A 54,830-nucleotide genomic window follows, 5' to 3' on the forward strand; every position below is an offset into this window, starting at 1 on the left:
CGAGTTCTTCACGGATGATCTGCGCCCGATGGACGATCCGCACCCGGCAGAGCCGGGCCATGCCTGCGAATGGATCTGGCTGCTCGACCAGCATGCCCGCCTCGCCGGCGTGCAGGCCGCGCCGGAGGAAGCCGCGGCGCTGCAGCGCTTCGTCGACGGGTGGGGGCGCGATCCCGGGACCGGCGCGCTGTTCGACGTGGTCGGCAGCGACGGCACGATCCGCTCGGCGGGCGCCCGGCTGTGGCCCCAGGCCGAGCGGCTGAAATCCGCCGCCCTGCGCCGCCACAACCGGCCGGACGACTTCGCTGAGGCCGGGCGCGTGCTGCACGGCTATCTGCGCCCCGACGGGCTGTGGCACGAGCGGCGCCTTCCGGATGGCAGCTTCAGCGGGGAGCCTGCCCCGGCCAGCAGCCTGTACCACCTGAGTTGCGCCATCACCGAGGTGCGGGACCGATGCGGGTAATCGTCTGCGGCGCCGGCCAGGTCGGCTCCACCATCGCCCGCCACCTGGCACGGGAGGGCAATGATGTCACGGTGATCGACCTCGATCCCGCGCAGGCCCGCCGCGCCGATGAAAGCTATGACGTGCGCGGCATGGTGGGCCACGCATCCCATCCCGCGACGCTGCGCGAGGCCGGGGCGCAGGATGCCGACCTGCTGGTGGCCGTCACCCGTTCGGACGAGGTGAACATGGTGGCCTGCCAGGTCGCCCATTCCCTGTTCCGGGTGAAGCGGCGCATCGCCCGCCTGCGTCACCATGGCTATCTGGAGCCGATCTGGCAGGATCTCTACGCCCTGGACCAGATGCCGATCGACGTGATCATCTCGCCCGAGCGGGAGGTGGCGCGCGGCATCGCCCGCCGCCTGCACACGCCGGGCGCCTTCGACATGGTGCCGCTGGCCGAGGGGCGGGTGCAGCTCCTGGGGCTGAAAGTGGAGGACGGCGCGCCGGTTGCCGGGCGCTCGGTCGGCGCGCTGCGGCAAGAGGCGGCACGCAGCGGCTTCGTGGTCGTGGCGCTGCTGCGCGAAGACCGCGCCGCGGTACCGGCCGAGACCGAGCGGCTGCGCGTCGGCGACGATCTCTACGTCATCGCGCAGCCGGCGCTGATGCACCGGATCATGACCGCCTTCGGCCACCGCGACGTGCCGGCGCGGCGGCTGCTGATCGTGGGCGGCGGCAATGTGGGGCTGCACCTGGCGCGGCGGCTGGCCCAGGAATCGCTCGTGTCCCTGAAGCTGATCGAGCACGACCCGCAGCGCGCCGAGGCGATCGCGCGCGAGCTCGGCCCTGATGTGGTGGTGCTGCAGGGCGATGCGCTGGAGCGCGACCTGCTGGAGGAGGCCCATGTCGGCACCGTCGATACCCTGGTGGCGGTGACCAATGACGATGAAACCAACATCTTCGTTTCCGTGCTGGCCAAGCGGGCGGGCTGCGGCCGCGCCGTGACGCTGGTCAACAAGGCATCCTATGAGCCGGTGTTGGACGCGATGGGCATCGACGTGGTGGTGAGCCCTAGCGCCATCACCATTTCCTCCATTCTGCGGCATGTGCGCCGCGGCGCCATCACCCAGGTGCACCGGCTGCGCGGCGATTTCGGCGAGGTGCTGGAAGCCGAGGCGCTGGCCGGCTCGCCGCTGGTGGCGGCGCCGCTCGGCCAGGTCGGCCTGCCGCGCGGCATGCTAGTGGGCGCCGTGCTGCGCGGCAAGGACGCGATCATTCCCGATGCCACCACGCAGGTGCGGCCGGGCGACCACGTGATCGCCGTGGTGGCGCATGACGCGTTGCGGGCGGCCGAGACGGTGCTCAGCATTCCCGGGCAGGAACTGCCCCAGCGGCCGCCGCAGAATCCGATCGAGGCCGATGAAGCCTGAACCCATGGCCCGGCGGGCGGCGGCGTCCTGGGCGCCGCCGGCGATGCGGCCGGTGCTGCACCTGTCGGGCTTCATGCTGCTGGCGCTGAGCGGCTTCATGCTGCTGCCGGCGGCGGTGGACGGGCTGTACGGCAACCCAGACTGGAAGCCGTTCCTGCTCGCCAGCCTCGGCGTCGCCATTGTCGCCGCGCTGATGGTGCGCGCCACGCGCTGCAACCTCGCCAGCGGGCTGACGCTGCGGCAGGCCTTCGTGCTGACGCCGCTGAGCTGGGCGCTGACCTCGGCCGCGGCCGCCATTCCGTTCTTCCTGTCGGCGCAGCCGGGCCTCGGCGGCCACCTCACGCACAGCTATTTCGAGGCTGTCTCGGGGCTGACCACCACGGGCGCCACGGTGATGTCCGGGCTGGATCACGCGCCGCCCGGCATCCTGCTGTGGCGCTCCCTGCTGCAATGGCTGGGCGGCATCGGCATCATCGCCACGGTGGTCGCGATCCTCCCGGCGCTCGGCGTCGGCGGCATGCAGCTGTTCCGCACCGAAAGCTCCGACCGGTCGGAGAAGGTGCTGCCGCGCGCGCGGCAGATCGCCAAGGCCATCACCATCGTCTACGCGACGCTGACCCTGGCCTGCGGCATCGCCTATTTCCTGGCGGGCATGGCGCCGTTCGAGGCGGTGACGCACGCGCTCAGCACCATTTCCACGGCCGGCTTCTCCACCGCCGACACCTCCCTGGCACGCTGGCAGATCCCGGCGGTGCACTGGATCGCGACCTGCGGCATGCTGGCCGGCGCGCTGCCCTTCGTGTTGTACGTGCGCGCGCTGCGGGGCGACTGGGCGCTGTGGCGCGATCCGCAGGTGCGCAGCTTCCTGGGCCTGATCCTGGTGGTGTCCGGCCTGCTGGCGCTGTGGCTCTGGGGGCGGGGCCTCTACGGCCCCGAGGCGGCGATCCGCCACGCCATGCTGAGCGTGGTGTCGGTGGTGACCACCACCGGCTTCGCCTCCTCCGACTACACCACCTGGGGCAATGCGGCGACCGGCCTGTTCTATGGGCTGATGTTTATCGGCGGCTGCACCGGCTCGACCTCCGGCGGCATGAAGATCTTCCGCTTCGAGGTGGTGGCGCTGATGCTGCGGGCGCATTTCCTGCGCCTGCTGTATCCGCGCGGGGTATTTCCGCGCGTTTATGGCGGCAAACCGCTGCCGGATGACGTGGTGGGCTCGGTGGTGGTGTTCTTCGCGCTGTATTTCATCTGCTACGGCGCGCTGACCATCGCGCTGATGTTGTTTGAGCTGGATTTCCTGACCAGCGCCAGCGCCGCCGTCAGCATGTTGTCCAATGTGGGCCCCGGCCTCGGCACCTCGATCGGGCCGTCCGGCAACTACGCCGCCATCCCGGCCGGGGCGAAATGGCTGCTCTGCTTCGCCATGCTGCTCGGCCGGCTTGAGCTGTTCACCGTGCTGATCCTGTTCATGCCGCGCTTCTGGCGCGGCTGATCCCTCCTTTGCCATCCCGGCACCGGGCCTTCAGTGGGTCAGCAGCGCCGCGCCGCCCCAGGACAGGCCGATCATCGCCACCACCACGAGGCAGGCGGCCAGTCCGGGAAAGCGCGGGGCCCGGTTCAGCAGCATGGCCACCAGCGAGGCGCTGAGCGCGAATAACAGCAGCACCAGCAGGAAAGCCACCAACACCGGGTTGGTCACCGGCCGGCGTCCGGCTCGCGCGGATCGGCGGCGTCGGCCGGCGGGGCCACCGCCTGCTCGGCCTTGTCCGGCAGCGGGGTGGCGTCGGCTTGGCGCGGCGAGGGCGGCATGGCGGCCAGCCAGCTCATCAGGGCCAGGGGCCAGAGCCGGGAAACGGCCGTATCCGTCATGATGACCTCCTTGCCTGCTGGTGCCGTCGCGAAAGGCGGAGCTGCATGCCCGCTTGTCTCGGCGTCACGGCAACCCAATAAGCATGAGATGCAACCGCTTCATGGCCAGGATGTGTCACAGCGTGACATGATGCCGCCAAAGCGTCGTCTGGGCCATCAAGCCCTGGTGAGGTCGTGGCGCCACGCCCCTGCCGTCGCAGCGAGGAGATGAACCGCGTGCCGAGAGCCCCGACTCCCTTGTTCTCCGGCCAGCGTGCGGAGCTGCCGCGCCTGTCCGGCCTGAACAACCGGGCAGCGGCGATCCTGCGCGAGGTGGTGGAACTCTATGTCCAGACCGGAGAGCCGGTGGGCTCCCGCACCCTGTCCCGCCGCCTGCCGCTGGCGCTGTCGCCGGCCACCATCCGCAACGCCATGGCGGATCTGGAGGAAGCCGGGCTGCTCTACGCCCCGCACACCTCGGCCGGCCGGCTGCCCACCGAGCAGGGACTGCGCCTGTTCGTCGACGGCCTGCTGGAATTCGGCGACCTGTCGGACGAGGACCGCGAGAACATCGCCGCCCGCTGCGCCGCCGCCGGCCGCTCCATGGAGGAAACTCTGTCGGAAGCCGGGCAGATGCTCTCCGGCCTGGCCGGTGCCGCCGGCCTCGTGGTGGCGCCGAAGACCGAGGCGCCGGTGAAGCACATCGAGTTCGTGGCATTGTCGCCCGGCCGCGCCCTGGTGGTGCTGGTGAACGCCCATGGCCAGGTGGAGAACCGCGTCATCGAGGTGCCAGCCGGGCTGCCGCCTTCCGCCTTCTCCCAGGCCTCCAACTATCTCAACGCCCGCCTGTCCGGCCGCACGCTGGAGGAAACCCGCGGCGCCGTGGCCGAGGAAATCCAGGCCAACCGCTCCGCGCTCGACGAGCTGACCGGACAGATGGTGGAGTCGGGGCTGGCCACCTGGTCGGGCGGCGGCGGCGGCTCGCTGATCCTGCGTGGCCAGTCGAAGCTGCTGGAGAACATCGACGAGATCGCCCGGCTGCAGGAGATCCAGGCGCTGTTCGAGCGGCTGGAGGCGCAGGAAACCATGCTGCGCCTGCTGGAGCTGGCGCAGCGCGGCCAGGGCGTGCAGATCTTCATCGGCGCCGAGTCGGGGCTGTTCAACAGTGCTGGCCTGTCCATGGTGGTCTCGCCCTTCCGCGACCGGAAGGAGCAGATCGTGGGCGCCCTCGGCGTGATCGGCCCGACCCGGATCAATTATGGACGGGTGATCCCGGTGGTGGACTACACCGCCCGGGTGATCGGCAAGATGCTGGGATGAACGCCGCCATGCCGCAGAAGGTGATCGGGCTGCTGGGCGGCATGAGCTGGGAAAGCTCGGCCGAATATTATCGCATCATCAACCGCTTGGTGCGGGACCGGCTGGGCGGCCTGCATTCCGCCCGCTGCCTGATGTGGTCCTTTGACTTCGCCGAGGTCGAGGCGCTGCAGCATCGCGGCGACTGGGAGGGCGCCACCGCGCTGATGATCGAGGCGGCGCGGCGCCTGGAGCGCGGCGGCGCCGATTTCATCGTGATCTGCACCAACACCATGCACCGTATGGCCGAGGCCGTGCAGGCGGCGATCGGCATTCCCATCCTGCACATCGCCGACCCGACGGCGGAGCGCATCCGCGCCGCGGGGATCGGCCGCATCGGACTGCTCGGCACCGCCTTCACCATGGAGGGCGAGTTCTACAGGGGCCGCCTCGTCGACCGGCACGGGCTGGAGGTACTGGTGCCGGAGGCGGCCGACCGCGCCACCGTCCACCGCATCATCTATGACGAGCTGGTGCAGGGCCGGATCGAGCCGGCCTCGCGCGAGGAATACCGCCAGGTGATCGCGCGGCTGGTGGCGCGCGGCGCCGGGGCGGTGATCCTCGGCTGCACCGAGATCATGCTGCTGGTCCGCCCGTCCGACAGCGCCGTGCCGCTGTTCGACACCACGCTGATCCATGCCGAGGCGGCGGTGGAGCAAGCCCTGGCCTAGCCCGGCCCGGCCGGCCGCAGGCGGTTGAACAGCGGCGCGACCACGAACTGCACCAGCGGGATCAGCAGCGCCCCCACGGCGAGCCCCACTACGCCGGCGGCGGCGGCGCCCGCCAGCCAGCCCGCCGCGCCGGCCAGGGCATGCGGCACCGCCTCGACGGCGGATTCGGAGATGCCTTCCGCCAGATGCGCCGGCGCGGCGAGGCCGAAGCCTTCCAGCCCGTGCAGGATGATGCCGCCGCCCACCCACACCATCGCGGCGGTGCCGACCACCGCCAGGATGCGCAGGAACCAGGGCATGAAGCGCACCAGGCCGCGCCCGAGCAGTTGCGTGGCCGGCGCCAGGGCGCGGTCCAGCCCGCCCGGCGGCCCGGCGCTCCGCCGCAGGCCCAGCAGGCTGGAGGCCGGCGCCGGGTTGGCGGCCAGCGAGACGCCGACATCGTCCGCCTTCACGATCAGCCCGACCCCGCCATACACCAGCGCCGTCAGCCCCAGCCCCACCAGCGCCAGGATCAGCGCCCGCAGCCAGACCGGGCCCACGGCCAGGGTGGACAGCGTCAGCGCCATGATCTCGGCCGACAGGATGAAGTCGGTCTTGATGGCGCTGTTGACCTTCTGGTCCTCCAGCAGCCGGGCATCAGCGCGGGAGGGCGCGGCCGCCTTCTCGTGATGCTCGGCGGCCTGCGGGCTGAGGGCGTGGAGCACCTTTTCCGCCCCCTCGTAGCAGAGAAAGAACCCGCCCAGCATCAGCAGCGGCGTGATGGCCCAGGGAGCGAAGGCGCTCAGCAGCAGGGCGACCGGCAGTAGGTAGAGCAGCTTGTTCTTCAGCGAGCCGAGCGCGATCTTCCAGACGATCGGCAATTCGCGCTCCGCCGCGAAGCCGGTGACGTAGCGCGGCGTCACCGCGGCATCGTCGATCACCACACCGGCCGCCTTGGTGCCGGCACGCGCCGCCTGGCCTGCCACATCATCCAGCGTCGCGGCGGCCACCTTGGCGATCGCCGCCACATCATCCAGCAGCGCCAGCAAACCCGTCGCCATCCGCTCAGTCCTTTTCGGCAGCCTCGCGCTGCAATGCCGTGCGTCCGGCAGGGTTGCGGCCGGCGGCCAGCGCCCGGGCGCAGGGCCGCGCCTGCCGGATGCAGGCCGCAATCAGGCACGATCGCGCGGTTGAGGGCGACGGCCGGGGCGTGGCTGCGGCGACCGGAAGGCGCGGTGCCGCTGTTCTCACCAGTCCAGGTGCCGGCGCCCGACGGGTGGAACGGCAGGAACAAGGCGGTGGGTCATGGCTTGCGGGCGCGGGTGGACGCGTCGTGCGCCCCAGCCCCGACCTAGCTTTCGATCGCGCCGTGCTGCCGCAGAAAGCCGAGCAACGGCAGCAGCGGCAGGCCCAGAATGGCGCTGTGCTCCCCCTGCACGTCGCGGAACAGTTGCACCCCCAGGCCTTCCAGCCGGTAGGCACCCACCGAGGCGCAGACCGCCTCGCCCTCCGCTGCCAGGTAGCGGTCGAGGAACGCCTCGGAAAATTCGCGCATCACCAGCTTGGGCGTCGCCACGTGCTGCCAGACGCGCCGGCCGCCGCGCCACAGCACCAGTGCGGTGAACAGCGTATGCGGCTTGCCGCGCAGCGTCAGGAGCTGTGCCCGCGCCGCGGCGGGGTTCTCGGGCTTGTCGAACCACTGGCCATCGCAGACCAGGAGCTGGTCGGCGCCGATCACCAGCGCTTCCGGATCGCGGCGGGCGATGCGCATCGCCTTGGCCTCGGCCAGCAGGATGGCGGCATCGGCGGCGGATAATTCCTCGGCCCGGGCGGATTGCTTCAGCGCTGCCTCGTCCACCGCCGTCGGCAGGGCCTCGAAGGCGAGCCCGGCCGAGCGCAGCAGCGCGGCCCGGGTGGCGGAGGAGGAAGCCAGCACCAGCCGCATGCTCACGCGCCGATCATTCCGGGCTTCGGGCCGTGCTGGGCGCGCCGGGCATGCCAGGCCTCCATCAGCTGCAGCACCGTGGCCGCGGTTTCCTCGATGGAGCGGCGGGTGACGTCGATCACCGGCCAGCCATGGCTGGTGCAGAGACGGCGCGCCGCCTGGATCTCGGCCTTTACCGCCTCGAAATCTACGTAATCATTGGTGTCCTGGCGAACGCCGCCGGCGCCGATGATCTTCAGCCGGTGCCGGCGAATATCAATCAGCGCCGTGGTGTCGATGGTCAGGCCAATCACCGGACAGGGCGGGTTCTCCAGCTCGGCCGGCAGCGGCGAGGTCGGCACGATAGGCACGTTGGCCGCCTTGATGCCGCGATTCGCCAGGTAGAAGCAGGTCGGCGTCTTGGAGGAGCGCGAGACGCCCACCAGAACGCAATCCGCTTCCTCGATACCTGCGACGCCCTGGCCGTCATCATGCGCCAGCACGTAGTGCATGGCGTCGATGCGGCGGAAGTAATCGGCGTCCAGCACGTATTGGGCGGCGCGCTTCTCCTTGGCTTCCTGGCCGAGCTGCGCCTGCAGCAGGTTCATTACCGGGTCCAGCACCGACAGGCAGGGCACGCCGATCTGCTGGCACACCCCTTCCAGGGCGTGGCGCAGGGAGCGGTCCACGAGGGTGAACATCACCGGCCCGGGCTCGGCCTTGATGCCTTCCAGCACCTGCTCCAGCTGCAGGTGGGAACGCACCAGGGACCAGCGGTGGTGCACCACATGCGGATCGGAGAACCGCGCCAGGGTGGCCCGGGCAATGGAATTCAGCGTCTCCCCGGTGCTGTCGGAAACCAGGTGCAGGTTGAACATGCGGTTCGGCATCGGTGCGGGTTGTTCTGCTGTTCGGCCCGAAAGCGAGGTTTCCGGCGGTGGAGGATAACGGGGATTAGGGTGAACAATGGGGAAAAGATTGCCCCTTGCGAAGCCCATGGGGGTAACACGGGGATGAAGGGCACGGAATCAAAGGCCTGGGTATGATTCTTCAGATCGGTCCGCGCTGACTCGGGAAAATCGCCGAAATCCCGCTGCACAGCACGATTCTCACCCGAGTCCACCCTGTGGAAAACTTTGTGGATGGCGAGTCGGTCCACTGCGTCCCCCTTATCCACAGGCCCTATAGACTCCCCACCTTTCTTAAAGACTCTTTTTCAGAGAGAGAGGGTCCATGGAACACGCCCAAAAGCCCCTGCTCCGCGCCTTCTCCGGCGAAGCGCCCTGGCCGCCACCCTTCTGGCTGATGCGCCAGGCCGGGCGGTACCTGCCGGAATACCGGCAGCTCCGCGCCCAGGCGGGCGATTTCATCGCCCTCTGCACCACGCCCGAGCTGGCGGCGGAGGTGACGCTGCAGCCGATCCGCCGCTACGGCATGGACGGCGCCATCCTGTTCAGCGACATCCTGATGCTGCCCTGGGCGCTGGGACAGCCGCTGCGCTATGCCGAAGGGGAAGGGCCGCTGCTGGCGCCGATCCGCGACGCGGCCGGCTTGGCGACGCTCAGGCCCGGCGCCGTGCGGGCCAACATCGCGCCGATCCTGGAGACGGTGGCCCGGGTGCGGGCCGGCCTGGAAGCGGAAGCGCCGAGAACGGCCCTGATCGGCTTCGCGGGTAGCCCGTTCACGGTCGCCTGCTACATGGTCGACGGCAAAGGGGGAAAGGAGTTCGCGGAAACGCGGCGCCTCGCCCATGCCGACCCGCTGTTGTTCGCGAAGCTGATCCGGCTGCTGGTGGACAGCACCGTGGAATACCTGCTCGCCCAGGCGGAGGCGGGGGCCGAGGCGCTGATGCTGTTCGACAGCTGGGCCGGGCTGCTCTCCCCGGCCCAGTTCCGCCGCTGGTCCATCGAGCCGGCGGCGGCCATCGTGCGCGGCATCCGCAAGGTCCGCCCCGACATCCCGCTGATCGGGTTTCCGCGCCTGGCCGGGCCGCTGATCGTCGAATACGCCGATCGGGTGGGGGTCGGCACCGTGGCCATGGATACCGGCATGGACCCGCGCTGGGCGGCCGCCAACGTAGCCCCTGGCGTTACCCTGCAGGGCAACCTGGACCCGCAGGCCGTGGTGGCTGGCGGCGCGGCGCTGGAGGCGGAGGCGCGCTCCATTCTGGCGGCGATGCGGGGACGGCCCTTCGTGTTCAACCTGGGTCACGGCATCGTGCCGCAGACGCCGCCCGAGCATGTGGCGGCGCTGGCCCGGATCATCCGCATAGGCTGAGCGGGCCGCAGGGGGCATGGCGCGGCGTTTTCCGCCTGCCCTCCTACCCTCGCGGACCTACCCGGCGCCGCCCCGCCCTGTGGAAAGGCGGGCTGCGCGTCTCGGGCCACCTGACGCCGGCTTGGCCATGGCCTGTGCGGCACGGCAGGCCCGCATCCGCTGGCGCTGCGTTTCTCCACCCATCGCAGCGAGGAAGCCTTCGGTGTGGAGCCGGACCAGGAAAGGCCTGACCGCAGCGTGGCGGCTGGTGGTGGCGCCGCAGCCCAGCGCGGATCATGCTGGCATGCAGTTCAGCCCCGGGACATGGCGCCGGGCACAGCGCCCGCGGGCGGCATCCCGCGGGGGCATCCCGCGGGCGGGACAGGCGACATACCAGGATGCCGGACACTTCCGTGGCATCCGCGACGGCTGCCCGGTGCATGCCGGGCAGGACAGGCCGGCCGGCCTGGGCCTGTAGCGCCCTGGCCTAGTGCTTCAGGAAGCGCCGCGCCATGCTGCTGTAGAACGGGCGGCGGCACACCAGGCGGAACGCCACGAAGGCAACCAGCGAGGTCGCCATGAGCGGCACCGCCAGGGCGTAGTTGCTGGTCATCTCCAACACGGTCATCGCGGCGGTGATTGGCGCCTGCACCACCCGCGAGAAATAGGCTGCCATGCCGAGCAGCACCACCGTGCCACCCGGAGCGCCGACCGAGGCCAGCGGCAGCAGCCCGGCCAGCCATTGGCCGATGCGGCGCCGATCGACAAGGAAGGCGCGAAGATGCCGCCGGGGATGCCGCTCAGGTAGGACACCACCGTGGCCAGCAACTTCCAGATGGGAAAGTCGAGCGGCACGCCCGCCTGCCCTTCCACCAGCATCCGGGCCTGTTCGTAGCCGGTGCCGTAGCTGGTGCCGCCCGAGCACCAGCCGATCGCCGCCAGCAGCAACCCGCACCCGGCGGCGAACGCGGCCGGCCGCGCCACGGAGAGCCGGCGCAGCGCCCCTGGCAGCAGCCGCGGCAGGTTGCAGCAGCGCAGACGCGAAGCCGCCCCCCACCAGCCCTCCCAGGTAGCCGCAGACCAGCCCCCCCCAGCCGCTGCCGATCTCCAGCCCCGCATGGCTGACGCCGAACTACACGTAATTGCCAACCAGGGCGGTGGACACGACGCCGCCGATCACCACCGCCGTCAGGGTCATGGCCCCGGTGGGGGAGCGAACGGAATGGCTCAGCACCTCGATGGCGAAGACCAGCCCGGCCAGCGGCGTGTTGAAGGCGGCGGCCATCCCGGCCGCGCCGCCGGCCGGCATGAAGACCCACATCATGTCCTGGTGCGGCAGGCGCTGCCACCGGCGATGGCGTGCATGATGGCGGCGCCACCTGCACCGTCGGCCCTTCCCGCCCGATGGAGGCGCCGGACAGCAATCCCAGCAACGTCAGCAGCACCCTGCCGTACGCGATGCGCAGCGTCAGCAGCGCGCCGGCCCGGCCTGGATCGGCCTCGTGCAGCGCGGCGATCACCTGCGGAATGCCGCTGCCCTGTGCGCCGGGAAACCACCCTCGGGTCAGCACCATGGACAGCGCCAGCCCGGCCGGAGCGATCAGGAACACCAGCAGCGGCGCGGCTTGGGCGAGATGCAGGAAGGCCCCTGCGCCGCATCGGCCAGCCAGGCGAAGCCCACCGCCACCAGGCCCACTAGCGCCGTCTCCAGCCAGAAGCCGAGGCGGCGGCGCCATTGCCGCGGAGACAGCAGCGGCAACCGCCACAGGCGGCGCCGGTCGAGTTCAGGCCTCATGGAATGCGGCATCCGGTGCCGGGCGACGGGGCTTCCCCGGGCACTCCGCAGGCAGGCGCGGACGGCGCATGGATGAATTCCTTGCTTGGCTGTTCAGCTCCGCCCGGGATCCTGGACCAGCGCCCGCAGCCTGGCCGCATCCCATCCCGACACGGACGCACGCCGCGCCTCGCCATCCGGGATCAGGCGCAGGCGAAGCGCGGCCTCAGGCTCGAGCCAGCCCAGCCGGTCCGGCCATTCCACCAGCACGAGGCCGTCGCGCGCTTCGTCCCAGCCCAGCTCCTCCAGTTCGTCCGGGCCGGACAGGCGGTACAGGTCGAAATGATGCGCCGCGCCCAGCGGCAATTCATAACCCTGCACGAGGGTGAAGGAGGGCGAGGGCACTTCCAACTCCGGATCGTCCGCCGCGGCGCGCAGAAAGGCGCGGCAGAAGGCCGACTTGCCGGCGCCGAGCGGTCCTTCCAGCAGAATGGCGTCGCCGGGCCGGGCCAGGGCCGCGGCGCGGGCGGCCAGCGCCTCGGTGGCGGCGAGGTCGGGAAGATCGAGGTGGAAGGTGTCGGCCATGATGCGCGGGCCATCCTGCCCGCTTCGGGCCGGCCGGGCCAGGGGCGAGCCGGGAAGCGGGGGCGCAGGGCGGGATTGTTCGCGCCGCATTGCGCGCCGCCGTCGCGGATGCGCTAATCCATCCATTTTAGCGGGACATGCCGATGGAAGAAGCCCACCACGCCCCACCCTTGTTGGAGCCGATGGTGCTGCTGGCGGCCGCCGTGCTGGCGGTGCCGCTGTTCAAGCGGCTGGGGCTCGGCTCGGTGCTGGGCTATATCGCTGCCGGCGTTGCCATCGGCCCCTTTGTTCTGGGGCTGTTTGCGACCTCCGGCCGGGTGGCGGGGGTGGCCGAGCTGGGCATCGTGCTGCTGCTGTTCATTATCGGGCTGGAGCTGAACCTGCGGCGGCTCTGGGCGTTGCGGCGCGATATCTTCGGGCTGGGTACGGCGCAGATGCTGGTGTGCGGCGGATTGCTCAGCCTCGGCCTGGCCTACGGCCTCGGATGGAGCGTGCCGGCGGCGCTGGTGGCGGGGCTCGGCCTGGCCCTGTCCTCCACCGCGCTGGTGTTGCCGCTGCTGGAAGACAGCGGCGAGGTGGAGGCGGCGCATGGCCGCACCGCCTTCGCCATGCTGCTGCTGCAGGACCTGGCCATCGTGCCGCTGCTGGCGCTGGTGGCGTTTCTGTCGCCCTTCGCGCCGGAGCACGAAGGCTCCCCCTGGCAGGCGGCCGCGCTGGCGCTGGGCGCCGTTGCCGCCGTGGTGCTGGCCGGGCGGTTCCTGCTGAACCCGTTTTTCGGCCTGCTGGCCCGTTCCGGCGCACGGGAGATCATGACGGCGGCGGCGCTGCTGGTGGTGCTGGGGGCCGCCGGGCTGATGGCGATCGCCGGCCTGTCGATGGCCATGGGCGCCTTTCTGGCCGGGGTCCTGCTGGCGGAGTCGAATTACCGGCACGAGCTGGAAGCGGATATCGAGCCGTTTCGCGGCCTGCTGCTGGGCCTGTTCTTTCTGTCGGTCGGCATGGGGCTGGATCTCGGCGTGATCGCCGCGCGCTGGCCGGTGCTGCTGGCCGGCGTCGTGGTGCTGGTGGTGGTGAAGCTGCTGGCGGTGCATGCCCTGGCGCGCCTGTTCGGCCATCCGGCGACGGTGGCGCTACGTGCGGGGCTGCTGCTCGCCCAGGGTGGCGAATTCGGCTTCGTGCTCTACACCGCCGCCGCCGCGGCCGGCGTGCTGAGCGCCGAGCAGGCCAGCCTGCTGGTGGCGCTGGTGACGCTGTCCATGGCGACGACGCCGCTGCTGATCCGCTTCGGCCCGGCCATTCTGCGACGCTGCGGGCAGGACATCCCGGACGAGGATTATGCCGGGGCGGACGGCGCCGTGCTGATGATCGGCTTCGGCCGTTTCGGCCAGCTGGTGGCGCAGGTGCTGCTGCGCCAGGGCGTCAGCCTGACCCTGCTAGACTCCGATGTGCGCCGCATCGAGGAGGCGGCGCGGTTCGGCGCCCGCGTCTTCTACGGCGACGGCACGCGGCTCGACGTGCTGCGCGCGGCCGGGGCGGAGAAGGTGCGGATGATCCTGGTCTGCACCCACCGGCCGGAAGCCACCACCCGCATCGTGCAGGTGGTGCGGGAAGCCTTTCCGGAACTGCCCTGCATCGCCCGGGCCTATGACCGGCCGCACGCGCTGCAGCTTCTGGCCGCCGGCGCCGACGAAGTGGTGCGGGAAACCCTGGAATCGGCCCTGGCACTGGGGCGGGAAGCCCTGGTCGGGCTCGGCGTGCCGCGGGACACGGCGGAGCTGGTGGAACAGGAGATCCGCCGCCTGGACCGGGAACGGTTCAAGGCGCAGCGCCTGCACGGCGCGGTGACGCCGGCCGACCTGTTCGCCATGCATCCGGAGCCGCTGACGCCGCCCCGCGCCAAGGCCAAGGCACCGCCAGCGGAGTAGCTCGGCGCGTTACTGGTAGCCGCCGGTCTTCTCGCGTTCCTTGGCCGCGTCTTCCTGCGCCTTCTCGTCCACCGGCTGCTCGGCCGGCTTCTTGGTCTGCTCGGTATCCTGCGGCTTCTCGTCGGGCATGGTGGCGCTCCCTTGCTGGTTCTCCCCTGAAGAACGGCCGGGCGGCGCCGCGGTTCCATTCAGAACTCCAGCGCGATCTTGCCAAAATGCGCGCCGGCCTCCTGGTGGCGGAAGGCGTCGGCGATGTTGGGCAGCGCGAAGCGGCGGTCGATCACCGGGCGCATGCCGGTGGCGTCGATGGCGCGGATCATCTCCCGCTGGTGCCGGTGGCTGCCGACGATCAATCCCTGCAGCCGCTGCTGCCTGGCCATCAGCAGGGCCGTGGGCACCTCGCCCGAGCGGCCGGTCAGCACGCCGATCAGCGCGATGTGGCCGCCGATGCGGGCGGCGCGGATGGATTGCGCCAGTGTGCCGGCGCCGCCCACCTCCACCACGTGGTCGGCGCCGCGGCCGCCGGTCCAGTCCTGCACCGCCCGGCCCCATTCGGGCGTGGACCTGTAGTTGATGGTGTGCGCCGCGCCGAGTTCGCGCATCCGCTCCAGCTTGGCATCGGAGGAGGAGGTGGCGACCACGATCGCCCCCATCATGCGGGCGAATTGCAGGGCGAAGACCGAAACGCCGCCGGTGCCCAGCACCAGCACCACGTCGCCGGCCCGGATGTTGCCGTCCACCACCAGGGCGCGCCAGGCGGTGAGCCCCGCCGTGGTCAGCGTCGCCGCCTCGGCATGCGACCAGCCGCGGGGAACGGGGGTGAACCAGGAGGCGGGGCGCACCACCGCTTCCCGCGCATAGCCATCGACGCCGTCGCCGGGCACGGTCCTGAAGTCGCCGACCTCGGCGGGTCCGTCCTGCCAGTGCGGAAAAAAGCCGGACACCACGGCATCGCCGGGCGCGAAGCCGGGCACGTCCTCGCCCACCGCCTCCACCACCCCGGCGCCGTCCGACATCGGGATGCGGCCATCCTCGGTCGGGATGGCGCCCTTGACGACGGCGAAGTCGTGGTAGTTCAGTGAGCTGGCATGCAGCCGGACGCGGATCTCCCCAGGCCCGGGCGTGCCGGGATCGGGCAGGTCCACGACCTCCAGGCGGTCCAGCCCGCCGGGGGCGCGCAGCTTGATGGCCTTCATGCGCTGATACCTTTCTGCCGTGTCGGGTTCCGGCAGAACAGCGCCCCGGCGGGGCTCCGGTTGCGGCGGCTCAGCCCTGCATCAGCCGCCGGAACAGCGCCACCCCCGCCGCCAGTTCCGCCACGGCCACGTTTTCCCGCGGGCTATGCGCCGAGGCGATCGAGCCCGGCCCCAGGATCAGGCAGGGCGCCAATTCCTGCAATTCGCTGGCATCGGTGCCGAAGGGGCGGGTCTCGGCCTTGCGGCCGGTGGCGGCCTCGGCGGCGCGCACCAGTGGATGGTCGGCCGGCATCTCCGGCGGCGGCCCCTGCCGCAGCACCGCCAGTGCCAGTCCGGCGCGCTGCGCCGCCTGCTCGACGGCCCGCACCACCGGGTCCGGGTCGATGCTGCGGCTGTAGCGGAACTTGATGCGGGCGGTGGCCCGGGGCACCGTCACGTTCACCGCCGCGCCGTGATTGTCGAGCAGCAGGTTGAAATCGCTGAACACGGGGTCGTAGGCGGCGTCGTGCAGGGACGGGTCGGCGCGCAGGCGCTCGGCCAAGGCCTTCATCTCGGCGAGAAACGGCACCAGCGCCCAGTTGGCGTTCCGCCCCGTGCCCAGGGAGGAATGCGCCTGCACCCCTTCGGCCACCGCCACGAAGTCGATGTTGGAGCGGTGGCCGCGCACCGGCACCCTCTCGGTCGGCTCGGCCACCAGGATGGCGCGCGGCGCGGCGCGGCGGGCCAGCGCCGACCGCTCGGCGATCAGCTTTGCGCCCTGCTTGGTGGTTTCCTCGTCGGTTGTGATCAGCAGCGTCGCTGCCACTCCTTCCGGCAATCCCCGGGCGGCGACGATGCAGGCGGCGAGCTGTCCCTTCATGTCGGTGGCGCCGAGGCCGTGCAGCACCCCGTCGGCATCGATGCGGCCGGAAAAGGGATCGGTGGTCCAGCCAGTGTCCGGCACGGTGTCCATGTGGCCCGACAGCGCCACGCCGCCCGGCGGCCCGCGATGCGCCACGATCACCTGCTTCGCCACACCGTCGGGATCCGTGTAGTCTAGCCGCTCCACCTCGAAGCCACCGAGCTCGGCGGCGATGCGGTCCGCGACTGCGCGGTTGGACAGGAAGGACCGGCTGTCCAGCTGGACCAGATCGGCGGCGAGGCGGGCAACGGCATCGGAATCGGACATGGCAGCAGCCTATCCCGCGCCCGCCGCGCCGCGGCAAGCCGTCTTGCCGCGGCGGCGCGGAGGGGCCAGGATTCGGGCATGCAAGAGCCTGCCTATCTGGATCCCCGCACCGGGGCCACCTTTCCGCTCGCCGAGCCGCGCTGGTGCGGCCCCGAGGGCCAGCCGCTGCTGTTGACCGACCTGCCCGGCCTGGGCCGCGGCGACATCGACCGCAGCAAGGGCAGCCTGTGGCGCTATGCCGCCGCCCTGCCCTTCCGGCCGGATGCGCCGATCACGCTGGGCGAGGGCTGCACGCCGCTGCTGCCGGGCGAATGGGCCGGTGCGCCGGTCCGCTTCAAATGCGAATGGTTCATGCCGAGCGGCTCCTTCAAGGACCGCGGCGCCTCGGTGATGCTGTCGCTGCTGCGGTCGCAGGGCGTGTTTCGCGTGCTGGAGGATTCCTCGGGCAATGGCGGCGCCGCCATCGCCACCTATGCGGCGGCGGGCGGGATGCGCGCCAAGATCCTGGTGCCGGACTCGACCAGCCCGGCCAAGACGGTGCAGTCGCAGACCCTGGGCGCCGAGATCGAGCTGGTTCCGGGCAGCCGGCAGGACTGCGCCGACGCGGCGGTCGCGCAGGCCCGGGACATCTTCTACGCCAGCCACAACTGGCAGCCTTTCTTTCTGCACGGCACCAAGACGCTGGCCTATGAGCTTTGGGAGGATCTCGGCTTCCGCGCGCCGGACAATGTGATCATTCCCTGCGGCGCCGGCTCCAACATCCTCGGCTGCGCCATCGGCTTCGCCGAGTTGCGGCGCGCCGGCGAGATCGACCGGCTGCCCCGCCTGTTCGCGGCGCAGCCGGCGCATTGCGGCCCGATCGCCCGCGCTTTCCTGCGCCTGCCGGAGGAAGCACCACGCCCGACCGTGGCCGAAGGCACCGCCATCGCCCATCCGGTCCGTCTGGCCGAGAACCTGGCGGCGCTGCGCGAAAGTGGCGGCGGCGCCGTGCTGCTGGAGGAGGCGGAGATCATCGAGGCCACGCGCGGCCTGGCCCGGCGCGGCCTCTATGTGGAGCCGACCTGCGCCCAGGCCGCGGCCGCCTTCGCCCGGCTGCTGGAGGCGGGTACCATCGGCCGCCACGAGACCACGGTGGTGGTGCTGACCGGCAGCGGGCTGAAAAGCACGCAGCGCCATGCCGAGCTGCTGGGGCTGACGCTGTGACGGGGGGTGCGCGCATCGCCCTGCCGGGCTTTTCCATCGAATGCCACCGCTTCGCCCCGCCGGCAACGGAGGCGGATGACCGCGCCCGTTGCCGGCTGGAGGGCGAGGCGATGCTGGCCGATGCGCGGGCCGGGGCCTCGTGCTCCCTGGGCGGGATGCCGGGCTTCGTGCAGAACATGGACCGGGCCGGACCCTGGCAGCCGCGCCCGGTGCTGCCGCTTGATCCCCAGGCACGCTGGCCGTAGCGGAACGGGATCAGGGCGCGGCCCCGGGCGATGCCCCGCCCACCGCCTCGCTCAAGGAGCTTCCCGCATGCAGCGCATCACCCTGTCCCGCTTCCTGATCGAGCAGCAGCGGCAGGACAAGAACCTGCCGCCGCAGCTGCGCCTGCTGATCGAGGTGGTGGCGCGCGCCTGCAAGGCGATCAGCTTCACCATCAACAAGGGCGAGCTGGGCGGGGTGCTCGGCAGCCTCGGGCAGCAGAACGTCCAGGGCGAGGTGCAGAAGAAGCTGGACGTGATCGCCAACGATATCCTGCTCGACGCCAATGAATGGGGCGGCAACCTCGCCGCCCTGGCGTCGGAGGAGATGGAGGCGATCCATCCCATCCCGCATCGCTACCCCAAGGGCGAGTACCTGCTGGTCTACGACCCGATCGATGGTTCCAGCAACATCGACGTCAATCTCAGCGTCGGCACCATCTTCTCGGTGCTGAAGGCGCCGGAGGCGGTGTCCGGCCGCGCCGTGACCGAGGCGGATTTCCTGCAGCCAGGGCGGCAGCAGGTGGCGGCGGGCTACGCGATCTACGGGCCGCAGACCACCCTGGTGCTGACCTTCGGCAGCGGCGTGTTCGGCTTCACGCTGGACCGCGAGGTGGGCTCCTGGGTGCTGACCCAGCGCAACATCACCATCCCCGCCGGTCATCGCGAATTCGCCGTCAACATGTCGAACCAGCGGCACTGGGCGCCGGGAATGCGGCGCTACGTCGCCGACTGCATCGCCGGCCGCGACGGCCCGCGCGGCGCCGATTTCAACATGCGCTGGACCGGCTCCATGGTGGCCGACATCGAGCGGATCCTGCGCCGCGGTGGCATCTTCCTGTATCCCTGGGACTCGCGGGAGCCGGACCGGGCCGGCAAGCTGCGGCTGATGTACGAGGCCAACCCGCTCGGCCTGATCATCGAGCAGGCGGGCGGCGCGGCCACCGACGGCGCGCGGCGCATCCTCGACATCCCGCCGGACAGCCTGCACCAGCGCGTCGCGGTGGTGATGGGATGCACGGCCGAGGTCGCGGCGGTGGCCGGCTACGCCGCGGAACCGCCGGCCGCCTGAGGCGGATGCGTCAGCCCTGGTGCTCGGGGCCGATGTTCGGCCGCGGCGCCCCGGCGCGCGGCCCGCGCTCCCGCCCGCGGCCATCCAGCGCCGACCGCACCCGATCAGCCAGTTCCGAGCGGCGATACGGCTTGCCCAGCACATCCATGCTGGAGGAGCGCGGCACCTGCACCGTCAGATCCTCGTTGTAGCCGGTGGTGAGCAGGACCGCCGCGTGGGGCGCCCGCTCCCGGAAGATTTCCGCCAGCATCAGGCCGTTCATGCTGCCCGGCATCAGGATGTCCGAGAACAGCAGGTCGATGCCGTCGGCGCCCTGGCGGTCGAGGATCGCCAGCGCCTCGTCGGCGTTGCCGGCCGGCAGAACGCGGTAGCCCAGATCCTCCAGCTGTTCGCAGGCCAGGGCCAGCACGTCCTCGCTGTCCTCGACCACCAGAACGGTTTCGGCGGCGCCGCGCCGCTCGATCTCCTGGGATCGCGGGGCGGCCGGGCGGGGCGGCGTGGAGATCTCGGGCGCCGCCGGGAACAGCATGCGGATGGTGGTGCCCTGGCCCAGCTCGCTCCGGATCTCCAGCTTGCCCAGGGATTGCTGCACGAAGCCTAGCGCCATGGCGAGGCCGAGCCCGGTGCCCTTGCCGGTGCCCTTGGTGGTGAAGAACGGCTCGGTGGCGCGCTCCAGCACGTGCGGCGGCATGCCGCAGCCGGTATCGGCCACTGACAGCACCACGTAACGTCCGCCGGGCAGGCCGTTATCGGGCAGGGTTTCCACCGTGGTGGTGATGGTCACCGTGCCGCCTTGCGGCATCGCGTCGCGCGCGTTGATGACCACGTTCAACAGCGCCATCTCCAGGTGAACGGGATCGAGCTGCGCCGGCGGCAGGCGGCGCTGCAGGTTGAAGCGCAGTTCGACCTGGTTGCCGACCGAGCTTTCCAGCATGTCGCCGAATTCGTTGATCAGGGTGTTGAGCTCGGTCGGCCGCGGGTCCAGCCGCGTCTTGCGGGCGAAGGCCAGCAGCTGCTTGGTCAGCTTGGCGCCACGATCGGCGGCCTCGGCCGCGCGCGACAGGTAGCGCAGGGATGTCGGATCCTCCGTCCGGCGGCCCAGCAATTCCAGGCTGCCGGAGATGGACTGCAGCAGGTTGTTGAAGTCATGCGCCAGCCCGGCGGTGAGCTGGCCGATCGATTCCATCTTCTGCGCCTGCCGGAAGGCCTGTTCCGAGGCCCGGCGGCGGCTGACATCGAGTTGCGAGGCGAAGAAGTAGATCAGCCGGTTCTCATCATCATAGACCGGGGCGATGTAGACGCCGTTCCAGAACGGCGTGCCATCGCGCTTGTAGTTCAGGATCTCAACGGAGATCGGCTCCTCGGCGGCCACGGCCCGGCGCAGCAGGGCCACCTGTTCCCGCTCCGTCTGCGCACCCTGAAGGAAGCGGCAGTTGCGCCCGATGATCTCGTCCTGGCGGTAGCCGGTCAGGTCCTCGAAGGCGCGGTTGGCGAACACGATCGGGTTGTCGTGCTGGTTCGGGTTGGTGAGGATCATCGGCATCCGGGTCATCTCGACCGCGGCGAAGAACACGCTGCCGCGATTCCCCAGCCCCGGGTCGGACACCGTCGCCTCCTGCCAGTGCCGGAAGCCGGGTCCGCCGGTGGGCGAATGGGCCGCCGATTCCGCATCGCTCTCGACGCGGCCCTGGGCGGGAACGCCGCGGCTTTGCTGCCAGCCTTCGCCCTGCACATCCTCTTCCTCAGGATGCTCAACCCGCACCCGGCCCGCCTCGTCTCCGCTCACGCTCATGTTCGACCCGCCAGATCCACGCTGCACCGCACTCAACGTTCCGCGCTGCTCCCGGTTTGGCGACCGCAAGCTTTGCCGTCCAGTCTTCGCCCGTCTCATTTCTGCAACTACAGGTTGGTACAGTTCGGCCTGGCGCAAGTCCATGCTCGCGGCGGCCCGTCGGAAGGGCGGGGCGGGAACCTAGCCTTGCCGGCAACCCTTGGACAAGGCAGACCCGTTCCGGGCACACGGCACCCCCCGTGACCTGGGGCGTCATGCGTATCATATAACATCCCAAGCGCCGCCCGATCCCGACCCGGCAGGAGGAACCCGCATGAGCGAGACCAGCGACACCACCATTCCCGTTACCGTTCTCACCGGCTATCTCGGCGCCGGCAAGACCACCCTGCTGAACCGCATCCTCAGCGAGAACCACGGCAAGAAATTCGCGGTGGTGATCAACGAATTCGGGGAACTCGGCGTGGACAACGACCTCGTCATCGACGCCGACGAGGAAGTGTTCGAGATGAACAATGGCTGCATCTGCTGCACCGTGCGCGGCGATCTGGTGCGTATCCTGGGCGGGCTGATGAAGCGCCGCGGCCGGTTCGACGGCATCATCGTGGAAACCACCGGCCTCGCCAATCCGGCCCCGGTGGCGCAGACCTTTTTCATGGATGAGGACGTCAAGCGCGCGACGCGGCTCGACGCCATCGTCACCGTGGTGGATGCCAAGAACCTCCTGGCCCGGCTGGAGGACAGCAAGGAGGCGGAGGAGCAGATCGCCTTCGCCGATGTGATCGTGCTCAACAAGATGGACCTGGTGACCGAGGACGAGGCCGCCGAGGTCGAGCGCCGCATCAAGGCGATCAACCCCTATGCCGAGATCCGCCGCGCCACCAAATCCGATGTGCCGGTGGATGCGGTGATCGGCCGCGACGCCTTCAAGCTGGAGCGCATCCTGGAGCGCGAGCCGGATTTCCTGGAATCCGACGAGCACGAGCACAATGACGACGTGCTGAGCATGAGCTTCGAGGTGGAGCGCCCGATCGACCCCGAGCTGTTCAACGCCTGGATCGGCGGCCTGCTGCAATCCAAGGGCCAGGACCTGCTGCGCACCAAGGGCATCCTCCACTACCAGGGCGAGGATCGGCGCTTCGCCTTCCAGGCCGTGCACATGATCGCCGATGGCGACTTCATCGGCCCCTGGAAGGAAGGCGATCCGCGCAAATCCAAGATCGTCTTCATCGGCCGCAATCTGAACCGTCCGCAGCTGCGCCGCGGCTTCGAGGGATGTGTGGCCGGATGAGCGAGACGGCGAACGACGCGGATTTCCTGCTGTCCTCCCGCGGCCGGTCGGAGGAGCTGGGCGCCTGGGTGATGGCGGTGGCCTTCGGGCGGGATGGTCATGGCTGCGCCTTCTCGCTCGGCGACGGCACGCTGCGGCTGGCCTCGACCGAGGATGAGTGGCGCCGGGTGGAGGCGCATGACGGCGCCGCCCTGTCGCTGGTGCCGGATGCCGAGAACGGCTTTCTGTCCGGCGGCGATGACGGCAGGTTCCTGCGCGTCACCGCCGCGGGCGAGATCAGCGAACTCGCCGATTTCGGCACCATGAAGTGGGTGGAGCACCTGGCCAGCCATCCATCCGGGCTACGCGCCGCCTCGGTGGGCAAGGTGGTGCACCTGTTCGGCCGCGACGGGGCGAAGCTGAAGGCGCTCGTCCATCCCTCCACGGTGGGCGGCGTCGCCTTCGACGCCAAGGGCAAGCGGGTCGCGGCCGGGCATTACAACGGCGCCAGCGTCTGGTTCGTCAACAGCAAGGAGGACAAGCCGCGCGTGCTGCCCTGGAAAGGCAGCCACCAGCAGGTGCTGTTCAGCCCGGATGGCACCCATGTGGTCACCACCATGCAGGAGAACGCGCTGCATGGCTGGCGCCTGACCGACCAGCAGGACATGCGGATGTCCGGCTATCCTGCCAAGGTCAAATCCTTCTCCTTCACCGCCAAGGGGCGCTGGCTGGCCACGGCGGGGGCGGATTGCGTCGTGCTCTGGCCGTTCTTTGCTGGCGGGCCCATGGGCAAGCCGCCGGTGGAGCTGGCCGGCGGCGACAGCATCGTCTGCACCCAGGTGGCCTGCCATCCGCAGCACGAGGTGGTGGCGGCCGGCTTCCAGGACGGTCTGGTGCTGATGGCCGAGATCGGCTCGGGCAAGATCGTGCCGGTGGCGGCGCCGGGGCGGGGCGCGGTGTCGGCGCTTGCCTGGAACCCGTCGGGAACGCGGCTGGCCTTCGGCACCGAGACCGGCTTCGCCGGGGTGGTCGACCTGTCGAAACGGTGAAGCGGGTCCGCCCCGCCGCCTTTCCGCTGGAGGAATGAGTGAGGTCCGGGGAAATGCCGTTCCCGGACCGCTCCTGATGCAGCCCGCCAGCCGCAACATCTCCGCGAACGGCGCGCCGCCCCGCGAACGCGATGTCGCGTCAGCGCCACCGGCGCCGCCGCCACGGCCGATCGGCGCGGAACCGTGCATGACATCTCCTTCATGCCGGCGCTGTCGCCTGAACAGGTGAGCGGCGCTGCCCTTGTTGACGAGGCATGCCCAAGATGCCCAAGGCGACGGGCCGCCCCGAGCAGCGCCACGCCAGGCTGGCGACACACCGCAACCTGATGATGGCACCGTCGCGCGGGCCCCGCCGCATCAACCCTTCCGCACCGGCGCGAACAGCGTGCGGTAGGCGATGCCGCCCAGACGGAAATTCTCCACCTCCCGACGGGTCACCGCCACTTCCTGCTGCTGCAGCAGGATCGGCAGGGGAGAGCGTTCGCGGAACTCGCGCTGCAGCCGGCGATAGGTGTCGAGCCGCCGTGCGGTGTCCACCTCGCGTGTGTTGGCCTGGGCCGCCTCGCTCAGGGCCGGGTCGCGCCAATGGTTGCGCCACGCCACGGTCTTGAGCGGCGAATCGTCGCCATCATCAGGGTTCACCAGGAAGGCCTGGGCGTTGGAATGCGGGTCGAAATAATCCGAGCCCCAGTACAGCAGCGCCGCCTCGTGCTGCCGGGCACGGGTCTTGGTGATCACCTGCCGCTGCTCGCCGGACAGCAGGCGCACGCGGATGCCGACCGCGTCGAGGTCGGCCTGGATCGCCTGGGCCACGTCGGCGTGCGGCAGGCTGGAGAAATGGTCGAGCGTGATGGCGAAGCCCTCCGCCGCGCCGGCTTCGCGCAGCAGGGCGCGGGCACGGTCGGGGTCGTGGCGGAAGCTGGTGTCGTCCAGCGCGCCCGGCATGCCGGCGGGCAGGAAATCCTGGTGCACGCGCCAGGTGCCGCGCACCAGGTTGCGCTCGATGCCGGTGTAGTCGATGGCCCATTTGATAGCCTGCGCCACGGGCGGCCGCCCGAGCATCGGATGGGCTTGGTTGAGGCCGAGATACAGCAGGAAAGCGCGGTCCTGGCGCAGGACGCGGAACGCCTCGTCGCCTTCCAGCCCCTGGATCTGGTCGGCACTGAGGTTGCGGGCGATGTCCATGTCGCCCTGGCGCAGCTGCAGCAGCTGCGCCGCCGGGTCCGGCACGTGGCGGATCAGCACCCGGCGCAGCGCCGGGGCCGAAGGGTGACGGGGATTGGCCTCCAGCATCACGCTCTCGCTGGCGCGCCACTCGCGCAGGGTCCAGGCGCCGGAACCCGCGCTGTTCTGCCGCAGCCAGCCATTGCCCCAGTCATTCCCCTGGGCGTGGCGCATCACCGCCGCCTTCTCGACGATGCTGGCGACGTTGGCGTTGAGGCAGTACAGCACGAAGCTCGGCGCGCGCGGCTCGGCGATGCGCAGCGTCACGCTGCGGGGGCCGCTGGCCTGAACCCGTTCCGCCACGTTGTCCGGCGTCAGGCCGAACTGGCCCAGGATAAAGGCCGGTGCCTTGTTCAGCGTCACCGCGCGCTGGAACGAGAACGCCACATCTTCCGCGGTGACGGGCGCGCCGGATGCGAAGACGCGGTCCGCGCGCAGATGGAAGGTGAAGCCCTGGCTGTCCGCCGCCACCTCCCAGCGCTCGGCGAGGTCGCCCACCATGCGGGTGGAATTCGCCGGGTCCACGGCCAGTAGCCGGTCATAGATGTTGCCCATGATCTCGCCGCTGGACGCCTCGAAGGAGTCGTGCGGGTCGAGGCTGGTGATGTCGTCGATCTGCCGCGCGATCGCCAGGATGCCGGGCGGCACGGCGGCATGGGCCGGCCGCGCCTGCCCCGGGAGAAGCAGGGCCGGCGCGGCCAGCGCCGGCAGGGCTGATGCAAGGTCGCGTCGCGTCAACATCGGGAATCCCCTTCGCGTGGCACTGCGCCAGCAACGCAACAGGGGCGTTCCCGTTCCTCAGCCGGTCAGGCAGCCCTCGTCCAGCAGGCGGAAGGCGGCGGCCCGGTGGCTGATGCGGTGCTTCGCCGCGCTGCCCATCTCGGCAAAGGTCTGGTCGTGGCCGTCCGGCTGAAACATTGGGTCATAGCCGAAGCCCGCCTCGCCGCGCGGCGGCCAGACCCAGCGGCCCATCGCGCGGCCTTCAAAGGCTTCCGTGTGGCCGTCCGGCCAGGCCAGCACCAGGGCGCAGGTGAACCAGGCGGTGCGGTCGGGGTGCGGCCGCGCCAGGGCCTCCAGCCGGGCCATGGCGGCCGGGTAGTCGCGCCGCCCATCCGGCAGCTCGGCCCAGTCGGCGGTGCGCACGCCGGGATCGCCGTTCAGCGACGCCACGGAGAAGCCGCTGTCATCGGCCAGCGCCACCAGGCCGGAAGCGCGCGCCGCAGCCACCGCCTTGATCGTGGCGTTGCCGACGAAGCTGGCCTCCGTTTCCTCGGGCACCGGCAGGTTCAGCGACCTGGCGCTGACCACCTCGATGCCGTGCCCGGCCAGCAAGGCGGCGTTCTCGCGCACCTTGCCCTCGTTGTGGCTGGCCATGACGATGCGGCGCTCGGTCAGCGGGCGGCGTCCCGTTGCCGTGGCGCTCACCGGTGGATCGCCTTGCGCTGCGCGGCGAAGAGCTGCTCCGTGCCCTGGCGCGCCAGCGCCAGCAGCCGCAGGAACTGCTCGTCCGAGAAGGGGGCGCCCTCGGCCGTGCCCTGCACCTCGACGATGCCGCCCTTGCCGGCCAGCACGAAATTGGCGTCCGCCCCGGCCGCGCTGTCCTCGGCATAATCGAGGTCGAGCACCGGCTCGTTCTTCCAGAGGCCGCAGGACACCGCGGCCACCTGATCCTGCAGCGGGTTGCGCTTGATGGCGTTCTTCAGCACGCAATGCTCGAAGGCGTAGTGCAGCGCCACCCAGGCGCCGGTGATGGCGGCGCAGCGCGTGCCGCCATCGGCGGTCAGCACGTCGCAATCCACGGTGATCGCCATCTCGCCCATCGCCTTGCGGTCCACCACGGCGCGCAGGCTGCGGGCGATCAGCCGCTGGATCTCCTGGGTGCGGCCGGATTGCTTGCCGCGGGCGGCCTCGCGCTCGCCCCGCGTGTGGGTGGCGCGCGGCAGCATGCCGTATTCCGCATTGATCCAGCCCTCGCCCTTGTTGCGCAGGAAGGGCGGCACGCGCGGCTCGACGCTGGCGGTGCACAGCACCTCGGTTACGCCCAGCCGGATGCGGCAGGAGCCCTCGGCATGGCGGGCGACGCCGGGTTCCAGGATCAGGGTGCGGAGGGCATCGGCGGCGCGGCCGGAAGGGCGCATGGCGGGGCTTCTTTCGTGCGGTGCGCCGCCGGAATGCGACGCGGGGCGGCGGGCTGTCAAATCGCGCGGCCTGGAACCCGCCCAGGGCCGGGGAGTTTGCACCCGAGAACCCGAGGAATATCCGATGAGCTCTTCAAACACCGACCTGCAGACCACCCCGCCGAACTGGCCCGCTACCCAGGAAGCCGGTGAGCTGAGCCTGCCCGAGCGCGCCGGCTATGTGGCGGCCGGGCTGGTGCTGGCCGCCGCCGCCGCCCGGCCGCGGCCCAACCCGGTGCTGACCGCGCTGGCGCTTGGCGCCGGTGCCTACCTGGCTTGGCGGGGCGCGCAGGGCACCTGCCCGATGAAGGCGGCGCTGGTGCGGCAGGGGGTGCTGAGCGCCTGATCCGCCAGTGGCGGAGGCGGGTGGATCAGCCTGCGCCCGGCAGGCTGGCCAGATCCGACCGGGTGCTGCCGGCGCCGCGCTGCAATTCCTGCAGGCAGCTGGCTTCCGTCTGCCGGTCTGTGCCGGAGGAGCGCGCCGCGGCATAGCTGACGCGCAGCGGGCTGCTCGGCGCGTCGTCTCGGTCCAGCACCACGTCCAGATGGCAGAACGGCGTCTGGTACAGCCAGATCTGCGCCGCGCCCTCGCGCCGGCGCAGGCGCGGCTCGCCCAGCCAGCGGCGCAGCGCATCGGGCGACTGGCCCAGCAGCTGGGACACGGTGCCGGGCGTCGCCTGCGGGCGGGGCATGGCGGGTGCGGCGGTCGGCTGCAGGCCGGCCAGGCTGGTGCGGTAGCTGGCCAGGACCTCCTCCAGCACCGCCTGCGGATCGACCCGCTGCTGTTGCGCGCAGGCGCCCAGAACCAACAGGGAAGCCAGGATCAGGGCACGCGGCGGCATGGTGCACCGGGTCGGGAGGGAATGGAGCGCGGGCCGGCGGGCCCGCGGGCCCGCGCCAGGGCGCTGGCGTGGCGGCTCAGTTCTCGCCGAGGCTGGCCGGCGCCGGCAGGTAGCTCTGGGCCGGGGCAGCGTCGGTCAGCATCTCCATGCGGCCGGACAGCTGGCCGCCATCCTCCACCTGGAGACGGCGGCAGCGGGCAACGCCCAGCACGCGGCCGGTGCCGCGGATCACCAGATTGCCGCGTGCGGTCAGGGTGCCGTCGAAGGTGCCGATGATCTCGGCGTCCTCCACCTCGACCTCGCCGCGGAACACGCCGCTCTGGCTGATGAATAGCTCGGTGGCGTGCATCATCTGGCTCTCGATGGTGCCTTCCACCACCAGCCGCTCGGCATCGGTGACGGTGCCCTGCAGGCTGATACCCTTGCCCACCACCATGGTGCGGCGGTCGCTCATCGCCGGGGCCTGCAGGCTCGGCGCCGGCTGCGGTGACGGCGCGTGCATCGCCTGGCCGTGCAGGCCCGCATTCACCGGCGGCCGCTGCGGCAATCCCACACCGATCGGCGGCTGGCTGGGCTTGGGCGGCAGGTTCATGGCAGGCTCCTGGCTGGGCGCTGGGCGAAACGGGGGCACGGCGAGGTCCGGATCGCGCGCCACCGGAACGGTGGTCGGCGGTGCGAAGCCATCCTCACTCTCGGCGCCCGGCGCGTGGGATGCGGGCTCTTCGCGGCGGCGGCGAAAGACGGACATCGGCTCACCCTTTATCGGCACGGCGGTTGAGAAAGGGGCATGCGCGGGAACGGCGCAAGCCGTGCTGCGAGGCGAATGGGCTATCACGGGCCACCCCGCACCGACAACGGGGCTTGCCGGGGAAAGCCGGGATTTCCAGGATCTTCCGGCGCATTTCACGATGCCGGCCGCAGCCGCGCGGCACGGCGTCCCGGCCCGCCCCTTTGCCGTGCCGAGCGCCGGCTGCTATCGCGTCGCCGTTCCGGCGGCGCTCCGGGACCACATCGCAAAGGGTTCCGGTATTTTCATGGCTGCTCCCACCCTCGACATCCTCGGCATCGGCAACGCCATTCTCGACGTGCAGGCGCGGGCGGACGATGCCTTCCTGGCGGCCCAGGGCATGCAGCGCGGCGCCATGACCCTGATCGATGCCGAACGGGCGCAGGCGATCTATGCGGCGATGGGCCCGGGCGTGGAAAGCAGCGGCGGGTCGGCCGGCAACACCTGCGCCGTGGCGGCGGCGATGGGCGCGCGGGTCGGGTTCCTCGGCAAGGTGGCGGAGGATGCGCTGGGCGAGGTGTTCGCGCACGACATCCAGGCCGCCGGCGTCGCCTTTCCGACGCCGAAGCTCCGGGGCGGCGCACCCACGGCGCGCTGCCTGATCCTGGTGACGCCGGATGGCCAGCGCACCATGAACACCTTTCTCGGCGCCTGCGTCGCCTTCGGCGAGGCCGACGTGGACGAGGCGATGGTGGCCGCCGCCGCCGTGACCTACATGGAAGGCTACCTGTTCGACCCGCCGGAGGCGCAGAACGCCTTCCGCCGCGCCGCCGCCATCGCGCACGCGAACAACCGGCAGGTGTCCATGACGCTGTCCGACCCGTTCTGCGTCGGCCGCCACCGCGAGGCGTTCCGCGCCTTCGTGGCGCAGCAGACCGATATCCTGTTCGCCAACGAGGCCGAGATCATGAGCCTCTACGAGACGGACAGCTTCGAGGCAGCGATGGAGGCGGTGCGCCGGGACGTGAAGCTGGCCGCCCTGACCCGCTCCGAGCAGGGCAGCGTGGTTGTGTCCGGCGCCGACACGCATGCGGTCGCCGCGGTGCCGACCGAGGTGGTGGACACCACCGGGGCCGGCGACGCCTACGCCGCCGGTTTCCTGGCGGCGCTGACCCAGGGCCACGCGCTGCCGGAATGCGGCCGCTGGGGCGCGGTCGCGGCGGCCGAGTGCATCAGCCATTTCGGCGCCCGCCCGCAGGCGGAGCTGAAGGCGCTGCTGGCCCGCTGACCGCCGGAGCCGCCCGCCCATGGCCGCCTGGGCCGATGCCTTCACCGCCATCTTCGGGCTGATCGGCCTGGGCTGGCTGCTGCGCCAGCGCATGCTGCCCGACGCCACGCCCTGGGCGGCGATGGAGAAGCTGGTCTTCACCGTGCTGCTGCCGGCGCTGCTGGTGTCCTCGATCGGCGCCACCGATGTGCGCGCGCTGCCGCTCGGCGCGCTGGCCGGCACCATCTGGGGCACGCTGCTGCTGGGCACGGCGCTGTCGGTCGGGCTGGCGCGGATGCTGCACCACAACCACGCCACCATGACCTCGGTGCTGCAGGGCGGCATCCGCTACAACAACCTGATCGCCTTCGCTATCGCCGGGGCGGCGCAGGGCTCCGCCGGCATCGCGCTGGGCGGCATCGCCACCGGGCTGATCGTGCCCTGCGTGCAGACCATCATCACCGTGGCCTTCGCCCTGGGCGGCGATCGCCGCCCGCATCCCCTGCGCGTGCTGCGGCAGATCCTGACCAACCCGCTGATCCTGGCCTGCCTCGCCGGGCTGGCGCTGTCGCTGCTGGGTGGGCCGCCGCCGGGGCTGAACGGATTGCTGCGGGCGCTGGCGCAGGGTTCGCTGGCGGTGGGGCTGCTCTGCGTCGGCGCGGCGCTGACGCCGCGGGCCCTCGCCGCGCAGCCGATGACGCAGTTCCTGACCGCCGTGCTGAAGCTTCTAGTCATGCCGGCCATTGCCACCGCCCTGGCGCTGGCCACCGGGCTCGCCGCAGCCCCGGCGGCCGTGGCGATCCTGTTCATCGCGCAGCCCACCGCGCCCACCGCCTATGTGCAGGCCCGCGCCATGGGCGGGGACGCACCGCTGATGGCGACAATGATTACCACCCAGCACATCGCCGCCATGGCCACGCTGCCCTTTTGGGTATGGCTATTGGCACGCTGAGCCGCCGCGATGCCGCTGGCGTGAGGCGGCCCTGCAACGCATGATGCGCCGCACCCGGCCTGGCCGGGCCAGCGGGAGAAGGTACGGCATGGTTGGACGACGTGGACTGGTTCTCGGGGCGGCCGGTGGTGCCCTGCTGGCGCGGGGCGGCCCGCGCGGCGCCCATGCGCAGGGTCAGCCCTCCGCTCCGCCGCCGGCGAGTTGGCCCGACCATCCGCTACGCTGGGTGGTGGGCTATCCGGCCGGAGGCCCGTCCGACACCTTCGCCCGGCTGATCGCCGGCCAGATCGGGCCGCGCCTCGGCCACAACATGGTGGTGGACAACCGCCCCGGCGGCGGCGCCGTGCTGGCCAGCGAAACCGTGGCCCGCGCCCCAGCGGATGGCTACACCCTGCTGCATTCCGACAATGGCAACCTGGTCTACAACCCCGCGCTCTATGCCCGCCTGCCTTATGATCCGGACCGCGACCTGACCGGCGCCGGCTTCATCGGCCGCTTTCCGCTGTTTCTGGTGGTGCGGCCGGAAGGCGTGTCGGACTTCAAGGCCTATGTCGCCCTGTCCCGGCAGCGGGCGCCGAATTACGGCACGCCGGCCGTGGCCTCGCCGCACCACCTGGCGATGGAGATGCTGAAGCGCCGCGCCGGCTTCGAGGCGACGCATATTCCCTATCGCGGCGGCCCGGCGGCGATGCAGGACCTGCTGGCCGGCACCCTCGACAGCGTGCTGATCGACTGCGCCACCGGCATTCCCTTTATCCGCGAAGGCAAGGTGCGCGCCCTGGTGGTGCTGTCGGAACGCCGCTCGGCCCGGGCGCCGGCCGTGCCCACCGCGCGGGAACTCGGCATTGCCGAGGCGGTGGCCTTCGGCTGGCAGGCCATGCACGCCCCCGCCGGCACGCCGTCCGCCATTCTCGAGCGGCTGAACCAGGAGGTGCGCGCCGCGGTGGCCTCGGACGCGATGCAGGAGCGCATGCGCGCCCTCGGCATCGAGAGTGCCGCCTGGTCACCCGGTGAGCTGAACAGCTTCGTGGCCGCCGAGAGCCGGTTGTGGCGGCCGTTGATCCGCGAATTGGGGATCCGGCTCGATAGCTAGGACTGCTCGCTGCCCGGCGCCGCCCTTGAACAGAACAGGTGCTCATGGATGCGCCGCTGGACGCCATAGCATTCGCAGGCGACGCTCTCCAGGCCGGCGCGGTCGGTGACCGTGATCCTGCCCTTTTCATACCGGATGAAGCCCGATTTCTGGAACTGGCCCGCAGCCACCGTGATGCCGGCGCGGCGGACGCCGAGCATCATGGACAGGATCTCGTGCGTCATGGGGAACTGGTTGTTGCTGGTTCTGTCATGGGCCATCAGCAGCCAGCGGGCGAGGCGTTCCTGGGTGTGGTGCCGGCTGTTGCAGGCCGCCGTCCGCGCGACCTGCTCAAGATGGGCCAGGGCATAGCGCAGCGTGAAGGAATGCAGGACAGGATCGGCCGACACGGCAGCACGCAGGGCATCGGCACTCATGGTCCACGCCGTGCCCGGGCATTGCACCAGGGCCTCGATGGTGCTGCGGTCGCTTCCCAGCAGAACGGGAAGGCCGACCAGACCCTCGGGGCCGACCAGCCCGACCTCGGCGGCGTCGCCATCCTCCATGTAGGCCACCATGGAAACGTAGCCATCGTCCGGGAAGTAGATGGACGTGATCGGGGCATTTGGCTCATGCAGCACGACCTTGGACACCAGCTCCACCGGCCTCAGCTCCGGCCAGATGCGGGACAGGCTGCTGGGCGGGAGGGCGGCGAGCAGCCGGTTGCGCGGTGCAGGCGTCAGGGAATGCGAAGAAACCAATCGGGGCTCCTGCCAGGCAGATCCGCGGGAGCACGATGGCGGCTGGCTGCCCGCGCCCGCACGAGTCTCAGCGGGCGCACATCGCTTACGGTGTCGCTTCCGTTACGTCGGCCCGAAAGCGCACAGTTGCAGGCGCGTTCGCCAGCCATCCGCTGCCGGGAACGCAATGGGGAGCGGGGCTTCCGCGACGATGACGGAACGGATGGGCATTCCCTGATCCGGGCCTGCCCTCTCGTCCATCCGCTGCGGCGATGCGGGGCGTGACCGGGGAACACGGCCAGCCCTTCCCGCCCCGACGCCGGCAGGGCCCTCGAACCGCGGCAGCGGTCACAGGGAAGGCGGACCGGAGACGCGGGCGCGGCCTTAGCGGCGGGGACCGGCGCGCCGCGCCATCGCGGCCGCAGCCGGCCCTGGACTCGGTGGCTGGGGGAAGGTTATCCCCCGCAATCCCGCCGCCGCCGCCCGTGGATGATCCGCGAGGCGGCGGACCCCCTTGCGGCGGGGATGCGCCGGCTGCAATCGGTGCCTGCGGTGAGGGCCCCCTGGGGGTGGCCCGGGGTGATGGAGTGCGACATGCGAGCTGATGCCGAGGCCCTGCGCGGCCAGATCGAGGATTCCATCGCCCTGCTGCGCCGCCACCTCGACTGGGACGTGGCGGTGCGCCGCCTGGACGAGGTGAATGCCCGCTCCGAGGACCCGACGCTCTGGGAAAAGCCCGACGAGGCCCAGGCGGTGATGCGCGAGCGCACCCGCCTCGCTGACCAGATCGACGGCGTGCGGGCGCTCGAGCGCAATGTGCGCGACGCGCTGGAACTGGTGGAGATGGGCGAGGCCGAGGGAGACGAGGCCACGGTCAACGCCGCCATGGCTGACCTGAAGGCTTTCGCGGCCGAGGCCAAGCGGCGCGAGATCGAGAGCCTGCTCTCGGGCGAGGCCGACATGCGCGACTGCTTCATCGAGGTGAATGCCGGCGCCGGCGGCACCGAGGCGCAGGATTGGGCGCAGATGCTGCTGCGCATGTACACGCGCTGGGCCGAGAAGCGCGGCTACAAGGTGCAGCTGACCGAGGAATCCGAAGGCGAGCAGGCCGGCATCAAATCGGCCACCATCCAGGTGTCCGGCCCCAACGCTTATGGCTGGCTGAAGACCGAGAGCGGCGTGCACCGCCTGGTGCGCATCTCCCCCTTCGACGCGGCGGCACGGCGACAGACCTCCTTCGCCAGCGTCTACGTGTTTCCGGTGATCGACGATAAGATCGAGATCGAGATCAACCCGGCCGATCTGCGCACCGACACCTTCCGCGCTTCCGGCGCCGGCGGCCAGCACGTCAACAAGACGGAGTCCGGCGTGCGTTTCACCCATATCCCGACCGGCCTCGTGGCGGCTTCCACCCAGGATCGGTCGCAGCACCGCAACCGGGTCATCGCCATGGATATGCTGAAGGCGCGGCTCTACGAGCTGGAGCTGCGCAAGCGCGAGGAAGTCAACGCCGCCACCGAGGCCGGCAAGACCGACATCGGCTGGGGCCACCAGATCCGCTCCTATGTGCTGGCCCCGTACCAGCTGGTGAAGGATCTGCGCACCAATGTCGAGAAGGGCAACCCCGACGCGGTGCTGGATGGCGAACTGGACGAGTTCATGGCCGCGGCGCTGGCCACCCGCGTCGGCGCGCACCGCTCCGAGGCCAGCGCCAGCGCCCGCTGAGCCTGGGGCGGCCGCGCCCCCACCAAGCAGCGGGCGGAACAGGCAGCGGCTTCCCGTTCTTGCCGGAGTGTTGTCATGACCGACCTGTTTCCCGAAACGCTGCGCCCGCAGGACCGGCACGATCCGGGAGGCAAGGTGCGGCTGGCGCTGTCGGACGACGTGGTCAGCCGCGCCGCCTTCTCGGAGGATGGCCGCTACCGCACCTTTCTGGAGCGGCGCTGGGACGGCAAGCCGTTCGGCTCGCCCGGCTTCATCGCCTGGATCATGATGAACCCGTCCACCGCTGACGAGCGGGTGGACGATCCCACGGTGCGCCGCGCCCGCGACTTCACTCGCCGCTGGGGATACGGCGCCATGGTGGTGCTGAACAGCTTCGCCCTGCGCGCCACCCGGCCGGCCATGCTGCTGGAAGCCGAGGATCCGGTCGGGCCCGGCAATGACGCGGCGATCCGCGAATGGTCCATCCGGGCGGAGCGGGTGATCGTCGCCTGGGGCCTGCCGCCGAAGAAGCTGCGCGAGCGCGGCCGGGCCCTGGCCGCGCTGCTGCGCGAGGCCGGGGTACGGCCCATGGCGCTGAAGGTCACCGCATCGGGGGAGCCGGGGCACCCGCTCTACATCGCCGGCGACACCCTGCCGGTGCCCTGGACATGAAACGCTGCGAGACTGCAAATTCCGGTTGAAATCACGCGATCGTGAGCTAATCTACGGCTGTCCTTACGAAAACGTGAGGTTCATGGGTTCACACAAATCCCTCCAAAACAGGATGGAAGAGCCATGGCACAGCCGGAACAGTTCCAGGCTCCCGCAGATCTGGCGTCAGGGCGGATGGCCGCCCTGACGTCCGGCACCCCGGCGGACAGGATCGTTCGTGTGGTTGGCCGGCAGTTCCGCCGGCTGCGGCTGTGGCTGTCCCCCGGCGGGTACCGGCCGGAGCGCCACTACATGCGTGGCGGGCGGCAGCCCCAAGGCTGACTGGCCCCCCGACGCGCCCCGCCCCCCGCGTACCGGCTTCAGTGGCCGCGCAGGATCTGGCTGAGGAAGGTCTTCAGCCGCTCCGTCTTCGGATCGTTGAACAATTGCTCGGGCACGCCCGATTCGACGATCTCGCCGCGGTCCATGAACACCACCCGATCGGCGACTTGGCGGGCGAAGCCCATCTCGTGCGTGACGCAGATCATGGTCATGCCGGTGTCGGCCAGCATCACCATGGTGTCGAGCACCTCCTTGATCATCTCCGGGTCGAGGGCCGAGGTCGGCTCGTCGAACAGCATGATCTTGGGCTTCATGCACAGCGCGCGGGCGATGGCGACGCGCTGCTGCTGGCCGCCGGACAGCTGGCCCGGATATTTGTTGGCCTGCTCCGGGATCTTGACCCGGGTCAGGTAGTCCATGGCCAGCGCCTCGGCCTCCTTTTTCGGCATCCGGCGGACCCAGATGGGCGCCAGGGTGCAGTTCTCCAGGATGGTCAGGTGCGGGAACAGGTTGAAGGACTGGAACACCATGCCGACCTCGCGGCGGATGGCATCCAGGCTGCGCAGGTCGTCGGACAGCTCGATGTTGTCGACGATGATGCGGCCTTCCTGGTGCTGCTCCAGCCGGTTGATGCAGCGGATCATGGTGGATTTGCCGGAGCCCGAGGGACCGCAGACCACCACCCGCTCGCCTTGTGCCACGGACAGGTTGATGTCGCGCAGCACGTGCAGGGCGCCGTACCACTTGTTCACCTTGTCCAGCAGAATGGCCGGCGGGGCATCGGTGCGGACGGCGGAGGAGACGTGCGCGGCCGGTTCCATGGTGGCGCTCATGGGGTGGTTCCTTCGCGGCGGATGTTCGGGTTGCGGGGCATCAGCGGACGCGGTGCTGGTTCAGCTCCGCTTCCAGCCCCTGGCTGTAGCGGGACATGGCGAAGCAGAAGATGAAGTAGATCAGGCCGATGGTGACGTAGATCTCGATGCCGAAGCCCTGCCAGGCGGGTTCCACGATGGCGGTCTTGCCGGCGGTCAGCAGGTCGAAGATGCCGATGATCAGCACCAGCGAGGTATCCTTGAACATGCCGATGAAGGTGTTCACCAGCGGCGGGATCACCAGGCGCAGCGCCTGCGGCAGGATGATGAAGCCGGTTTTCTGCCAGAATCCCAGGCCCAGCGCGTCGGCCGCCTCGTACTGGCCGCGCGGCAGCGCCTGCAATCCGCCACGCACCACCTCGGCGAGGTAGGCGGCGGCGAACAGGATGATGGCCACCTGGGCGCGCAGCAGCTTGTCGATGTTGATGCCTTCCGGGAGGAAGAGCGGAAACATCACGCTGGCCATGAACAGCAGCGAGATCAGCGGCACGCCGCGGATCAGCTCCACATAGAGGATGCAGAGCGTCTTGATCGCCGGCAGCCGCGAGCGCCGGCCCAGCGCCACCAGGATCGACAGCGGAAAAGCCAGCGCGATGCCGAAGGTAGACAGGATCAGGGTGATCACCAGGCCGCCCCAGCGCTCCTGCGGCACATAGGACAGGCCGAACACGCCGCCCCACATCAGCAGGCCGATCAGCGCCAGCGTGCCGATCCAGATCAGCGCCAGCTCCTTGCGCCAGAAGCGGCGCATGGCGGAAACGATATAGAGGCCGATGAACAGCAGCACGCACAGCGCCGGCCGCCAGTGCTCCTCATAGGGATAGGTGCCGAACAGCATGAAGCGGTGCTTCTCGGTCACCACGGCCCAGCAGGCGCCGGTGCCGTTCAGCGCGCGGCAGGCCTGGGTCTGCGCCTGGCCATTGGTAACTGGCACCGACCAGATGGCGTTGACGAAGGCCCAGTCGATGAAGCCCATCGCCCAGCGAATGATCAGATAACCCAGCGCCAGGGTTACGGCGGTGGACAGCCAGGAGGAGAACAGATTGGTCTTCGCCCAGGCCACTGGCCCCACCGCGAGCAGCGGCGGACGGCGCGGGCCGATGACGGCGTCCTGCAGCGGACGCGGGGCAGAGGCTTCGGCAGCGATCTCGGCCATGGGTCAGCCCTCCTGCGGCGCGCACGGCGCCTGGACGGGAATGCGGGAAGGGTGGGCGGCAGGGGTCATGGCGTCACCGTTCCACCAGCGCGATGCGCGCATTGTACCAGTTCATGAACAGGCTGATCGACAGGCTGATCGACAGGTACACCGCCATGATGATGGCGATGCCCTCGATCGCCTGCCCTGTCTGGTTCAGCGTGGTGTTGGAGATCGAGACGATGTCCTGGTAGCCGATGGCCACCGCCAGCGAGGAGTTCTTGGTCAGGTTCAGGTACTGGCTGGTCATCGGCGGGATGATCACGCGCAGCGCCTGCGGCAGCACGATCAGCCGCATGATGCGGCCGCGCTGCAGGCCGAGGGCCTCGGCCGCTTCCCATTGACCCCGGGCGACCGACTGGATGCCGGCGCGGACGATCTCGGCGATGAAGGCGGCGGTGTACATCACTAGACCGAGCAGCAGCGCGAAATATTCCGGGGTGATGGTCAGGCCGCCCTGGAAGTTGAAGCCGCGCAGCGCCGGGATGTCGCCGGCGAAGGGGGCGCCGAGGCCGGCCCAGATCAGCAGCGGCAGGCCGAGGATCAATCCCAGCGCCAGCGGCCACACCTTGCGCGGCTGGCCGTCCGCCATCTGCTTGGCGCGGGCGGCGCGGGCGTAGAAGATCGTGGCGACGATGCCGGCCACCAGGCCGAGCAGGGCGAAGCTGTGCGCGTCCTGCCACTGGATCCAGGGCAGCTTCAGGCCGCGATTGGACAGAAACACGCCGGTCACGGGGTTCAGCGACTGGCGCGGCGCCGGCAGGCCCTGCAGGATGGCGTACCAGAACAACAGCTGCAGCAGCAGCGGCAGGTCGCGGATCACCTCGATATAGGTCGCCGCGATGCGCGACAGCAGCCAGTTCTTCGACAACCGGGCGATGCCGATCAGCGTGCCGAACACCGTGGCCAGGAGGATCCCGATCACCGCCACCTTCAGCGTGTTCAGCACGCCGACCAGCAGCGCCCGCGCATAGGTGTTGGTGGGGTTGTAGTCGATGACATGCTCGCCGATCGGCAGCCCGGCCTCGCGGCTCAGGAAGCCCCAGCCCGTGGCGATGCGGCGCACTTCCAGGTTGTGGGAGGTGTTGCTGACCAGCCACCAGAGGATGCTGACGACGACGCCGACCACCAGCACCTGCCAGACGATGCCGCGCAGCTTCTCATCGGCCCAGGACAGTCGGATCCCCTTCTTCGGCGGCGCACGCAGCAGCCTGGGATCGGCGGCGGTGTCGGACATTGGTGAAGCCCCGTTCTTCTTTGTTCACGACTGCCGGGCGGGGCCACCAGGGTCCCGCCCGCTTCATGATTTGCGCCTATGCCGACTTACCGGAAGGGCTGCGCGTATTGCTGGCCGCCCTGCGTCCACTGCGCGTTCGGGCCGCGCTGGATGCCGATCGGCTTCAGGTGGCGGTCAAACATCTCGCCGTAATTGCCGATCGCCTTGATGACCCGCACGCCCCAGGCATCGTCGACGCCGAGCATGGCGCCAAGGCCGCCATTCTTGCCCAGCATGCGCTGCACCTCGGGGCGGGCATCATTCGCCGCAGCCTGCTCAACATTGGCGGAGGTGATGCCGAACTCCTCGGCGCCGACCAGCAGATAGTGGGTCCAGCGCACCAGGTCGGACCAGCGCTGGTCGCCGTGGCGCACGGCCGGGCCGAGCGGCTCCTTGGAGATCACTTCCGGCAGGATCACGTGCTCGGCCGGCTGCGGCTGGGCGGAACGGGTGGCCGCCAGGCCGGATACGTCGGTGGTGTAGGCGTCGCAGCGGCCAGCGACATAGGCGGAGACCAGTTCCTCCAGCCGCTCGATCACCACGGGGGTGAACTGGATGCTGTTGGCGCGGGCCCAATCGGTCAGGTTCTGCTCAGTGGTGGTGCCGGGCTGCACGCAGACCGTGGCGCCGTTCAGCTCCTTGGCCGAGGACACGCCCAGGCTGGCCTTCACCATGAAGCCCTGGCCGTCATAGAAATTCACTGCCGGGAAATCGAGGCCGAGCGAAGTATCGCGCGACAGGGTCGCGGTGGTGTTGCGCGGCAACACGTCGATCTCGCCCGATTGCAGCGCCGTGAAGCGGCCCTGCGCCGTGGTCGGCACGTAGCGGATCTTGCTCTGGTCGTTGAACAGGGCCACCGCCAGGGCGCGGCAGTAATCCACGTCGAAGCCGGTCCAGCGGCCCTGGCTATCCGGCTGGGCGAAGCCGGCCAAGCCGGTGTTCACGCCGCAGCTGAGCGTGCCGCGGGATTTCACGGCGTCCATCGTCGCCGCAGCGCCGCCGGCGGGTGCGGGTTGTTGCGCCATCGCCGGCGCCGCCACGGCACCGGCCAGAAAGGCCGCGCCGAGCGTGCGGAGGGTGGCAAGCCGCATGGGCGTCATCAAACTGTTTCTCCCAATCCGTGTTCCAGCCCCTGCCCGCGATTTTTGGCGACGCCTGAGCTGTGGCGACGCTGCATGCCTGTCATGGCACGAACGCCTGCCTGCCCGTTAGCTTTGCCTCAAGCCTGACGCAATCACCGTTACTGCCGGCAGCAAGGCTCGCATGAGCAGCTTCTGCGGTGCAGCAATCCCCGTGCCAAGGCCGGCGGAGCGCCCAACCGCGTTGATTTGGCGGTGAAACTGCAGGTTCGGGCAGGCTGCCTTGCCGATCGGGCAGTGAACGGCGCGAATTTGCCCTCAAAGCAGGCAAAGGCCATCGCAAGGCAGCAGAATTCACGCAAAAAAAAGCGCCGGCTCCTTTTCAGGAACCGGCGCAATTTTTTTGGCGCAGACCGGGGTCAGCAGGCCAGGATCAGCGGCGCAGGCCGAGACGCTCGATCAGGCTCTGGTAGCGGGCCTGGTTCTTGCGCTTCACATAATCCAGCAGGCCACGGCGCTGTCCGACCAGCACCAGCAGGCCGCGGCGGCTATGGAAATCCTTGGGGTGCGTCTTCAGGTGCTCGGTCAGCGAGGAGATCCGCTCGGACAGCAGGGCGACCTGCACCTCCGGGCTGCCCGTGTCGCCTTCCTTGGTGGCGTATTCCTTGATGAGCTCCGCGCGGCGCTCAGCGGTCACAGTCGACATCGGCACTTTGCCTTTCAGTTTGCCGCGTCATCCCCGATAGGATCAACGGGCAGGAGGGTCTTTTCGCCCGGGCCGAGCCACCGCTCCGGCTTGGCCATGCCGGATTCCAGGCGCACGAGTCCCTTCAGGCGCTCCCCCGCCATGGCCCGCGCGAGACCCCCTTCAGGGTCGGCGTCCACAGGGATCCGCCCCATCAGCTCCACCACCGAGATGGCCTGGCCGAAGGAGAGGCGTGCGATTTCAGCTTCCGTGAGGGCCAGAGCCGGGATGTCGGCCAGCGCGGTCGTCACGGGAAGCAGAAGATCCGGGGAAGGAGGCGGTGTATCCTCCGAAGCCACCAGCTTGTCCAGCGGAATCGCCTCGGCTTCCAGGAAGGGGCCGACACGCATGCGCCGCAGCACGGCGATGTGGCCGACGCTGCCGGATGCGCGGGCGATGTCGCGGGCCAGGGAGCGCATGTAGACGCCCTTGCCCGACTGCACGGTGAACACCGCCGTATCGGCGTCGGGGCGCGATTCCAGCTCGAACCGGTCCACCCGCGCCGGCCGCGCCGCCATGTCCGGGATCTGGCCGTCCCGTGCCAGGTCGTAGGCCCGCACGCCGTTGATCTTCAGCGCCGAGAAGATCGGCGGCACCTGCATGATGTCGCCGATGAAGGCGGGCAGTGCGGCGCGGATCTGCTCGTCGGTCGGGCGGGCATCGCTGGTCTCGATCACCTGCCCTTCGGCGTCATCGGTGTCGCGGGCCTCGCCGAAGCGCAGGGTGAAGCGGTAGGTCTTGGTGCCGTCCATGACGTAGGGCACCATCTTGGTGGCGGCGCCGAAGGCGATCGGCAGCACGCCGGTGGCCAGCGGATCGAGCGTGCCGCCATGCCCGACCTTCTGCGCGTTGAAGGCCCGCTTCAGCTTGTTCACCACATCGGTCGAGCCGATGCCCGAGGGCTTGTCGACGATCAGCCAGCCATCCAGCGGACGGCCCTTCGGTTTGCGGTTCGGGCGGGGCATCGGGAACTCTTCACGTTGTGCATCATGAAAGGGCGCCGCCCCGTCATGCTGTGCCGCCAGGAACGGCGTGTCCTGGACCTTCCGGCTGGAAGGGGGGCGTCATACGATCAGGGGCGGCAGGGCGCAAACGGATTACGGTGCGCCGCAGGCGCGCCCCGCGAACCGGGAAGCGAAACCGGGCGCCCGGAGCGTCTGCCCGGCGGGTGTCTCAGGCTGCCGGCAGGGGCCGCGGGCGCCCGGTCGCATCCAGGGCGACAAAGGTGAACACCGCCTCGGTCACGCGGTTGGTGTGGTCGCTTTCCCGCTCCCGCCGCCACGCCTCGACCTTGATGCGCAGCGAGGTGCGGCCGGTGGACAGGATCTCGGCATAGAGGCTGACCTCGTCCCCGACCCGCACCGGGGAATGAAAACTCATCGCTTCCACCGCGACCGTGGCGCAGCGGCCGCGCGCGCGGCGGGCGGCGGCGTTGCCGGCCGCCATGTCCATCTGCGCCATCAGCCAGCCGCCGAAGATGTCGCCGGCCGGGTTGGTGTCGGCCGGCATGGCGACGGTGCGGATCACCGGCGCCCGGTCGGGCGGCGCCGCGTCGGGGGAGCTCAAGGAGCCTTGTCCTCGTCCGCCGCCCCACCGGGAGAGGGCTGCAGATCCTGCTGGACCTCCGGCCGGCGCATCACCGCGTCGATCTTCATGGCATAGTCCAGCGCTGTGTCGGGCTGGAAATGCATCTCGGGAGCGAATTTCAGCCGCACCGCGCGGGCCACCTGGGTGCGCAGATAGGGCTGCACCCGTCTCAGCCCCTTCAGCTCCTCCTGGGTCACAGCCCGGCCGAGGGCGGAGACGAAGCAGGTCATGTGCTTCAGGTCGGGCGAGGCGCGCACCTCGGTGACGGTGATGTGGCGGCCATCCAGGTCCGGGTCATGCAGCTCGCCGCGCAGGAACACGGCGGACAGGGCATGGCGCACCTCCTCCGCCACGCGAAGCATGCGCTGGCTGGGGGCGCCGGAGGTGGCGGTTTTCTTGGCCATGGGAACAAACACTCTGCGTGAGAAACGGCCAGGGGGAATGAACCATCCCCGGACCCCCGTCACCCTCCGGCCCGTGGCCGGGCCGTCCCGCGGACAAACCCGCCAGGCCGATGGTGAAAAGGGTCCGAGGGCGTTCATTCCCCCGGCCTTCAGCTGACGTCAGACCGCGGCGACGGTCTCGGTCTCGTAGCACTCGATCTGGTCGCCGACCTTGATGGCGTCGTAGTGGGCGAAGCTCATGCCGCACTCGTAGCCATTGGTGACTTCCTTGACGTCGTCCTTGAAGCGCCGGAGCGTCGCCAGCTCGCCCTGGTGGATGACGATGCCATCCCGCAGCAGGCGGACACCGCAACCGCGGCGCACCACGCCCTCGGTGACGCGGCAGCCCGCGATGTTGCCCAGGCGCTTGACCTCGAACACTTCGAGGATCTGCGCGTAGCCCAGGAACTTCTCGCGCTGGATCGGCGCCAGCTTGCCGCGCACCAGCTGCTCCACGTCATCCGCCACTTCGTAGATGATCGAGTAGTAGCGGATGTCCACGCCGTCCCGTTGCGCCATCTCCCGCGCTTGGCCGGTGGCCCGCACGTTGAAGGCGACGACGATGGCGTTGGACGCCTTCGCCAGTTGGATGTCGCTCTCGGTGATCTGGCCGACCGCCGAATGCAGCACCCGGACCTTGACCTCGTCGCGCGACAGCTTGTTCAGGGTCACGCCGAGCGCCTCGGCCGAGCCCTGCACGTCCGCCTTCACGACGACGGCCACTTCCTTCTGCTCGCCGGCGGCGACGCGGGCCATCATGTCGGCCAGCGTGCCGCGGGCGGCACCGGCGGCGGCCGCCTGCTTCTCCCGGAGCTTGCGCTGGCGGAACTCGCTGATCTCGCGCGCCCGGCCCTCATCCTCGACGAAGGAGAGCTGCTCGCCCGCCGCCGGAACGCCGGACAGGCCCAGGATCTCCACCGGCAGGGAAGGATCGGCCTCCTTCAACTGGCGGCCCTTGTCGTCGAGCATGGCGCGCACGCGGCCCCACTCGGCGCCAGCCACCACCATGTCGCCCTGGCGCAGCGTGCCCTTCTGCACCAGCACCGTGGCCACCGGGCCGCGGCCCTTGTCGAGCTTGCTCTCGATCACGGTGCCCTCGGCGCCGCGATGCGGGTTCGCCTTCAGGTCCAGCACCTCGGCCTGCAGCAGGATGGCTTCCAGCAGCTTGTCGAGGTTCATCGCCTTGGTGGCGGACACCTGGATCTCCATAGTGTCGCCGCCCAGGCTTTCCACCACGATCTCGTGCTGCAGCAATTCCTGCCGCACGCGGTCGAGGTTGACACCCGGCTTGTCGATCTTGTTGACCGCCACGATCAGCGGCACGTTCGCCGCCTTGGCATGGTGGATCGCCTCGATCGTCTGCGGCATCACGCCGTCATCGGCCGCCACCACCAGCACCACCATGTCCGTCACGCTGGCGCCGCGGGCGCGCATGGCGGTGAAGGCAGCGTGGCCCGGCGTGTCGATGAAGGTGACCTTCTGGCCGCCCTGCACCGTCACCTGATAGGCACCGATGTGCTGGGTGATGCCACCCGCCTCGCGGCCGGCCACGTCGGTCTTGCGCAACGCGTCCAGCAGGCTGGTCTTGCCATGGTCGACATGGCCCATGATGGTCACGACCGGCGGACGCGACAGCAGCTGCTCGTCGCTGTCGACGGTGCCTTCCAGCCCCTGCTCGACATCGGATTCCGAGACGCGGCGCACGCGATGGCCGAACTCGTTGACCACCAGCTCCGCCGTGTCGGCGTCGATGGTCTGGGTCAGCGTCGCCATCACGCCCATGCGGAACAGCGCCTTCACCACCTCGCCGCCACGGGCGGCCATGCGGTTGGCCAGCTCCTGCACGGTGATGACTTCCGGCACCACCACGTCGCGCACCACCTTCACGCCGTCCGAACGCAGGCGCTGCAGCTCCTGCTGCCGGCGCTCACGCTCGCGGGCACGGCGCACCGAGGCCATGGAACGGCTGCGGTCGTCGTCGCCCTCGATCGCGGCGGCCACGTCGATGCGGCCGTCACGGCGGCGGTCGCCACCCGAGGGCGCCTTGCGGGCCGGGGCGGGGACGGGCTTCTTGGCCGCCAGCGGACCTGCACCGCCGGGACGGCGCACGGGGCTGCGGCGCTCTTCCTCGCTCCCCTCGTCACGGCCGCGCAGCGTCAGGCGCGGCGCGGCGGCAGCCGGCGCCGCGGCCGGAGCAGCAGCGGCACCGGGCGCGGCAGGACGCCGCACCGCTCCGGCGCCACCGGGACCGGCAGCCGGGCGCGGGCCCATCGGGCGCTGCGGCGCCGCCGGGCGGGCGGTGCTGGGAATGGGGCCGGGGCGCGCCGCTGCCAGGGGCGGCGGCGGCGGCGCATTGCGGCGCGCTTCCTCATCGGCCTTGCGGCGAAGCTCTGCCTCGGCCTGGTCGCGCGCTTCCTGTTCGGCGCGCACCGCAGCTTCCTCGGCGGCGCGGCGATCTTCTTCCGCCTTGCGGGCGGCTTCCTCGGCGGCGCTGCGCACCATCAGGGCCTGACGCTCGCGCTCCTCGCGCTGGCGCTGGGCTTCCTGGCGGCGATGCTCCTCCAGCACGCGCAGGCGCGTGGCCTGCTCCGCCTGGTTCAGCGGGCGACCGGGGGTCGCCCCGCCACCGCCGCTGCGCGACGGGCCGGTTGCGCTGCGCTGCGGCCCACCGGCCGGACGCGGACCCGCGGCCTGCGGACCGGCGGGCTTGGCCCCCGGCGCACCCGGGCCGGCGGCCCGCTTCTTCACCACTTCGACCTGCACGGTCTTGCCACGACCATGGCTGAAGGACTGGCGCACCGTGCCAGCAGCCTCCGTCTTCCCCAGCTCCAAGCGTCCGCCGGGGCGGAGGCTCAGCCGGCCCTTGGCCGCGTCCTGTTCATTCTGGTCGCTCATTCGTTCGCCTGAACCCGATCCGTTCTGTGCCATCAATCCTCATCGCGAGCCGTTGCGGGCTCACGACCCCGCTCCGCTCGTGATGCCGGAGACGGCGGCCAGACGGCCCGCCTCCTGCAGCAGCATCTCGGCGATCCGTCCGGGGGCTATCGCCACGTGCACTGCATGATCCCTTCCGAATACCGAACCCAAATCCCCAGCACCAACCGCCAGGATCACCGGCACCTTGTGCCGTCCGATCACCCGCGCCCGCTCGCTGGGGCTCCCATCGTCCGCTTCCACCAGAACGGCTGCCCGCCCGGCCTGAAGCCATTCGCGCACCTGCTGGAAGCCGCACACCGCCTGCCCGGCCCTGCGCGCCAGCCCCACCTGGTCGCGAATGCGACCCCTGAGGCCAGTCTCGATCTGTGCGCGAAGGTCTGGGGGCAACTGCACCTGTCCGCGTGCAGCCCTGGAAAAGGCGCCGCGGCTCAGCGCGCGTTCTAGCACATCGGCCCGCGCGCTCAACCACATTCCCCGGCCGGGCAAGCGCCCCGCCAGGTCTGGCACGACCATCCGATCCGGCCCCAGCACGAAGCGGATCATCGCTTCCTTGGGCAGCGTGTCCCGCGTCGCGATGCAGCGCCGCAGCGGGCCTTTCAGCTCCGGCTCCGGCGTGCCGTCCTCGGTGGCGGGTTCGGATGCGATATCCGCGTTACTGGTCGTCGGTCTTCTCCTCGTCCGGCGTCGCCGCCGGGGCTTCATCCGCATTCTCCTGCGCGAACCAATGTTCGCGCGCTGCCATGATGATGGCGTTCGCGGTGTCCTCGTCGACGGCTTCGGCGCCGAGGATCTCGATCAGCTCGTCGGCGGCGAGGTCGGCGAGGTCGTCGAGCGTCTTCACGCCCTTCTCCCCCAGCGTCACCAGCATGGCCGGGCTGAAGCCGCCGGCCTCGGCCACCGCGTCCTCGACGCCGAGCGCGCGACGCTTCTCGTCCAGCTCTTCCTCGCGGCGGTCCAGGAAGGCCTGGGCGCGCCGCTTCAGCTCGGCAGCGACGTTCTCGTCAAAGCCCTCGATCTCGGCCAGGTCGTCATCCGGAACATCCACCAGCTCCTCGATGGAGGAGAAATCCTCACTCACCAGCAGCCCGGCGATGACGTCGTCCACGTCCAGCGCCTCGACAAACAGGCCGGTGCGCTTGCGGAACTCTTCCTGGCGCCGCTCGCTGGCCTCGGCTTCGGTCAGGATGTCGATGTCCCAACGCGTCAGCTGGGAAGCGAGGCGGACGTTCTGGCCACGCCGCCCGATTGCCAGCGACAATTGGTCATCCGGCACCACCACTTCAACCCGGCGGGTGTCCTCGTCGAGCACCACCTTGGACACCTCGGCCGGGGCCAGGGCGTTCACCACGAAGGTGGCGTTTTCCTGGCTCCAGGGAATGATGTCGATCTTCTCGCCCTGCAGCTCGGCCACCACGGCCTGCACGCGGGAGCCCCGCATGCCGACGCAGGCGCCCACGGGATCGATCGAGCTGTCGCGCGAGATCACCGCCATCTTGGCGCGCGAGCCCGGATCGCGGGCCACCGCCTTGATCTCGATGATGCCGTCGTAGATCTCCGGCACTTCCTGCGCGAACAGCTTGGCCAGGAAGCCAGGATGCGTGCGCGACAGGAAAATCTGCGGTCCGCGCGGCTCCTCGCGCACGTCATAGATGTAGGCCCGCACGCGGTCGCCGTTGCGGAACGCTTCGCGCGGAATGGTCTCGTCCCTCCGGAGAAGGGCTTCCGCGCGGCCGAGATCAACCATCAGGTTGCCATATTCGGTGCGCTTGACGACGCCGTTGATGATCTCGCCGACGCGATCCTTGTATTCGTTGAATTGCTTGCCGCGCTCCACCTCGCGCACGCGCTGCACGATCACCTGCTTGGCAGTCTGCGCGGCGATGCGGCCGAAATCGATCGGCGGCAGGGGGTCCACGATGAACTCGCCCACCGCGATGCCGGGCTTGATCTTCTGCGCGATGCGATGCGGGATCTGCGTCGCCTCGTTCTCCACCGGCTCCTGCTCGACCACCTCGGTCCACCGGCTCAGCTTCACCTCGCCGGAGCGGCGGTCGATGACGGCGCGGATGTCCTTCTCGTGCCCGTACTTGGCGCGGCCGGCCTTCTGGATGGCCTGCTCCATCGCCTCCAGCACCTCGTCCCGCTCGATCATCTTCTCGCGGGCGACGGCTTCGGCGACCTGCAGCAGCTCTGGGCGAGCGATGGCGACGTCTGCGGCCATGGTCCTCAGTTCCTCTTGGCGAGGGGCGGTTCGTCGCCCCCATCGGAGTCGGGTGCCTCGCCGGGATTCTCGGCCCGGGCGCGGGCGGCATCAGCCGCGGTGGCGGCGATCAGTTCATCAGTCAGCACCAGCTTGGCGCGCCGCATGTCGGGGCGGGGCAGGGCGACATCGCTGCCGTCATCCAGCCGGAGTCGCACCGTGCCCTCGTCGGCGCCGAGGATCTTGCCACGGAAGCGGCGGCGGCCCTCGAAGGGGATGCTCATCTCCGCGGTGGCGATGTGGCCGGCGAAGCGCATCCAGTCCTTGGTGCGGGTCAGCGGCCGGTCGATGCCGGGCGACGACACTTCGAGGTTCCATTCGCCGGTGAACGGATCATCGACGTCGAGCACGGCGCCAGCGGCGTGGCTGATCTTCTCGCAATCGGCGACGCCGACCGGCACGCCATCGGCGCGATCGGCCATGATCTGCACCGTTGGCGTCTGCTTGCCCTGAATCAGCACGCGCACGATCTCGTAGCCCATGGCCGCGAGCGTCGGCTCGATGGCGGCGGCGATGCGGGCCTCAAGGCCCTCGTGCAGCGGAGAATCGTCTTCCAAAAACAAAAAAGGCGGCCCGTTAAGGCCACCCCCCTGACTGTGCAGCGAAGATGTTGTGCCAGCCATATAGTCTCCGCCACCGGCGAAGACAAGAAAAGCCGCGTCAGCTCCCGAGTCGCGCCAGATGCGTGACCCGGCACAGCCCGTGGGTGCGCGTGGTCAGCACCTCGCCCGACAGACGATTGTCATGCACTTCAGCGAGGCCGTAGCCATGCACGCGCAGCAGCAGGAAATGGTCGGTGACCCGCACCAGATAGAAGCCGGGCTCCAGCCCGCCCTGCCGCACCAGCCGCAGCAGGGTGGGCCGGCCTTCCACCGCGCGCGGCGACGCCGGCACGCCGGCATGATCGAGCGCCGCCACCATGTCGCGCCAATAGGTCGTGGCGATCTCGGCTTCCGGGGCGTAGCGCTCCGGTGCCACGGTGCGCAGCAGGGCGCAGGCGATCGCGTAGGAGGAGCCGATGGCCAGGGCGATGCAGGCCGGGCCGCACCACGGAAGGATGCCGCCACGCTCGGCCATCAACGCCTCGGCGCCGCGGCGGCCAGCTTCCTGCCTGGGGAAATGTGGGCGGGTTTCATCCATGGGCGCACACGTTGTCGTGATCATCGAAATGCGGTCAACGCCAAATTGCAGGGCACCTCGATGATTTTGAGATGCGTGACCCACGCGCCACGCGAAAGCTTCAGCCTTGGCGCGAAAATCAGCCGCGGCGACGCCAGATCCAGTAGAGCGGGTGCCGCCCCTCACGCAGCGCCTTGGCTTCATAGCGGGTGCCGGGCCAGCCCTGCGGCCGCGCCTCGGCCAGCGACTCCAGTTCGAACATGTCCTGGGCGCCCATTACCTCGCGCACCCAGTCCTGGTAGGTGGGGTCGTCGGTCGCGATGCGCCACTCGCCGCCCGGCCGCAGCGCCCGCGCCAGCACCGGCAGGATCGAGGGATGAACGAAGCGCCGCTTGGCGTGCCGCGCCTTGGGCCAGGGATCGGGAAACATCAGGAACAGCCGGGACAGGCTGCGTTCCGGCAGGCTGCGCAGCAGGCGGCGCGCATCCTCGGTCCAGAGCCGCAGATTGGGCGGCAGCGGCGCCGTGGCCTCGCCTCCCTCCGGCACGATGCGGGTCAGCAGGGAGCAGATGCCGTTCTCGAACACTTCCGCGGCGATCAGCCCGGCCCGGGGATGTGCCTCGATCTGCGCCAGGGCGTGCTCGCCGCCGCCGAAGCCGACCTCCAGCCACAACTCCTCGGGCCGCACCTGGAACGAGCCCAGCGGGTCGGCCGGATCGAGGGCGAGGCGCGGCAGGGTGACGTCAAGCAGGATCTGCTGGCGCTGGCGCAGCGGATGGCCCCGGCGTCGGCCGTACAGCCGGTCGGGAACGGAGGGAGGCGTGTCGGTCATGGCGAACACTCTGAACCAGGGCCAGGGGAGCGCCGCTCCCGTGGAAACCCCGCCGGAACGACCGCACCACCCCCGGACCCCGCCATTCGATGGAAGCCCGGAACCTCAGGATCCTGGCGGAAGAGATGCGGAAGGGGCAGCGCCCCTTCCACGGATCAGCGGTTGAAGGCGCGCTTCAGCTCGGCGGCCAGGTCGGTCCGCTCCCAGGTGAAGGTGCCCTTCTCCTCATCCGGCGTGCGGCCGAAATGACCATAGGCCGAGGTGGGCGCATAGATCGCGCGGTTCAGGTGCAGGTGCTCGCGGATGCCGCGCGGCGACAGGTTGATCATGTCGTTGACGACGCGCGCCAGCTTGGCCTCGTCCACGTCACGGCCGGTGTTGTGCAGGTCGAAATACACCGACAGCGGCTTGGACACGCCAATGGCGTAGGACACCTGGATGGTGCACTTCTCGGCCAGGCCGGCGGCCACCACGTTCTTGGCCAGGTAGCGGCAGGCATAGGCGGCCGAGCGGTCCACCTTGGTCGGGTCCTTGCCGGAGAACGCGCCGCCGCCATGAGGCGCCGCACCGCCATAGGTGTCGACGATGATCTTGCGCCCGGTCAGGCCGCAATCGCCGTCCGGGCCGCCGATCACGAAGGTGCCGGTCGGGTTCACATACAGCTCGTCCTCGGGCACGCTCCAGCCATCCGGCAGGCTGCTGACGATGATCGGGCGCACCAGCTCGCGCACCTGATTCTGCGTCAGGCCTTCCTCATGCTGGGTGGACACCACCACAGACGTCACGCCCACGGGCTTGCCATCCACGTAGCGCAGCGTCACCTGCGACTTGGCATCCGGCAGCAGGCCGGCCACCATCTTGTCCCGGGAGCGGCGCAGTTCGCTGATGCGGCGCAGGATCAGGTGGGAATAATACAGCGGCGCCGGCATCAGGTCCGGCGTCTCGGTGCAGGCATAGCCGAACATGATGCCCTGGTCGCCGGCGCCCTCATCCTTGTTGCCGGCGGCGTCCACGCCCTGCGCGATGTGCGCGGACTGCGCATGGAGGTGCACGGAAACCTCGGCATTGCGCCAGGAGAAGCCTTCCTGATCGTAGCCGATGTCCTGCACGGCCATGCGGGCCAGGTGCGCCAGCAGCTCATGCGTCACGCTGCCAGGGCCACGGGTCTCGCCGGCCAGGATGATGCGGTTGGTGGTGACCAGCGTCTCGCAGGCCACGCGGGCATACGGGTCGGCCTCCAGAAAGGCATCCAGCACCGTGTCGCTGATGCGGTCGGCAACCTTGTCGGGGTGACCCTCGGAAACGGATTCCGAAGTGAACAGGTACTCGCCCTTGTCGCGCATGGCCTTATCGTCCTCTTGTCGCGGTGGCGACCGGTTCGCCCCGGCCTGGCAGATCCTCCGCAGAATGCGGCGGGGCTGTTTCGCAACTGCGAGGCGGGGGGTCAAGCATTGGCTGGGGCAGGGCAGGGGCCGCTCCCCGCGGGAAAAGCCGCCAGCCACGGCGCCCGGCCATGCCCTCGCGGCTCCCCGGGTCCGGCCGGCGGGCCCCTCAGCCCATCCCGAGCACATGCTTCATGTCGTACAGCGCCGGCGGCTGGCCAACCGCCCAGTGCGCGGCGCGAACAGCGCCGGTGGCGTAGACCCGCCGGTCGAAGGAGCGGTGGGTGAGCGCGATATGCTCCGAGCCGGCGGCGAACAGCAGGGTGTGCTCCCCCACCACCTGGCCGCCCCGCAGCGCCGCGAAGCCGATCGGGCCGGTGCCGCGCGGGGCGGTATGGCCGTTCCGCCCGCTTTCCATGCCAACCTCCTCCAGCGTCTGGCCGCGGCCCCGCGCCACCGCGCGGCCCAGGGCAATGGCGGTGCCGGAGGGTGCGTCAACCTTCTGCCGATGATGCATCTCGACGATCTCGGCATCGTACTGCTCGGGCGGCAGGGCCGCGGCCATGCGCTCGGCCAGGGCGAACAGCAGGGTGACGCCGGGGGCGAAATTCGCGGCATACACCACGGGCACCGTCCGGGCGGCCTCCGCCACCGCCGCTTCCTGCGCCGCCGACAGGCCGGAGGAGCCGAGCACCAGCGGCTTGCCGCTGCGGGCGGCCAGCTCAGCATGGCGTTCGGCGGTGAGGGCGTTGGTGAAGTCAATCACCACGTCGCTGGCGGCGAACAGCGCCTCCGCATCGCCGGAACGGCCGATGCCGCCCGCGACCAGGGCGCCGGAGGCCGCCGCCTCTTCGGACAGCAACTGCCCCATCCGGCCGGTGATCCCGGCGATGCCGATGCGGAGGGTCATGCAGCACGAATTCCTTGGCAGGGATGAAAAGCGGCCGGGAACATCATTTCCCGGCCGCATCTTCTTTCTCCTGAAAGAAAAGAGAAGAGGCCCCGGGACGATTTTCGCCGCCCCGGGACCTCTTGCGGACGCGGCCTACCGGCCGAGGCCGTCCCAGAACTCCTTCACCTTGGCGAAGAAGCCCTCGCTCTCGGGGGAAGAGTTGCCGCCCTGGCCGCCCTCGCCCTCGAACTGCTCCAGCAGCTCGCGCTGGCGGGCGGACAGGTTCTGCGGCGTCTCGACCGCCACCTGGACGTACATGTCGCCCCGCGCGCCCGAGCGCAGCACGGAGAAGCCCTTGCCGCGCAGGCGGAACTGGTCGCCCGTCTGGGTGCCGGCCGGGATGGTGACGCGCGAGCGGCCGCCATCGATGGTCGGCACCTCGACCCCGCCGCCCAGCGCCGCCTGCGTCATGCGCAGCGGCACGCGGACGTAGATGTTGGCGCCGTCGCGCTGGAACAGCGCGTGCGGGCGGATCGAGATGTCAACATATAGATCGCCCGCCGGCGCGCCGCGCAGCCCGGCCTCGCCCTCGCCCGAGAGGCGGATGCGGGTGCCGTCCTCCACCCCGGGCGGGATGGTGATGTTGAGGTTGCGCTCGCGCTGCACGCGGCCGGCGCCGCCGCACACCTTGCAGGGATTCTTGATCACGCGGCCGGTGCCGCCGCAGGTCGGGCAGCTGCGCTCGATCAGGAAGAAGCCCTGCTGGGCGCGCACCTTGCCAGCCCCGCCGCAGGTGGTGCAGGTCTGCGCCGACTGGGACTTGCCCTCGGCGCCGGTGCCGTCGCAGGCATCGCACTGCACGCTGGTCTGCACGCGGATCGGCTTCTTGACGCCGGCAAAGGCGTCCTCGAGCGAGATCTCCACCTGGTGCCGCAGATCGGCGCCGCGCCCGGCCGCCGCGGCGCCGTTGCCGCCGGGGCGGCGGGCGCCGAACTGGCCGAACATTTCGGCGAAGATGTCCTCGAAGCCACCGGCGCCGAACGGGCTGCCGCCGCCGCCGCCCGCACCCGGCCCGCCGCCCTCGAAGGCGGCATGGCCATAGCGGTCATAGGCGGCCCGCTTCTCCGCGTCCTTCAGCACGTCATAGGCTTCGTTCAATTCCTTGAACTTCGCCTCGGCGGCCTTGTCGCCCGGATTGCGGTCCGGGTGAAACTTCATCGCCAGCTTGCGATAAGCTTTTTTCAGCTCGTCCTCGCCGGCATCCCGGCCGACGCCGAGCGTGTCGTAGTAATCGCCCTTGGCCATGGTTCGGCCTGTCTCCCAAGCTCCGGAACGAAGATGCGCCCGGCTCCATGACCGGAACCGGGCGCCAGCGAATCAGCGCGTGGCTGGACGCCTTATTCCGGCTTCTTCTTGGCCGGGTCCACGTCCTCGAACTCGGCATCGACGACCTTCTCGCCCGCCGGGCCCTGCTGCCCGCTGGAGGAGGCACCACCGGCCGCCTCGGCCGCACCCTCCTGCGGGGTTGCCTTGTAGATGGCCTCGCCCACCTTCATGGCCGCCGCCGAGAGACGTTCGGTCGCCGCGCGGATGGCGTCGACATCGCTGCCGTTCTGCGCCTCGCGCGCCGCGGAGATCGCCGCCTCGGCCTCGCCCTTCTCGGCCGCCGGAACCTTCTCGGCGTTGTCCTTCAGCGACTTCTCCGTGGTGTGGATCAGCGCTTCCAGCTGGTTCTTCGCCTCGACGGCCTCGCGACGCTTCTTGTCCTCCTCGGCATGGGCCTCGGCGTCCTTCACCATCCGCTCGATGTCGGCGTCGGACAGGCCGGACTTAGCCTGGATCTTGATCTGCGTCTCCTTGCCGGTGGCCTTGTCCTTGGCGGACACCGACACGATGCCGTTGGCGTCGATATCAAAGGTCACCTCGATCTGCGGCACGCCGCGCGGCGCGGGCGGAATGCCCTGCAGATCGAAATTGCCCAGCAGCTTGTTGTCCGCCGCCATCTCGCGCTCGCCCTGGAACACCTTGATGGTGACCGCGGTCTGGTTGTCGTCGGCGGTGGAGAAGGTCTGGCTCTTCTTGGTCGGGATCGTGGTGTTGCGGTCGATCAGCCGGGTGAACACGCCGCCCAGCGTTTCGATGCCGAGCGACAGCGGCGTCACGTCGAGCAGCAGGACGTCCTTCACCTCGCCCTTCAGCACGCCGCCCTGGATGGCGGCACCGATGGCGACCACCTCATCCGGGTTGACGTTGCGGGCCGGCTCCTTGCCGAAGAAGGTCTTCACCGCCTCGATGACCTTGGGCATGCGGGTCATGCCGCCGACCAGGATCACCTCGTCGATCTCGCCGGCATTCAGCCCGGCATCCTTCAGCGCCAGCTTGCAGGGCTCCAGCGTCCGCTGCACCAGGTCGTCCACCAGGCTTTCCAGCTTGGCGCGGGAGAGCTGCAGCACGAGGTGCTTCGGGCCGGACGCGTCGGCGGTGATGAAGGGCAGGTTGATCTCGGTCTGCTTGGCCGAGGACAGCTCGATCTTCGCCTTCTCGGCGGCTTCCTTCAGGCGCTGCAGGGCCAGCTTGTCCGACCGCAGGTCGATGCCGTTCTCTTTCTTGAACTCATCGGCCAGGTAGTCGATCACGCGCTGGTCGAAATCCTCACCACCCAGGAAGGTATCGCCATTGGTGGACTTCACCTCGAACACGCCGTCGCCGATCTCCAGGATCGACACGTCGAAGGTGCCGCCGCCGAGGTCATAGACCGCGATCGTGCCGGTGGCCTTCTTGTCCATGCCATAGGCGAGGGCGGCCGCCGTCGGCTCGTTGATGATGCGCAGCACCTCGAGGCCGGCGATGGCGCCGGCTTCCTTGGTGGCCTGGCGCTGGCTGTCATTGAAGTAGGCGGGAACGGTGATGACGGCCTGCGTCACCTTTTCGCCGAGATAAGCCTCGGCCGTCTCCTTCATCTTGGTCAGCACGTTGGCGCTGATCTGCTGCGGCGCCTGCTTCTGGCCGCCGGCTTCCACCCACGCATCGCCATTGTCGGCGCGGATGATCTTGAAGGGGGCGAGGCCCGCTTCCTTTTTGACCATCGCGTCATCGAAGCGGCGCCCGATCAGGCGCTTCACGGCGTAGAGGGTATCGGTCGGGTTGGTCACCGCCTGGCGCTTCGCGGCCTGGCCCACCAGACGCTCGCCATTCTTGGCGAAGGCGACCATGGACGGCGTCGTGCGCGCGCCTTCGGCGTTCTCCAGCACCTTCACGTCGCCGCCTTCCATGATGGCGACGCAGGAATTGGTGGTGCCGAGATCGATGCCGATCA

General features: G+C 70.0%; 54 protein-coding genes and 2 pseudogenes (2 of these 56 cut by a window edge). 19 read left to right on the forward strand and 37 right to left on the reverse strand.

All coding sequences use genetic code 11. The features are described 5' to 3' along the window. The 3 genes in view from D2K64_RS04455 to D2K64_RS04465 are tightly spaced (each overlapping or abutting the next) and all read left to right on the forward strand, a layout consistent with a single transcriptional unit that may run on beyond the window. Positions 1–463, forward strand: the 3' end of a protein-coding gene (locus D2K64_RS04455; RefSeq protein WP_120007017.1) for an AGE family epimerase/isomerase. It extends 623 nt beyond the left edge of the window; only the last 463 of its 1,086 coding nucleotides appear in the window; its start codon lies off the left edge, out of view; its stop codon occupies positions 461–463. After that, positions 454–1,872: a Trk system potassium transporter TrkA gene (trkA, locus tag D2K64_RS04460; protein WP_120007018.1), complete on the forward strand. Its 1,419-nt coding sequence runs from the start codon at positions 454–456 to the stop codon at positions 1,870–1,872. The genes D2K64_RS04455 and trkA overlap by 10 nt, the downstream gene beginning before the upstream one ends. Then, the gene (locus D2K64_RS04465) at positions 1,862–3,364 is read left to right on the forward strand and encodes a TrkH family potassium uptake protein (RefSeq protein ID WP_238384009.1); all 1,503 of its coding nucleotides are present in this window, start codon (positions 1,862–1,864) and stop codon (positions 3,362–3,364) included. The genes trkA and D2K64_RS04465 overlap by 11 nt, the downstream gene beginning before the upstream one ends. 30 nt (positions 3,365–3,394) lie before the next feature. Here D2K64_RS04465 and D2K64_RS24235 read toward each other — a convergent pair whose 3' ends face one another. Together D2K64_RS24235 and D2K64_RS24240 are read right to left on the reverse strand one after the other, a co-directional pair. Beyond that, positions 3,395–3,571, reverse strand: coding sequence for a hypothetical protein (locus tag D2K64_RS24235; RefSeq protein ID WP_157985722.1), 177 nt, complete (start codon positions 3,569–3,571; stop codon positions 3,395–3,397). Further along, on the reverse strand, positions 3,568–3,741 hold the full coding sequence (locus D2K64_RS24240) for a hypothetical protein (RefSeq protein WP_157985723.1): 174 nt from the start codon (positions 3,739–3,741) through the stop codon (positions 3,568–3,570). The genes D2K64_RS24235 and D2K64_RS24240 overlap by 4 nt, the downstream gene beginning before the upstream one ends. 207 nt (positions 3,742–3,948) lie before the next feature. Here D2K64_RS24240 and hrcA point away from each other — a divergent pair, with 207 nt between their 5' ends. Together hrcA and D2K64_RS04475 are read left to right on the forward strand one after the other, a co-directional pair. Then, positions 3,949–5,040: a heat-inducible transcriptional repressor HrcA gene (hrcA, locus tag D2K64_RS04470; protein ID WP_120007019.1), complete on the forward strand. Its 1,092-nt coding sequence runs from the start codon at positions 3,949–3,951 to the stop codon at positions 5,038–5,040. 8 nt (positions 5,041–5,048) lie between these two features. Next, positions 5,049–5,747, forward strand: a complete 699-nt coding sequence (locus D2K64_RS04475; protein WP_120007299.1) for an aspartate/glutamate racemase family protein — start codon at positions 5,049–5,051, stop codon at positions 5,745–5,747. Here D2K64_RS04475 and D2K64_RS04480 read toward each other — a convergent pair. The 3 genes from D2K64_RS04480 to D2K64_RS04490 all read right to left on the reverse strand — a co-directional run bounded on the left by D2K64_RS04480 (position 5,744) and on the right by D2K64_RS04490 (position 8,540). Further along, complete coding sequence (locus D2K64_RS04480; RefSeq protein ID WP_120007020.1) at positions 5,744–6,787, reverse strand: DUF808 domain-containing protein; 1,044 nt, start codon at positions 6,785–6,787, stop codon at positions 5,744–5,746. The genes D2K64_RS04475 and D2K64_RS04480 overlap by 4 nt on opposite strands. A gap of 290 nt (positions 6,788–7,077) precedes the next feature. Further along, positions 7,078–7,671 (reverse strand): Maf family protein, encoded by a 594-nt coding sequence (locus tag D2K64_RS04485; protein ID WP_120007021.1) that lies wholly within the window; start codon positions 7,669–7,671, stop codon positions 7,078–7,080. Positions 7,672–7,673: 2 nt separating this feature from the next. Continuing rightward, positions 7,674–8,540: a pyruvate, water dikinase regulatory protein gene (locus tag D2K64_RS04490; RefSeq protein ID WP_120007022.1), complete on the reverse strand. Its 867-nt coding sequence runs from the start codon at positions 8,538–8,540 to the stop codon at positions 7,674–7,676. Positions 8,541–8,883: 343 nt separating this feature from the next. On the opposite strand from D2K64_RS04490, the gene hemE reads away from it, so the two are divergent. After that, complete coding sequence (gene hemE / locus D2K64_RS04495) at positions 8,884–9,927, forward strand: uroporphyrinogen decarboxylase (protein WP_120007023.1); 1,044 nt, start codon at positions 8,884–8,886, stop codon at positions 9,925–9,927. Positions 9,928–10,393: 466 nt separating this feature from the next. On the opposite strand, the pseudogene D2K64_RS26110 reads toward hemE, so the two are convergent. From D2K64_RS26110 to tsaE, 5 genes and pseudogenes are all read right to left on the reverse strand, one after another. Beyond that, positions 10,394–11,025, reverse strand: a pseudogene (locus tag D2K64_RS26110) (chloride channel protein). 13 nt (positions 11,026–11,038) lie between these two features. Further along, positions 11,039–11,230 (reverse strand): chloride channel protein, encoded by a 192-nt coding sequence (locus tag D2K64_RS25895; RefSeq protein WP_120007026.1) that lies wholly within the window; start codon positions 11,228–11,230, stop codon positions 11,039–11,041. A 109-nt stretch (positions 11,231–11,339) separates the two neighbouring features. Further along, positions 11,340–11,480: pseudogene (locus tag D2K64_RS26115) on the reverse strand (chloride channel protein); the annotation flags it as partial. A gap of 26 nt (positions 11,481–11,506) precedes the next feature. Further along, the gene (locus tag D2K64_RS25355) at positions 11,507–11,701 is read right to left on the reverse strand and encodes a hypothetical protein (RefSeq protein ID WP_238384012.1); all 195 of its coding nucleotides are present in this window, start codon (positions 11,699–11,701) and stop codon (positions 11,507–11,509) included. Positions 11,702–11,794: 93 nt separating this feature from the next. Further along, on the reverse strand, positions 11,795–12,265 hold the full coding sequence (tsaE, locus tag D2K64_RS04520) for a tRNA (adenosine(37)-N6)-threonylcarbamoyltransferase complex ATPase subunit type 1 TsaE (protein WP_120007300.1): 471 nt from the start codon (positions 12,263–12,265) through the stop codon (positions 11,795–11,797). Between the two features lie 143 nt (positions 12,266–12,408). On the opposite strand from tsaE, the gene D2K64_RS04525 reads away from it, so the two are divergent. Continuing rightward, positions 12,409–14,190, forward strand: coding sequence for a monovalent cation:proton antiporter-2 (CPA2) family protein (locus D2K64_RS04525; protein WP_120007301.1), 1,782 nt, complete (start codon positions 12,409–12,411; stop codon positions 14,188–14,190). Between the two features lie 188 nt (positions 14,191–14,378). Here D2K64_RS04525 and D2K64_RS04530 read toward each other — a convergent pair whose 3' ends face one another. Together D2K64_RS04530 and D2K64_RS04535 are read right to left on the reverse strand one after the other, a co-directional pair. After that, a complete protein-coding gene (locus tag D2K64_RS04530) occupies positions 14,379–15,386 on the reverse strand; it encodes a zinc-dependent alcohol dehydrogenase family protein (RefSeq protein ID WP_120007027.1) in 1,008 nt (335 codons plus the stop codon). Between the two features lie 70 nt (positions 15,387–15,456). Next, positions 15,457–16,554, reverse strand: a complete 1,098-nt coding sequence (locus tag D2K64_RS04535; protein WP_120007028.1) for a M20 family metallopeptidase — start codon at positions 16,552–16,554, stop codon at positions 15,457–15,459. A gap of 78 nt (positions 16,555–16,632) precedes the next feature. On the opposite strand from D2K64_RS04535, the gene D2K64_RS04540 reads away from it, so the two are divergent. The 3 genes from D2K64_RS04540 (at position 16,633) to D2K64_RS04550 (ending at position 19,089) form a co-directional block, all read left to right on the forward strand. Then, the gene (locus D2K64_RS04540) at positions 16,633–17,757 is read left to right on the forward strand and encodes a threonine synthase (RefSeq protein ID WP_120007029.1); all 1,125 of its coding nucleotides are present in this window, start codon (positions 16,633–16,635) and stop codon (positions 17,755–17,757) included. Continuing rightward, entirely contained in the window at positions 17,754–18,002 is a 249-nt protein-coding gene (locus D2K64_RS04545; protein ID WP_202910475.1) for a hypothetical protein, read from the forward strand. Before D2K64_RS04540 ends, D2K64_RS04545 begins: the two co-directional genes overlap by 4 nt. Before the next feature lie 67 nt (positions 18,003–18,069). Continuing rightward, positions 18,070–19,089, forward strand: a complete 1,020-nt coding sequence (locus tag D2K64_RS04550) for a class 1 fructose-bisphosphatase (protein WP_120007030.1) — start codon at positions 18,070–18,072, stop codon at positions 19,087–19,089. Between the two features lie 10 nt (positions 19,090–19,099). On the opposite strand, the gene D2K64_RS04555 is transcribed toward D2K64_RS04550, so the two are convergent. Further along, on the reverse strand, positions 19,100–20,881 hold the full coding sequence (locus tag D2K64_RS04555) for a histidine kinase famiy protein (protein WP_120007031.1): 1,782 nt from the start codon (positions 20,879–20,881) through the stop codon (positions 19,100–19,102). Positions 20,882–21,194: 313 nt separating this feature from the next. On the opposite strand from D2K64_RS04555, the gene D2K64_RS04560 reads away from it, so the two are divergent. Both D2K64_RS04560 and D2K64_RS04565 read left to right on the forward strand, forming a co-directional pair. Then, positions 21,195–22,169, forward strand: coding sequence for a CobW family GTP-binding protein (locus D2K64_RS04560; RefSeq protein ID WP_120007032.1), 975 nt, complete (start codon positions 21,195–21,197; stop codon positions 22,167–22,169). Further along, on the forward strand, positions 22,166–23,197 hold the full coding sequence (locus tag D2K64_RS04565) for a WD40 repeat domain-containing protein (protein ID WP_120007033.1): 1,032 nt from the start codon (positions 22,166–22,168) through the stop codon (positions 23,195–23,197). Before D2K64_RS04560 ends, D2K64_RS04565 begins: the two co-directional genes overlap by 4 nt. A gap of 357 nt (positions 23,198–23,554) precedes the next feature. Here the strand turns inward: D2K64_RS04565 and D2K64_RS04570 are convergent, their stop codons facing one another. The 3 genes from D2K64_RS04570 to rph are packed head-to-tail and all read right to left on the reverse strand — an operon-like array spanning position 23,555 to position 26,559. Next, positions 23,555–25,162: an ABC transporter substrate-binding protein gene (locus tag D2K64_RS04570; RefSeq protein ID WP_120007034.1), complete on the reverse strand. Its 1,608-nt coding sequence runs from the start codon at positions 25,160–25,162 to the stop codon at positions 23,555–23,557. 57 nt (positions 25,163–25,219) lie between these two features. Beyond that, the gene (locus D2K64_RS04575) at positions 25,220–25,795 is read right to left on the reverse strand and encodes a non-canonical purine NTP pyrophosphatase (RefSeq protein WP_120007302.1); all 576 of its coding nucleotides are present in this window, start codon (positions 25,793–25,795) and stop codon (positions 25,220–25,222) included. Between the two features lie 47 nt (positions 25,796–25,842). Then, positions 25,843–26,559, reverse strand: coding sequence for a ribonuclease PH (gene rph / locus D2K64_RS04580; RefSeq protein WP_120007035.1), 717 nt, complete (start codon positions 26,557–26,559; stop codon positions 25,843–25,845). A gap of 124 nt (positions 26,560–26,683) precedes the next feature. On the opposite strand from rph, the gene D2K64_RS04585 reads away from it, so the two are divergent. Then, entirely contained in the window at positions 26,684–26,944 is a 261-nt protein-coding gene (locus tag D2K64_RS04585) for a hypothetical protein (RefSeq protein WP_202910477.1), read from the forward strand. 25 nt (positions 26,945–26,969) lie between these two features. Here the strand turns inward: D2K64_RS04585 and D2K64_RS04590 are convergent, their stop codons facing one another. Beyond that, positions 26,970–27,440: a hypothetical protein gene (locus tag D2K64_RS04590; protein WP_120007036.1), complete on the reverse strand. Its 471-nt coding sequence runs from the start codon at positions 27,438–27,440 to the stop codon at positions 26,970–26,972. A gap of 76 nt (positions 27,441–27,516) precedes the next feature. Continuing rightward, positions 27,517–28,188 (reverse strand): bactofilin family protein, encoded by a 672-nt coding sequence (locus D2K64_RS26120; protein ID WP_370764348.1) that lies wholly within the window; start codon positions 28,186–28,188, stop codon positions 27,517–27,519. Between the two features lie 286 nt (positions 28,189–28,474). Between D2K64_RS26120 and D2K64_RS04600 the strand changes: the two genes are divergently transcribed. The 3 genes from D2K64_RS04600 (at position 28,475) to D2K64_RS04610 (ending at position 31,479) form a co-directional block, all read left to right on the forward strand. Then, positions 28,475–29,455: an adenosine kinase gene (locus tag D2K64_RS04600; protein ID WP_120007305.1), complete on the forward strand. Its 981-nt coding sequence runs from the start codon at positions 28,475–28,477 to the stop codon at positions 29,453–29,455. A 19-nt stretch (positions 29,456–29,474) separates the two neighbouring features. After that, positions 29,475–30,386, forward strand: a complete 912-nt coding sequence (locus tag D2K64_RS04605) for an AEC family transporter (protein WP_120007037.1) — start codon at positions 29,475–29,477, stop codon at positions 30,384–30,386. An 88-nt stretch (positions 30,387–30,474) separates the two neighbouring features. Continuing rightward, positions 30,475–31,479 carry a Bug family tripartite tricarboxylate transporter substrate binding protein gene (locus tag D2K64_RS04610; protein WP_120007038.1) on the forward strand — a complete coding sequence of 335 codons (1,005 nt, stop codon included), beginning with the start codon at positions 30,475–30,477 and terminating at the stop codon, positions 31,477–31,479. Here the strand turns inward: D2K64_RS04610 and D2K64_RS04615 are convergent. Next, on the reverse strand, positions 31,476–32,219 hold the full coding sequence (locus tag D2K64_RS04615; RefSeq protein ID WP_120007039.1) for a Crp/Fnr family transcriptional regulator: 744 nt from the start codon (positions 32,217–32,219) through the stop codon (positions 31,476–31,478). The two genes, D2K64_RS04610 and D2K64_RS04615, sit on opposite strands and share 4 nt — an antisense overlap. 573 nt (positions 32,220–32,792) lie before the next feature. Here D2K64_RS04615 and prfB point away from each other — a divergent pair. The 3 genes from prfB to D2K64_RS04630 all read left to right on the forward strand — a co-directional run bounded on the left by prfB (position 32,793) and on the right by D2K64_RS04630 (position 34,895). Next, positions 32,793–33,923 carry a peptide chain release factor 2 gene (gene prfB, locus D2K64_RS04620; RefSeq protein WP_120007040.1) on the forward strand — a complete coding sequence of 377 codons (1,131 nt, stop codon included), beginning with the start codon at positions 32,793–32,795 and terminating at the stop codon, positions 33,921–33,923. A gap of 75 nt (positions 33,924–33,998) precedes the next feature. Further along, positions 33,999–34,574: a DUF1643 domain-containing protein gene (locus D2K64_RS04625; RefSeq protein ID WP_120007041.1), complete on the forward strand. Its 576-nt coding sequence runs from the start codon at positions 33,999–34,001 to the stop codon at positions 34,572–34,574. Positions 34,575–34,697: 123 nt separating this feature from the next. Beyond that, a complete protein-coding gene (locus D2K64_RS04630; protein WP_120007042.1) occupies positions 34,698–34,895 on the forward strand; it encodes a hypothetical protein in 198 nt (65 codons plus the stop codon). A 38-nt stretch (positions 34,896–34,933) separates the two neighbouring features. Here the strand turns inward: D2K64_RS04630 and D2K64_RS04635 are convergent, their stop codons facing one another. From D2K64_RS04635 to dnaK, 18 genes are all read right to left on the reverse strand, one after another. Next, the gene (locus D2K64_RS04635) at positions 34,934–35,728 is read right to left on the reverse strand and encodes an amino acid ABC transporter ATP-binding protein (protein ID WP_120007043.1); all 795 of its coding nucleotides are present in this window, start codon (positions 35,726–35,728) and stop codon (positions 34,934–34,936) included. A 40-nt stretch (positions 35,729–35,768) separates the two neighbouring features. Then, a complete protein-coding gene (locus D2K64_RS04640; RefSeq protein WP_120007044.1) occupies positions 35,769–36,923 on the reverse strand; it encodes an amino acid ABC transporter permease in 1,155 nt (384 codons plus the stop codon). A 73-nt stretch (positions 36,924–36,996) separates the two neighbouring features. Further along, positions 36,997–38,199 (reverse strand): amino acid ABC transporter permease, encoded by a 1,203-nt coding sequence (locus tag D2K64_RS04645; protein ID WP_120007045.1) that lies wholly within the window; start codon positions 38,197–38,199, stop codon positions 36,997–36,999. Positions 38,200–38,285: 86 nt separating this feature from the next. Continuing rightward, positions 38,286–39,338 carry an amino acid ABC transporter substrate-binding protein gene (locus tag D2K64_RS04650; RefSeq protein WP_120007046.1) on the reverse strand — a complete coding sequence of 351 codons (1,053 nt, stop codon included), beginning with the start codon at positions 39,336–39,338 and terminating at the stop codon, positions 38,286–38,288. A 412-nt stretch (positions 39,339–39,750) separates the two neighbouring features. Beyond that, positions 39,751–40,023, reverse strand: a complete 273-nt coding sequence (rpsO, locus tag D2K64_RS04655; protein WP_120007047.1) for a 30S ribosomal protein S15 — start codon at positions 40,021–40,023, stop codon at positions 39,751–39,753. Positions 40,024–40,037: 14 nt separating this feature from the next. After that, positions 40,038–41,027, reverse strand: coding sequence for a tRNA pseudouridine(55) synthase TruB (truB, locus tag D2K64_RS04660; RefSeq protein ID WP_120007048.1), 990 nt, complete (start codon positions 41,025–41,027; stop codon positions 40,038–40,040). Positions 41,028–41,235: 208 nt separating this feature from the next. Beyond that, entirely contained in the window at positions 41,236–41,571 is a 336-nt protein-coding gene (locus D2K64_RS04665; RefSeq protein WP_120007306.1) for an acyl-CoA thioesterase, read from the reverse strand. A 53-nt stretch (positions 41,572–41,624) separates the two neighbouring features. Next, positions 41,625–42,053, reverse strand: a complete 429-nt coding sequence (gene rbfA, locus D2K64_RS04670; RefSeq protein ID WP_120007049.1) for a 30S ribosome-binding factor RbfA — start codon at positions 42,051–42,053, stop codon at positions 41,625–41,627. A 159-nt stretch (positions 42,054–42,212) separates the two neighbouring features. After that, complete coding sequence (gene infB / locus D2K64_RS04675; RefSeq protein WP_120007050.1) at positions 42,213–44,987, reverse strand: translation initiation factor IF-2; 2,775 nt, start codon at positions 44,985–44,987, stop codon at positions 42,213–42,215. A 60-nt stretch (positions 44,988–45,047) separates the two neighbouring features. Further along, on the reverse strand, positions 45,048–45,731 hold the full coding sequence (locus D2K64_RS04680; protein WP_120007051.1) for an RNA-binding protein: 684 nt from the start codon (positions 45,729–45,731) through the stop codon (positions 45,048–45,050). Beyond that, the gene (gene nusA / locus D2K64_RS04685; RefSeq protein WP_120007052.1) at positions 45,682–47,250 is read right to left on the reverse strand and encodes a transcription termination factor NusA; all 1,569 of its coding nucleotides are present in this window, start codon (positions 47,248–47,250) and stop codon (positions 45,682–45,684) included. Before nusA ends, D2K64_RS04680 begins: the two co-directional genes overlap by 50 nt. A gap of 5 nt (positions 47,251–47,255) precedes the next feature. Then, the gene (gene rimP, locus D2K64_RS04690; RefSeq protein WP_370764355.1) at positions 47,256–47,846 is read right to left on the reverse strand and encodes a ribosome maturation factor RimP; all 591 of its coding nucleotides are present in this window, start codon (positions 47,844–47,846) and stop codon (positions 47,256–47,258) included. Positions 47,847–47,949: 103 nt separating this feature from the next. Continuing rightward, positions 47,950–48,429, reverse strand: coding sequence for a hypothetical protein (locus tag D2K64_RS04695; RefSeq protein ID WP_120007054.1), 480 nt, complete (start codon positions 48,427–48,429; stop codon positions 47,950–47,952). Positions 48,430–48,547: 118 nt separating this feature from the next. Next, positions 48,548–49,240: a tRNA (guanine(46)-N(7))-methyltransferase TrmB gene (gene trmB / locus D2K64_RS04700; RefSeq protein ID WP_120007307.1), complete on the reverse strand. Its 693-nt coding sequence runs from the start codon at positions 49,238–49,240 to the stop codon at positions 48,548–48,550. Positions 49,241–49,395: 155 nt separating this feature from the next. Then, positions 49,396–50,583, reverse strand: a complete 1,188-nt coding sequence (gene metK, locus D2K64_RS04705) for a methionine adenosyltransferase (protein WP_120007055.1) — start codon at positions 50,581–50,583, stop codon at positions 49,396–49,398. A gap of 208 nt (positions 50,584–50,791) precedes the next feature. Then, positions 50,792–51,532: a 4-hydroxy-tetrahydrodipicolinate reductase gene (gene dapB, locus D2K64_RS04710; RefSeq protein ID WP_120007056.1), complete on the reverse strand. Its 741-nt coding sequence runs from the start codon at positions 51,530–51,532 to the stop codon at positions 50,792–50,794. A 135-nt stretch (positions 51,533–51,667) separates the two neighbouring features. Continuing rightward, positions 51,668–52,819, reverse strand: a complete 1,152-nt coding sequence (gene dnaJ / locus D2K64_RS04715; protein ID WP_120007057.1) for a molecular chaperone DnaJ — start codon at positions 52,817–52,819, stop codon at positions 51,668–51,670. 92 nt (positions 52,820–52,911) lie between these two features. Then, on the reverse strand, positions 52,912–54,830 hold the 3' portion of the coding sequence (dnaK, locus tag D2K64_RS04720; RefSeq protein ID WP_120007058.1) for a molecular chaperone DnaK. 10 nt of this gene lie beyond the right edge of the window; the window shows 1,919 of its 1,929 coding nt (coding positions 11–1,929); its start codon lies off the right edge, out of view; its stop codon occupies positions 52,912–52,914.

Origin of the sequence: Teichococcus vastitatis, assembly GCF_003604215.1 — a bacterium.
Classification (GTDB): domain Bacteria; phylum Pseudomonadota; class Alphaproteobacteria; order Acetobacterales; family Acetobacteraceae; genus Pseudoroseomonas; species Pseudoroseomonas vastitatis.

Excerpts from the sequence above, each read along its gene's own strand:
- trkA (WP_120007018.1), top strand. The coding sequence starts at position 454 with ATGCGGGTAATCGTCTGCGGCGCCGGCCAGGTCGGCTCCACCATCGCC.
- D2K64_RS04465 (WP_238384009.1), top strand. The coding sequence starts at position 1,862 with ATGAAGCCTGAACCCATGGCCCGGCGGGCGGCGGCGTCCTGGGCGCCG.
- D2K64_RS24240 (WP_157985723.1), bottom strand. The coding sequence starts at position 3,741 with ATGACGGATACGGCCGTTTCCCGGCTCTGGCCCCTGGCCCTGATGAGC.
- hrcA (WP_120007019.1), top strand. The coding sequence starts at position 3,949 with ATGAACCGCGTGCCGAGAGCCCCGACTCCCTTGTTCTCCGGCCAGCGT.
- D2K64_RS04475 (WP_120007299.1), top strand. The coding sequence starts at position 5,049 with ATGCCGCAGAAGGTGATCGGGCTGCTGGGCGGCATGAGCTGGGAAAGC.
- D2K64_RS04480 (WP_120007020.1), bottom strand. The coding sequence starts at position 6,787 with ATGGCGACGGGTTTGCTGGCGCTGCTGGATGATGTGGCGGCGATCGCC.
- D2K64_RS04485 (WP_120007021.1), bottom strand. The coding sequence starts at position 7,671 with ATGCGGCTGGTGCTGGCTTCCTCCTCCGCCACCCGGGCCGCGCTGCTG.
- D2K64_RS04490 (WP_120007022.1), bottom strand. The coding sequence starts at position 8,540 with ATGCCGAACCGCATGTTCAACCTGCACCTGGTTTCCGACAGCACCGGG.
- hemE (WP_120007023.1), top strand. The coding sequence starts at position 8,884 with ATGGAACACGCCCAAAAGCCCCTGCTCCGCGCCTTCTCCGGCGAAGCG.
- D2K64_RS25895 (WP_120007026.1), bottom strand. The coding sequence starts at position 11,230 with ATGATGTGGGTCTTCATGCCGGCCGGCGGCGCGGCCGGGATGGCCGCC.
- D2K64_RS25355 (WP_238384012.1), bottom strand. The coding sequence starts at position 11,701 with ATGAGGCCTGAACTCGACCGGCGCCGCCTGTGGCGGTTGCCGCTGCTG.
- tsaE (WP_120007300.1), bottom strand. The coding sequence starts at position 12,265 with ATGGCCGACACCTTCCACCTCGATCTTCCCGACCTCGCCGCCACCGAG.
- D2K64_RS04525 (WP_120007301.1), top strand. The coding sequence starts at position 12,409 with ATGGAAGAAGCCCACCACGCCCCACCCTTGTTGGAGCCGATGGTGCTG.
- D2K64_RS04530 (WP_120007027.1), bottom strand. The coding sequence starts at position 15,386 with ATGAAGGCCATCAAGCTGCGCGCCCCCGGCGGGCTGGACCGCCTGGAG.
- D2K64_RS04535 (WP_120007028.1), bottom strand. The coding sequence starts at position 16,554 with ATGTCCGATTCCGATGCCGTTGCCCGCCTCGCCGCCGATCTGGTCCAG.
- D2K64_RS04540 (WP_120007029.1), top strand. The coding sequence starts at position 16,633 with ATGCAAGAGCCTGCCTATCTGGATCCCCGCACCGGGGCCACCTTTCCG.
- D2K64_RS04550 (WP_120007030.1), top strand. The coding sequence starts at position 18,070 with ATGCAGCGCATCACCCTGTCCCGCTTCCTGATCGAGCAGCAGCGGCAG.
- D2K64_RS04555 (WP_120007031.1), bottom strand. The coding sequence starts at position 20,881 with ATGAGCGTGAGCGGAGACGAGGCGGGCCGGGTGCGGGTTGAGCATCCT.
- D2K64_RS04560 (WP_120007032.1), top strand. The coding sequence starts at position 21,195 with ATGAGCGAGACCAGCGACACCACCATTCCCGTTACCGTTCTCACCGGC.
- D2K64_RS04565 (WP_120007033.1), top strand. The coding sequence starts at position 22,166 with ATGAGCGAGACGGCGAACGACGCGGATTTCCTGCTGTCCTCCCGCGGC.
- D2K64_RS04570 (WP_120007034.1), bottom strand. The coding sequence starts at position 25,162 with ATGTTGACGCGACGCGACCTTGCATCAGCCCTGCCGGCGCTGGCCGCG.
- D2K64_RS04575 (WP_120007302.1), bottom strand. The coding sequence starts at position 25,795 with ATGGCCAGCCACAACGAGGGCAAGGTGCGCGAGAACGCCGCCTTGCTG.
- rph (WP_120007035.1), bottom strand. The coding sequence starts at position 26,559 with ATGCGCCCTTCCGGCCGCGCCGCCGATGCCCTCCGCACCCTGATCCTG.
- D2K64_RS04585 (WP_202910477.1), top strand. The coding sequence starts at position 26,684 with ATGAGCTCTTCAAACACCGACCTGCAGACCACCCCGCCGAACTGGCCC.
- D2K64_RS04590 (WP_120007036.1), bottom strand. The coding sequence starts at position 27,440 with ATGCCGCCGCGTGCCCTGATCCTGGCTTCCCTGTTGGTTCTGGGCGCC.
- D2K64_RS26120 (WP_370764348.1), bottom strand. The coding sequence starts at position 28,188 with ATGTCCGTCTTTCGCCGCCGCCGCGAAGAGCCCGCATCCCACGCGCCG.
- D2K64_RS04600 (WP_120007305.1), top strand. The coding sequence starts at position 28,475 with ATGGCTGCTCCCACCCTCGACATCCTCGGCATCGGCAACGCCATTCTC.
- D2K64_RS04605 (WP_120007037.1), top strand. The coding sequence starts at position 29,475 with ATGGCCGCCTGGGCCGATGCCTTCACCGCCATCTTCGGGCTGATCGGC.
- D2K64_RS04610 (WP_120007038.1), top strand. The coding sequence starts at position 30,475 with ATGGTTGGACGACGTGGACTGGTTCTCGGGGCGGCCGGTGGTGCCCTG.
- prfB (WP_120007040.1), top strand. The coding sequence starts at position 32,793 with ATGCGAGCTGATGCCGAGGCCCTGCGCGGCCAGATCGAGGATTCCATC.
- D2K64_RS04625 (WP_120007041.1), top strand. The coding sequence starts at position 33,999 with ATGACCGACCTGTTTCCCGAAACGCTGCGCCCGCAGGACCGGCACGAT.
- D2K64_RS04630 (WP_120007042.1), top strand. The coding sequence starts at position 34,698 with ATGGCACAGCCGGAACAGTTCCAGGCTCCCGCAGATCTGGCGTCAGGG.
- D2K64_RS04635 (WP_120007043.1), bottom strand. The coding sequence starts at position 35,728 with ATGAGCGCCACCATGGAACCGGCCGCGCACGTCTCCTCCGCCGTCCGC.
- D2K64_RS04640 (WP_120007044.1), bottom strand. The coding sequence starts at position 36,923 with ATGGCCGAGATCGCTGCCGAAGCCTCTGCCCCGCGTCCGCTGCAGGAC.
- D2K64_RS04645 (WP_120007045.1), bottom strand. The coding sequence starts at position 38,199 with ATGTCCGACACCGCCGCCGATCCCAGGCTGCTGCGTGCGCCGCCGAAG.
- D2K64_RS04650 (WP_120007046.1), bottom strand. The coding sequence starts at position 39,338 with ATGACGCCCATGCGGCTTGCCACCCTCCGCACGCTCGGCGCGGCCTTT.
- rpsO (WP_120007047.1), bottom strand. The coding sequence starts at position 40,023 with ATGTCGACTGTGACCGCTGAGCGCCGCGCGGAGCTCATCAAGGAATAC.
- truB (WP_120007048.1), bottom strand. The coding sequence starts at position 41,027 with ATGCCCCGCCCGAACCGCAAACCGAAGGGCCGTCCGCTGGATGGCTGG.
- D2K64_RS04665 (WP_120007306.1), bottom strand. The coding sequence starts at position 41,571 with ATGCCGGCCGACACCAACCCGGCCGGCGACATCTTCGGCGGCTGGCTG.
- rbfA (WP_120007049.1), bottom strand. The coding sequence starts at position 42,053 with ATGGCCAAGAAAACCGCCACCTCCGGCGCCCCCAGCCAGCGCATGCTT.
- infB (WP_120007050.1), bottom strand. The coding sequence starts at position 44,987 with ATGAGCGACCAGAATGAACAGGACGCGGCCAAGGGCCGGCTGAGCCTC.
- D2K64_RS04680 (WP_120007051.1), bottom strand. The coding sequence starts at position 45,731 with ATGAAGCCCCGGCGGCGACGCCGGACGAGGAGAAGACCGACGACCAGT.
- nusA (WP_120007052.1), bottom strand. The coding sequence starts at position 47,250 with ATGGCCGCAGACGTCGCCATCGCTCGCCCAGAGCTGCTGCAGGTCGCC.
- D2K64_RS04695 (WP_120007054.1), bottom strand. The coding sequence starts at position 48,429 with ATGGATGAAACCCGCCCACATTTCCCCAGGCAGGAAGCTGGCCGCCGC.
- trmB (WP_120007307.1), bottom strand. The coding sequence starts at position 49,240 with ATGACCGACACGCCTCCCTCCGTTCCCGACCGGCTGTACGGCCGACGC.
- metK (WP_120007055.1), bottom strand. The coding sequence starts at position 50,583 with ATGCGCGACAAGGGCGAGTACCTGTTCACTTCGGAATCCGTTTCCGAG.
- dapB (WP_120007056.1), bottom strand. The coding sequence starts at position 51,532 with ATGACCCTCCGCATCGGCATCGCCGGGATCACCGGCCGGATGGGGCAG.
- dnaJ (WP_120007057.1), bottom strand. The coding sequence starts at position 52,819 with ATGGCCAAGGGCGATTACTACGACACGCTCGGCGTCGGCCGGGATGCC.